Consider the following 56,395-nt stretch of genomic DNA (forward strand, 5'->3'; position numbering starts at 1 on the left):
TGCGGCACCGGCTGCCTTGGCAGCCGCAAGCCAGGGCCACCACGACTCCTGCACCCGCAATCGCTGGATCGGCTCCATCACGAACTTGCGGCGCGAGAACAGCGCGTAGGAGGAGAACGCGACCATCGCGGCGGTGACGATGGTGAGGGTGACGTATGCAATGGCCATGGTGGCCTCCTTTGTGTTTTCGGGTCTCACCCGGATATGAGCCGACGCGAGGTCAAAGTGTGACGGCGTGTTGAGAAGACGTGCTGCCCAGGGCTTTCGGGAGCCATCAGATCGTTGGGTTCGCGAGGCGGCGTGATCCGGGCCGCGTCGCCCAGGAGGCGAACGTAAGCGCAAGGAAGACAGCCGAGGGCACCGCGCTGCCCACCGAATCGTGAACCGACAAGTGCGACACGACGGCGCCGGTGTAGACGAAAGTCGCACCCGCATAAGCCCATTCCTTGAGTCGCGGGAACCGGGGGGCGAGCAGCGCGACACCACCCAGCGTGTACCAGACCCCGAGGAACACAACGAAGTAGGACGGGTAGCCCAAGTGCGCCAACATCGTTCGGGCGCGCGGAATCTGAAAGATGCCCCACATGCCGCCAACCAGCATCTCGCTGCACAACAAAAGCGTGCAGACCCAGTACACGATGACCCGACCTCGGACAGCCCAGGCCGCTGGTTGCTTGGTGAGCGTCGCCATGGTGATCTCCTCGCGCATCAATAAGCGGTGGTGTTACTTATATGAGGCGAGCCGGCCGCAAAATGTGACAGGCTTTGGCAACCCAATGAGACAACTGGCGTTAACGGCGGTGCGAGATCCGCCATTTGATGTGAAGCTTGAGAACCCTACATCGGCCGCGGCGTGGTCGCTGTCATGCGGGGCGACCCACCAATTGGGCCAATTGCGCCGCCGCCTGGGCCGTTTGGGTGGTCAGCACGATCCGCCCGGACGTGGCGGGTTGTTCGATGATCGGTGCTTCCAGCACCATGTTGTCGCGGATGAAGGCCATGTGGTCCTGCAGATGCGCGGCCGTGAATGTGGTCCACGCGGCCGTCGACGGCGGATCCAGCACGAGGGTCAGTTCGTAATAATCCGCGGTCAACGACTTCGGTGGGTCGACGCGGACGAGCCCGAGCTGCATGGTCTCGGGGCCCAACGTATAGACGGTGGTCCGCCCGATGTCACAGGTGGTCAGGCCGTCGGTCGGCTTGACGGGCGCGTTTGTGTCCGTGGCCGGGCACTTCACGGCGGGCGTCGTCGGCTGTGACTTGGTCACCGGCCGGACCGGGAGCGGCGCGATCTGCACGACCGGCGGCGGTGGCGGGGGTGGCGGCGCGGTCGTGCTGGGCGGCGCGGTGGTCGACGGGTTGGACGGAGCAGGCTTGTGCGTCTGCTGACAGCCACACATCAGTGCCGCGAGCAGGCCGATGGACCCAAGCCAGGCGGCGGCGCTCTGCGCGCTGAATCGAGGCGCGCTGAATCGACGGTGAATCATCTTCGCTGCACTCTACCCGCAGGATCATTGATTCCATGTCCGACGGGAACTCCTGCACCGCAATTTCTTTGGTGCCCGATAGAGCGCCGCGTCGAAATCGCGCAATTCGATGAAGGGTGCCGGAGCGGCTTGGCCTGCACGCATGCGGAATTCCGGCGAGCGCGGAAGCGCGCCCTTTACCGACACTACGAATATAGAGTAAGGTCGCCGTCTAGAAGATCATGGACAAACGCCGAAAGCCCAACCCCGCCGAGCGCCGCCGCGATCTGTGCGACGCGGCGATCCAGCTGTTGGCCGATGACGGGGCCAAGGGGCTGAGCCATCTGAAGGTCGACCGCGCGGCCGGGGTGCCGGACGGCACCACCTCGTTCTATTTCCGCACCCGGTCGGCGCTGTTGCGCGCGGTGGCCGAGCGCTCGGCCGAGCTCGACCTCGCCGAGCTGCAGGCGATCGCGGACAGCTCCGATGGCGACGGTGCGGATCGCGCGCCGTCGCGGCTGTCGCAGGTGGTCATCCAGGCAGGCAGCGATCCGCAGTTGTATCGGACCAGGGCCCGCTACGAGCTGACCATGCAGGCCACCCGCGACCCTGCGCTGGCCGCGATTCTGCAGCAGGCCACCGACGAGTTCACCAAGTTGCACCGGGAGATCTTGGTGCAGCTCATGCCGCACGGCGCCGAGCTGGATCCGGCCGTCATCGAGGATCTGAGCAACGTCACGCTGACGTTCATCAACGGCCTGCTGCAGCGGTTCGCCCATGGCGACCGGATCATCGACAGCGCCGAACAGCTCGACGGGATCCTGTCGGCGATCGCCGCCGGCATCCTGAAGAGTTCGGACAAGGGGCGGCTGACCCAGACCGGCGGCCTGCGGGTGTTGCGCCGCGGAGCGGCTGGGTCCGCGTGAGGCCGCCGCCGGGACACGCGGGCTATGGATCTTGCCACGGCATCGGCTGTATGGTTCTCTACGAGAATAGAGTAAGCCCACGTTCATGCGTCGTTTTCTCCCGCGCTTGTGCAGAAGTAAGAGCGACGCAATTAAGCGGAGTGTATAAATTGCCCGGACCGAATCCAGCGCTGCGACGCTGGCAGCGCTAGCCCTGGTGCAGGTCATGCGGGCATCTAAAACTGCAGCGGTAGGAGGGTTTTCGTGACGGCGAGCACCGATAGCCATGTTCGGTTCGATCCATACGATGTCGGGTTGATCGCCGACCCGTATCCCATGTTCGCGCGATTGCGCGAAGAGGCACCGCTTTATTACAACGCCGAATACGACTTTTACGCGGTGAGCCGTTACGCCGATGTCAGCAAGGCGCTCGTCGACCACGAGACCTACAGCTCCGCGCGCGGCGCGATCCTGGAACTGATCAAGGCCAACCTCGAAATCCCGCCGGGCATGCTGATCTTCGAAGACCCGCCGATTCACGACGTGCATCGCAAGCTGCTGTCGCGCATGTTCACCCCACGCCGGATCGCCGCGCTCGAGCCGATGATTCGCGACTTCTGCGCTCAACTGCTGGATCCGCTGGTCGGCTCGGGACACTTCGACTTCGTCTCCGACCTGGGTGCGCAGATGCCGATGAAGGTCATCAGCATGCTGCTCGGCATCCCCGAGGACGACCAGGAGTACATCCGCGACCGCGGTAACGCCCAGCTGCGCACCGAGGCCGGCAAGCCCATGGACGCCGCCCAGCATGGCCTCTCGGTGGGCGAGCAGTTCGAGGCCTACATCGATTGGCGTGCAGAGCATCCGTCAGACGACATCATGACCGAGCTTCTCAACGTCGAATTCGTGGATGAAACCGGGACCACCCGCCGGCTGTCCCGCGAAGAGATCCTGGTCTACCTCAACGTCGTCGCCGGGGCCGGCAACGAAACGACAACGCGGCTGATCGGTTGGTCCGGAAAGGTTCTCGCCGAACACCCCGATCAGCGCCGGGACCTCGCCGAGAACCCGACGCTCATCCCGCAGGCCATCGAGGAGTTGCTGCGATACGAGCCACCGGCACCACACGTGTCGCGCTACGTGACCCGCGACGTCACCGTGCACGACCAGACCGTGCCCGAAGGAAGCGTGATGATGATGCTCATCGGATCGGCGTGCCGTGACGAGGCCCAGTTCGGGCCCGACGCAGGCGATTTCAACATTCATCGCAGCGTCCGTCCGCACCTCACCTTCAGCATGGGGACCCACTTCTGTCTGGGATCGGCCCTGGCCCGCCTCGAAGGCCGCGTCGCGCTGGAGGAGATTCTGAAGCGATTCCCCGAGTGGGAGGTCGACCTGACCAACGCAGTCCTCAGCCCGACCTCCACGGTCCGAGGCTGGGAGTGCATGCCTTCCCTGGTGCCGTGATGACCGGCCGGGTTGAGGGCAAGGTCGCTTTCGTCAGCGGTGCCGCGCGCGGTCAGGGCCGCAGCCACGCCGTCCGGCTGGCGCAGGAGGGCGCCGACATCATCGCGATCGACGTCTGCGGGCCGATCGACAACCTGGCCTACCCGCACTCGACGCCGGAAGACCTTGCCGAGACGGCGGATCTGGTCAAGAACCTCGACCGGCGCATCGTGACCGCCCAGGTGGACGTCCGCGACTACGACGCGCTGAAGGCCGCGGTGGACAGCGGGGTCGAACAGCTCGGTCGTCTCGACATCATCGTCGCCAATGCGGGCGTCGGCACCGATGGCAGGAAGCTGCACAAGATCCGCGAGGACGTGTGGCAGGACATGATCGACATCAACCTCAGCGGCGTGTGGCACACCGTGAAAACGGGCGTGCCGCACATCCTTTCGGGGGGACGCGGCGGCTCAATCGTGCTCACCAGTTCGGTGGGCGGCCGCAAGGCCTACCCGAACACCGGGCACTACATCGCCGCCAAGCACGGCGTCATCGGCCTGATGCGTGCCTTCGCCGTCGAGTTGGGCCAGCAGATGATCAGGGTCAATTCGGTGCTGCCCACCCAGGTCAGCACCACAATGGTGATGAACGACAACACCTATCGGCTGTTTCGCCCGGATCTGGAAAATCCCGGACCGGACGACTTCGCCCCCATCTCGCAATTGATGCACACACTGCCGGTGCCTTGGGTGGAAGCCACCGACATCAGCAATGCTGTCCTGTTCCTCGCCTCTGACGAATCTCGTTATGTCACCGGCGTTTCGCTTCCCGTCGATGCGGGCAGCTTGCTCAAATAGGCGTCAGCCCCAAGTGAAAGAAGAAGCCCATGCCCGAATATGACTACGAAAAGCTGAAGAAGGAAGCCGAGCAGTACATCAAGTTCGAAAAGGACAAGAAGAACCGGATCGCCTACATCACCTTCGATCGTCCCGACGCGCAGAACGCCACGAGTCTGGGCATGCGGCAGAACTACGCCGACCTGATCCACAAATGCAACGTGGACGACGACGTCAAGGTGGTCGTGATCCGCGGCGAGGGACAGGATTTCGGTAGCGGCGGCGACCTGCCCGAGCAGCGCCCCATGCTGGAGAACCCCGGTCTCCCACTGCATCACGAGCTGGCGATCAACGATGACGACGTCAAGTACCCGCCGGGTGGTTCGTACCGCTACCTGTCCACCGTCACCGACTTCTACGCCAAGGCCCGCGCCGGAAACCGTCCGCTTCAGGAACTTCGGAAGATCAGCATCATCGAGGCCAAGGGCTACTGCTACGGGTGGCACTTCTACCAGGCCGGCGACGCCGACCTGGTGATCTCCTCCGACGACGCCCTGTTCGGTCACCCCGCCTTCCGGTACGTGGGCTGGGGACCGCGGCTGTGGTGGTGGGCCGAGACGATGGGCCTACGCAAGTTCTCCGAGATGCTGTTCACCGGAAGGCCGTTCAGCGCGAAGGAGATGTACGACTGCGGCTTCGTCAACAGCGTCGTGCCGCGTGACCAGCTGGAAGCCGAGACCGAGAAGTACGCCATGGCGTGCTCACGGTCCCGCCCGACCGACACGGTCGCGGTGCAGAAGACCTTCCTCGAGCTGTACAAGCAGCACAAGGGCGAGTACTTCGGCAGCCTGCTGACCGGCATGGTCGAGGGCATGCTGCCGATGATCCAGAACGACGCGCAAGAAGTCGACCTCACCGAAGGCACTTTCAATAAGGGCCTCAACAACGTGGTCAAGGACAACGACATGAACTTCCCCCCGGAGTGGCGCCTGAGCCGCTCGGGCCGCGCGAAGCCCTGAGCGTTTTGGCGGGGCGTGCATGTCCGCGCTGACGGGTATCAGGGTCGTCGAGTTGGCCGAATCCGTCGCGGGGGAGTACTGCGGGAAGCTGCTGGCCGACTTCGGCGCCGAGGTGATCAAGATCGAGGCGCCGAAGCGCGGCAGCGCGACCCGCGCCATGGCGCCCGTCCTCGCCGACGGGTGCGAAGGCAGCGCGTTGTTCGCCTACCTCAACACCAACAAGCGCTCCGTCGTCCTCGATGTCGGCTCTGCGGCCGATATCGAGCGGCTGCACCGGCTGATCGACACCGCGGACACGGTCATCGATGGCCGGGCCACGGACTGGTCCGCGCGGCACCCGTCCGTGGTTTTCTGCTCCATCACCCCGTACGGCCGGCTGGTCGCCTCCGAGTTCGATAATGCCCGCAGCATCAACGTGTTCCACGCGAGCGGGTGGGGGTATCACACGCCGAGCCACCCGGACGTCGACAGGCCTCCGCTGCAGGGACCGGGCCGCTTCCTGGCCGACTACGAGGCCGGGCTGGAGGCGGCGTTGTGTGTCGCGTCGTCGCTGTGGGGACGGCTGCACACCGGCCAGGGCGAGTCCATCGACATCTCCCAGCAGGCCGTGCTGGTCTCACGCGCCGATTGCATCCTGGGTCGCCTCGTGACCGGCGAGGTACCGGCCGACGGTGAGCGGGGGGATTTCGATCAGGCCGGACCGGCCTCGTTCTTCGCCTGCGCCGACGGCTTCGTCTACCTGTACATGACCAGCGGCGCGCACTGGGCGGGCGTGAAAACCCTGATGGGCCATCCCGAATGGCTCGACACGTTCGAGGACGACTGGCTGGAGTTCTCCGTCACCGCCGAGAAGGTCGCCTCGTTTCAGCGGGGCTTCGCCGGCTGGGTTGCCGGCCTGCCCAAAGATGAGGCGTCGGAACGGGCCCAGCGGCTCGGCGTACCGCTGGTGCCCGTGAACGGCGCCGCGGACCTGCATCACTCGCCCCAATACCGGCACCGCGGATTCTTCCAGCGGGTTCGCCATCCGGTGCTGGGTGAAGCGGTGTATCCGACCGTGCCGTACGCGTTCAGCGCGTCGCCCGCGCGAATCGCCAGTGCCGCACCCGGTCTCGGTGAGCACACCCGGTCGGTGCTGGAAAGCGTCGACTCCCCGCGCGCCCGGCCGACGGTCAAGGCGGCGCAACTGAAGCCTCCCAGGGATGCCCGGGGCGGACCGCTGGAAGGCGTACGGGTCGTCGAACTCACCAAGGTGTGGGCCGGTCCGTACGCGGGCAAACTGCTGGCGATGCTGGGCGCCGAAGTCATCAAGATCGAGACGGCCGCCAGCCCCGAGGAGATGCGCGCCTACGGCGGCGCCGACATCAACCACGCGCCGTATTTCTTGAGCATCAACCCCGAGATCCTCAGCGTGGACCTCGATATCAAGTCGGCCGAGGGCATGGCGCGGCTGCGTGAGCTGATCGCCCGCAGCGACATCGTCATCAATAACCTGCGCCCGGGCGCCATGGAGCGCCAGGGCCTGGGCTACCAGCAGCTCACCGAGATCAAGCCCGACATCATCTCGGTATCGATCAAGATGTGGGGCAACGACGGGCCGATGGGTCACCAAACCGGTTATGCCCCATGCTTTGCCGCGCTGGCCGGACCGGCCTCACTGGTCGGCTATCCCGATGGGCCGCCGCTCGGGACCAGCATGCGCTACGGCGACTCGACGGTGGGAGCGGCCGCCGCCTATGCCGCCGTGGTGGCGCTGCTGCATCGGGAACTCAACGGCGCCGGGCAATTCGTCGACGTGTCGGCCGTGGAGGCCCTCTCCTCCATGATCGGTGACTGCCTGCTTGAGCAATCGCTGACCGGACGACCCCTTGGGCCCAGCGGCAACGCCAATCCGGACATGTGCCCGCATGGTTGCTACCCGTGCGCCGATGGTGGGTGGATCACGGTGGCCGTCGCGAATGATGCCGAATGGCGCCGGTTGTGCGAGGCGCTCGGCGCACCACCAATGGCCGACGAGCCCCGCTACGCCACGCGCGAGGCGCGACACCGGCACGCCGAAGCGCTCGACGCGGACCTAGCCCGGCTCACCCGAGGCCAGGACGCGGGGCGACTCGCCGAGCGCCTGCGCGCGGCCGGGGTACCGGCCGCCAAGAGCGCCACCGCGGTGGATGTGATTGCCGATCAACGGCTGTGGGACCGCGAGCTGTACCGCTTCGTCTCGGATCACCGCGAGGGCCAGCGACCGGTGCTGGGTCCGTCTTGGCGAATGAGGCGGCCGGCCCGGGTCGAGCGCGGTGCGCCGGACCTGGGCGAGGACACCGACTACGTTCTACACGAGATACTCGGCAAGCAACCGATGGGCGGAGCATGACGACACTGGCGCGAACAGCGGCCCTGGTCACCGGCGCCAGCAGCGGCATCGGCGCGGCGACGGCCCGAGCGCTGGCAGCCCAGGGAGCGGCGGTGGCCCTGCTCGCCCGCCGCGCCGACCGGCTGGCGGAACTGAAGGCCGAGATCGAATCCGCCGGTGGCACAGCGCTGGTGGTGCCCGCCGACGTCACCGATGCCGAACGGGTGGCGTCCGCGGTGCAGCGCACCGTCGCGGAGCTGGGACGCCTCGACATCCTGGTGAACAACGCCGGCCTGATGCAGTCGGCGCCCGCGACCCAGGCGTCGCTGCAGGATTGGGACCAGATGGTGTCCGTCAACGTGCAGGGTGTCCTCTACGCCACCCGCGCGGCGCTTCCCCACCTGATCGACGCGGCCGTCAACTCGCCGCGCGGCGTGGCAGACCTGGTCACCATCAGTTCCACCGCCGGCTGGGTGGCCCGGCCGAACACGGCCGTGTATTCGCTCACCAAGTTCGGTGTGAACGCCTTCAGCGAGGGCCTTCGCCAGGAGGTGCTCGGCAAGCGGGTCCGGGTCGGGGTGGTGGGCCCCGGAACGGTCGACACCGAAATCTTCAGCCACCTGGCCGACACGTCGCGTGAGGCGTTCGAACGGCAGACCGCCGGCATGGTCATGCTGCGGCCCGAGGACATCGCGGATGCGGTGTTGTTCATGGTGACTCGTGACCGGCGGATCGCGGTCAATCACATGTTGGTGCGCTCGGCCGAGCAGACCTGGTAGCGGCGTGGATTCGGATTGGGTGATCGGCGATCACCACGGATTGCCGCTCCCGGCGGACCCCGCAGCGTTGCTCAGCGGGGGAGTGTCGTTCCTGACCAACGCGTTTCGGGCCTCCGGTGTGCTCTCGGAGAACAGCGTCGCACGGATCACCGAATTCCGGGAGAGCGGCGGTGGCAGCACGGGCCGCAAGGTGATGTTGTCGATCGAATACGACCGGCCCGCACGGAATCTGCACACCGAGCTGTTCGTCAAGTTCTCCCGCGATCTCGACAATCCGGTGCGCGACCGCGGAAAGACCCAGATGGAGTCCGAGGTCCGATTCGCGTCGTTGGCGCGTGCGCCCGAATTCCCCATCGCTGTGCCCACCCCGCAGTTCGCCGACTACCACGCGCAGAGCGGCACCGGAATCTTGATCACCGAACGAATCGGCTTTGGCGCCAACGGGGTCGAACCCCAATACCACAAGTGCCTCGACTACGAGATGCCCGAGCCGGTGGAGCATTACCGTGCGCTGCTGACCGCCCTGGCGCGGCTTGCCGGCACGCACCGGTCCGGCCGGTTGCCCGCGGAACAGGTCGGGCACTTTCCGCTAGACGTGCAGTCCGCGACGGTGGGAGAGCGGGCACCGCTGTCGATGGATAGATTGCAGCGACGAATCAATCAGCTGGGGGAATTCATTGATACCCACCGCGGCCTGGTGCCAGCTGGCGTGGGCTCCCCGGAGTTCTTGGGGCGCTTGGCCGATGAGGCGCCTCGATTGGCCCTGTTGGAGGATGCGATCGCCGATCACTTGGCCGCCGACGGCGATTACGTCGCGCTGTGCCACTGGAACGCCAATATCGACAATGCCTGGTTCTGGCGGGACGGCGACGGCACTCTCCGCTGCGGCCTGATGGATTGGGGATGCGTCAGCCAGATGAACCTGGGCATGGCCCTGTGGGGGGCGATGTCCGGCGCGGAGAACGAGATATGGGATACCCATCTCGGGGGCCTGTTGGAGATGTTCGTCGCGGAGTTCGAGCGTTGCGGCGGTCCAAGCCTGGACCCGGACAGGCTACGCCGGCACACGCTGCTGTATGCGGCGGTGATGGGCGTGGCCTGGCTGCTGGACGTACCGGCATTGATACGTAAGCGATTCGACATCGCGCCGAGCAGCCGGACGGACCCGCGAATCAGGGATGACGAGGGCGTGCGCGCGCCCCTGCAGATGCTGTCGAACCTGCTGTTGCTGTGGCAGCGCCACCCGCTGGGGGAGCTGCTTGACGAGGCACTGGAAGAGGAAGGGCGTGTCGCCTAGGGCGGGTCGTCGTCCTCATCGCTGTCGCGTAGCAGCTTTTCGGGATGGTGAAACACATTGACGCGGGGCCTTCCCCGGTCCAGGTGCGGCGGCGGCAGCCATTCCGTATCACCGCCGGCGTTCTTGCGAGTGGTCCACCCGCCGGGTCGCAGGAGGCGGTGCTGGGTTCCGCAGGCGAAGGTGAGGTCGTTGACGTCAGTGGTCTGGCACCTGGCGTACTCGGTGACGTGGTGGACCTCGCAGTAGTAGCCGGGTGTGGTGCACCCGGGCGCCGAGCAGCCGCGATCCTTGGCGTACAACATTATTCGCTGGCCGGGGGAGGCAAGGCGTTTCGTGTGATACAACGCCAGGGCCTTGCCCTTGTCGAAGATCGCCAAGTAATGATGCGCGTGGCGGGCCAGCCGGATCACGTCGCTCATCGGCAGGATCGTGCCGCCACCGGTCAGCCCACGTCCGGCGGCGGCTTCCAGCTCTTGGAGCGTTGTCGTGACGATGATCGAGGCCGGTAAGCCATTGTGGAGACCCAACTCGCCCGAAGCCAGTGGGCCCCGCAGCGCTGCGGTGAGTCCGTCATGGTTGCGTTGACTGGCCGATCGCGGATCGCGCTCGATGGCTTCTTGCGTGGGCGCGCCGTCGACGCACGGGGTGTCGTCGAGGGGATTGCACATGCCCGGCGCGGCGAGTTTCGCCAAGACGGCTTCGAACGTGGCCCGTGCCTCGGGGGTGAGCCAGCCGCGCAGCTGCGACATGCCGTCGGCCTGCTGATTGCCCAGCGTCAGGCCGCGCTGCCGAGCCCGGTCCTCGTCGGTGAAGGCGCCGTCGGGGTTCAGGCAATCCGCGAGGATGTCCGCCAGCTTGCCAAGTTGTTCGGGCCGATACCGGGTTCCTTCCGTGGCGAGTTTGGCCTCGGCCTGCTCGCGGGTGACCGCATCTATCCAGCCGGGCAACTGGTGGTAGAACTTGCGGATCACCGAGACCTGACCGGTGCCGAGCGTGCCGTCGCGTTGCGCGGCCGCGGTGGCGGCCAGGGCCGGCGCCACGGGTTCACCGGTGAGGCCATGGCGCGGGCCCAGATCCCGCGCCTCCTTGATGCGCCGGGATGCTTCGGCGCGGCTGATCAGCGTCGTCTCCGCGATTGCATGCGACAGCGTGCCGCCGAGCTCCTCGGACGACGCCTGGCGGGCAAGGGAATTGATCAGCTGATGCTCGATGGCCGGCAACCGGCGGCGCACCATTTCGCAGCGCTCCAACGTCGCCAACTGCTCGCGGGTGGCCAACGCATCGCGGTCAGTCCCGATCGCGTGGCCTAGGGCGGCGTCGATGACATCAAACGCCGCGGGCAGGGACTCCCGATCTACGCTCACACCCCGAAGCTATCGGAGGCCACCGACAAAAAACGCGACCTTGTGACCACTGAAACCAAAGTGGCACAAGTTATTTCACTGTCCCCACGATGGGCTGGTGGTCAGCACCTCGACGCCACTCTCGGTGATGTGCACGGTGTCTCGACGGAACACCGCGCCGACGCCCCGCTGCCACACATACCCGGTGATCGCCAGCACCATCCCGGCCTCTAGCACGTCGTGTTCGCCTGCGGCCACGAGCGTTTCGGACACCACTGGTGGGTCAAAACCCAGTCCCAGCCCATGCGCGACCGGCATGGGCGGCACCGGCTCACCCGCCGCGGCGTATGCGGTGAGCAGATCGCGGGTGGATGCGCCCGGACGACACGCGGCAAGCATCTTGTCGTACAACCCATTCGAGCGCTCGAAGAGCGCGCGAGCGTCGGCCGTATCGCTCACGGGCCAGGTTCGGCCGACCTCGGCAACGTAGCCATTCGCCAGCGCGCCGGCGGCGAACGCGACGAGATCACCCGGATCGACCGCGTGGGCGGTCGCACGACGCCACGGCTGCTCCCGCGAGGTGACCCACGCGGCGTCTTGGGTGGCCGGCGTGCTCACCCCGCCCGCGGCCATCGCCTCCATCATCACTCCGGCCATCGTCCGTTCGGAAACGCCCGGCGCCAATGCGCCCAGGGCGGTGGCCAACCCGTGTTCGGCAACGCGCAAGGCCTGATCCATCGCCGCGATTTCGCCGGGCGTCTTGATGCGTCGCGCCGCACGCATCGCCGGCTCGGCGTCGACGAGCTCGGCATTGGGAAACGCCTCGGGCAGCAGCGCCGCGAAAGTCGGTGTGATCGCGTCGGTTCCGACCCGTCGCGCCGCCTCGGCGCCGTCGACCTTCTTCAGAACGTCGATGAGCGTCATCGGGTTCCAGGCCAGCCCGTACAGGTGATCGTGGCCGATCTCCTCCGGAACGCCCTCGTCGTCGGTGCTGTTGAGGTAGATGTCTCCGGTGGCACGCACCAGCACGCACATCGGACCGAACGGCCGCGTGCCCGCTATCCACAGCTGCGGAGCGCCGGTGACGTAACGGATGTTGGCCTGCCGGCCGAGCACCAGGATGTCCAGGCCGTGCTCCTCCATTTGGGCCAGCGCCCGATCCCTGCGGCCCGACCGCAACGCGCGCGCGTCGGGCAGAACTTCAGTCGCCATAGGGGGTGTACGGGTAGTCGGTGATCGGCGCGTAGCCGTCTTCGGTGATCACCACGATCTCCTCACTGCGGTAGCCTCCGGTGCCGTCCTCCCACACCACGGGTTCCAGCACGAGAACCATGCCGGGCGGGAAGACGAAGTTGTCGTCGAACTCCTCGCCGAGATCCGTACCGATCATCGGCGCCTCGGCGGGATAGGTGCCGATGCCGTGGCCCAGATAGAAATGCGGGAGCCACGGTTTGCGACCGCCGTTGGCGCCGATCGCCGCGCGCGCCAGGTCGCCTGAGGTCACGCCGGCTTTGGTGACCGCGAGCACGGCGTCCAAAATGGTGCGCCACTGCCGGAATTGGTCTTGCTGTCGTGGCGTGGGAGCTTCGCCGACCACCCAGGTGCGGCCGAAGTCGGAGCAGTATCCGTGGTAGGTGATGCTGATGTCGGTCCACAGCACGTCGCCGGCCGCCAGTTCCCGATCGGTGGGCAGCAGCGGCAGCGCGAGATCGCCGTGCGTCGTCCACACTCCGGCTTCCCGCGAGCTCGGCATCACCTGCCAGATGGCCTCCAGCATGTTGGTGGTGGCGCCCAGCTCGAACGCGCGACGCACGAACGTGGCCGACAGATCGATCTGACGCACGCCGGGTTTCAGCGCCTGCTGCACGTCGATGATCGCCCGTTCGGTGATGCGGGCCGCCCGACGCAGACAAGACAACTCGTCCCGGGTCTTCACCAGTTGCGCGGCGCCCAGCACGATCGCCGCGTCGGTCGGCGCACCCGCGGGAAAGAGCTTGGCCGCCGCCCGCCGCATCGCACCGGTGAGTTCGTCGACGGCGACGTTGGCCCCTGGCGGGACGATCCCCGCCAGCTTCCGTGCGAAATCCTCGACACCATGGTCGAATTCGAGGTAGGCCGGACCGTGCAGATGGTCGTCGGGCACGGGATACTCCGCGGATGCCCCGCCGCGGAACGGCATGAACAGGTGCGGATGCACGTCGTCGGCGAGCACGACGGCCACCGGGCGCTCCACGTGTGACAGGCCGGCGTCCAGGAGCGGCCAGCTGGCACCGGTCGCGTAGCTGACGTAGCCGTTCATCAGCAGGATCAGGGTGTCGACACCGTGTTCGGCCATGGCCGATCGCAGCCGCGCGCCGATCTCGATGCGCATGCGCGCCCAGTCCGGCTCGTCGGGGATGTCGAGCACGGAGGCGCGGGCAGTAACCGAATTCGTCATGCGGGGATTCCCAGGAAGTTCCTGATGTTGCCGCCGACCACGCGAACGGCATCCTCGGGACCGACCGCGTCGACCACCGCGGCCAGCGACCGCTCCGAATAGCCGAAAGTGCTTTCGTTGTGCGGGTAATCGGACGACCACATCACCTTGTCGATACCGATCTCGTCGATCTGGCGCAGCCCCAACGGATCGACCATGAACGAGGCGCACATGTGCGTGTCCCAGTAATGCCGGACGTCACGTGCCGGCTGGTGGGCCAGCATGTGCCGATAGGATGCCAAAACGTGCTCGGCGTCCTGCAGGGCCGTCGGCACCCAGGCGATGCCGCCTTCGAACCAGCCGATCCGCAGTCGCGGATGCCGGTCCAGGATGCCGCCGAAGATGTACTTGGAGAACATCTCCCGGAACGAGTCGATGTTGACCATCATGGCCACCGCGACGCTGTTGACCTCGCTGGGGAACTTGGGCTGGCTCTCGCCGATGTGGTGGGTGACGGGTAGCCCGGCGTCCTCGATCTCGTCCCAGACCGCGCTCATCGCCGTGCTCGAATAGTCGATGGGCTGCCCGTCGCGATCGTTGCCGGGGCTGATTGGCATCAGAAATGTCGTGAGCCCCAACGCCTTCAGTTCTGCGAGCGTGCGCCGCGCCCCGGCCGGATCCCACCAGTTGATCAGCCCGACCCCGTAGCAATGGCCGTCGGAGCGCTCCTGAACGCCGGCGATGTGCTCGTTGTAGACGCGAAAGATCCGCTCGCGAATCTCGTGGTCGGGGTGGTGGAACAGCGCGAGCACGGCGTTGGGGAAGGCAAGTTCCTTGTCGACCCCGTCCTCGGCGAGCTCGCGAACGCGGGCGTCGACGTTGTTGGTGGCCGCCCCGGCCAGGTCGTCGTATTGCATGAGCACCGCACTGAAATCGCCCACCACCATCGATTGCCCGGGCGGGCCGAGCAGATACGCACCGTCCTCATACCAGATCCGGGGCGCCTGATCCTTCAGCTCGGGCGGAAAGCCTTCATAGAAGATGTCGTCGGCCACCGAGATGTGGTTGTCGGCGGAGAACACCTCGGTACCCGCAGGCAGGCCGGTGCTGAACTCCGCCGCGTGACCGCGCCGGTCCTTGGGCGCACCGATCACGCCTTCGGGGTAAAGCATTTGGACTGGGCTGGACATCATCGTCCCTTCGTTTTCCAGATCAGTTCGCGTTCAGCGGGTCAGCACACCGATCCGCTGGAGATCGGCCAGGTATTTGTCGATCAGCTCCCTCGACACGTGGGGGATCGCGCGACCGGCGGCATGGACGGCGGCCCGGAACCGCTCTCCGGGCACCGGCGATCCTGACACCGCGGCCATGGGTTCACGGTAGACGTCGAGCACCGCCAGCACCGACTGTCCACGCTGATTCTCCGGGAGCGCGCGCATCGCCGTCTCGAACCGAGCGAGCCAGGCCGAGTAATCGTCGATCCTTTCGACCGGATATCCCGCCGCGACGATCCAGTCGACGAACGTGTCCAGCGAGATGGCGTCGTCGTGCGGATTGGTCGTGTTGTAGGTGTCGAAGCTGCTGCCGTGCTGTGGCCCGATCGCGGCGATCGCATCGGCCAGGAAGTCGACCGGCAGACCCTCGTAATGCGGGCGCCCGCCGCCACCCCGGTAGAACGAGCGCGGGGCGACTCCGGTGGTGACCAGGCTGAACAGCAACCGGGTGAAGATATCGGGCACGTTGAGCTGACCCGCGTAGCGGCTGTCGGCCAGGATCATGCCGGGCCGGAACACCGCAATGGGCAAGCCGCACAGGTCGTGTGCCTCGCGCATCAGAACCTCGCCCGCCCACTTGCTGATCCCGTAGCCGTTGGCGTAACCGTCGTCGACCGTGCAGCTGGGCACCGAGCGGCGGATGTCGGTGTCCTCGTCCACGAGCTGATGCGCGACGGCGCTGACGCCCATGGTGGAGACGTAGTGAATCGGCTTGAGCCGGCGCGTGATCGCCAGCCGGATGATTTCGGCGGTGCCCACCACGTTGGGCGCGAACAACTGGCGGTAGGGCAGCACATGATTGACGTGCGCCGCCGGGTGCACGATGAGATCGACCGTATCGACCAGGCGCCGCCATGTCGCCTCGTCCAGCCCGAACCTCGGCTCGCCGATGTCGCCCGCGACGACTTCGAGATGATCGGCAGCCAGGGCCCGGAAGCGTTCCAGCAGCGCGGTGTCCGAGCCCAGCACCGCGTCGATCCGCTGCCGGGCCTGCGTGGCGTCGGCGCCCCGGGTCAGGCAGATCAGGGTGCCGCCCGATTCGGCGAGGCCCTCGAGCCATTCCATAGCGAGGAACCGGCCCAGGAAACCTGTTGCGCCGGTGAGCAAGACGGTACGAACCTCGGCCGTCGGCTGCGACAGCAACATCGCCGATTTCAGGATGTCGTCATCGATGAATTTGTTCAGGGTCAGGTCCTCGGCGTGCACCTCGGTGGTGCCGGCGCCGTGCACGGATGCGTACGTGGGCCGGCCGGTGCCGGGGGCGCGCTGCCGTTCGATGTGGCCGGCGATGGTGAGCAGGTCTCCGGTCGGGTCGATCACCACGCCGACCGGAACCTCGAAGCCATAGATGTCGGCGAGCAGGGTCGAAAAGGTGAGCGCCGAAAGGGAATCGCCGCCCAGGTCGATGAACCTCGCCTCCGGGGACACGTCGGCCGCGGCCACGCCCAGAGTGGCCTGAACGGCTTTGGTGACGGTCGACAGCACCGGCTGATCGGCGCCGCCGGTGCGCAGGACGCGAAGCTGCCCGCGTTGGTTGTCGGCGATGCGCGCATAGAGCTCTTCCAGCCGGTCGCCATAGCGCGCTTTGAGCTTGGGCCGCAGGAACTTTCCGACGCCGGACAGCAAGCCGTTGGCCATGCTGAACGGCTCGGTCTCGATGAGGAATTCACGGGGGAGCTCGTAGCCGTTGAGTTGGTTGTCGCGGGCGACCTGGCGCAGTGACTGGGCGATCGCGGACGGGTCGGCTCCGACGTCGGTCGGCACGACCACGGCGAGCAGGAACGAGCGGGCGCTGTTGCCGTAGATGTAGATCTGATGGATCAGGGGGCTGGTCGAATACAGCGCCTCCAGGCGGGAGACCGCGACGAACTCACCCTGGGCGAGCTTGATCACGTTGTTGCGGCGGTCGACGTAGCGCAGCCGGTCCGGGCCGACCTCGGCCATGATGTCGCCGGTCTTGTAGTAGCCGTCCTCGTCGAACATCGTGGCGGTCAGGTCGGGCCGGTTATAGTAGCCGGCCATGAAGCGTGCCGACTTGACCGCCAATTCCCCTCGCGGAAAAGGCTTGTCAGTTTTGAAGTAACCGAGCTCGGGGACGTCGAGAAGCTTGTAGTCGATGACCGGCGGGCGCAGCACATGCTCGTCGGCCACGATCATTCCGCCGGCGATCTCGGTGGACGAATAGCCGATCAGCAGGTGCTGATCGAGCACCTCCTCCATGAACTCCTTGATCTCCGGCGACAACGCGGCCGAGCCGCAGCCCACCGCCAGCACGCGCCCGCCCAGGATCTCTTCCCGGATGGCCGTGGTGATCTGTGCGCCCGCGGCATCGGGGTCGGCGCCGGCCATCAGGGCGCGGTCCAGCTCGCGCTGGTAGTGGTGGAAGAACATCTCACACACCCGCGGCACCAGGCTCATCGAGGTGGGCCGCACCAGTGCCAGGTCTTCGAACAGGGTCGAGAGATCGCTCTTGGCGGCGAAATAGCTGGTGCCCCCGTTGGCCAGGGTCAGGATGACGTAGCCGTACCCGATCAGGTGGCTCATCGGCATGTAACTCAGGGTGATGACGGGCTGATCGGACTGCGCCAACCAGGTACCGATGCACAGGCTTTCGGTGAACATCGCGCCCTTGGGTGTGCCGGTGCTGCCCGACGTGTAGAACACCCATGCCAACGGGTCTTCGCCCTCCGGGGGGACGTGCAGGGGCGCGGGTGGCAGGACCGCACCATGGGTGGCGATGGCATCGATCGTCTCGATGGTCAGCGCACTGCCCGCCTCGGACAGCCGCGCGACCGCAGCCTCGAAGCCGGCCCGCTGGTCGTCGTCGCCCGGTTCGTAGTCGAAGACGATCAGGCGGCCCGGCGCGGTGCCCGCCAGCGTCGCCTCCACGGCGCTCGCGAGATTGTCGATGCCCACGGCCAGGATTCGCGGCCGGGTCTCGGCGAGGATCGGCGCGTGCTGTGCGGCCGGCGCGCTGGTCTGCAACGGCACCACCACCGCACCGAGGTGGATGCAGGCGCACTCGATGGCGGTGTAGTCGATGCTGGCGAATCCCAGCACGCAGACGAAGTCGCCCGCGCGAACCGGGTGGCGTTCGTGGTGATGCCAATCGGCGGCGGTGGCCTGCACGCGCGCCCACAGGTCGGCGTAGGTGATGGTCTCGAAGCGCGGCAGGAAGTGCAGCAGCGAACGCCCGGTTGCCGGGTCGGTGACCACCTCGCGAGCGCGGTGCGCGAGCGCCGGCCGACTGGCGTAGCCCTGCAGGACGGTCGCCATCACCTCGGCGATCCGCAACCCCGGTGCGCGTGCGGCGGCGGCGATTTCGTCGTCGGGCTTGGTATTGCGAAACTGTGCGTCGTCGGCGTACAACCGCTCACGCCGGCGCGCCACCCGTTCCCACTGGTCCTGCTGTGCACCTGGATCTTTGACGTCACTGCGACCGACGAACGCCATCTATCACCACTTTCTGATGTCAGCCCGGATAGCCGACACCGGTGAGCTGTTCGGAGAGCTGCCACAGCTGTCGCATATCGGGCTCGCTGCGCGCCAGGCGGGGGAGCCCCGCGAAAGTGACTCCGCCCCTGACCGTTTCGTAGAAGCCGCGCGGTCCGTAATATTTGGCGCCCTGCGCATCCGGCGACACCGCGGCGTAGAGGGTGGGCTTGATGCCTTCGTCGATATCGAGCCACATGAACGGAAGCAGCCGCCACGTCAGCCGCGTCAGCCGGGCCTGCAACGTCGGTGTGGTGCGGCCGTACGACGCGCCGCTGAGCAGGTTCGTCTTCGTCAGGCCGGGATGGGCGGCGTTGGACATCAACCCCCACCCACCCGCGCGGCTGCGCCGATCCAATTCGATGGCGAACATCAGTTGCGCCAATTTGGCGACCCCGTAGGACTGCATGGCCTGGTAGCCGTGTTCCGCGTTGACGTCGCCGAAATCGATACTGCCCTGCGTGGCGGCGATGCTGCTGACCGTCACCACTCGTGCGGATTCCGCCGCCCGCAGCAGGCCCAGCAGCCGTACGGTCAACGCGAAGTGCCCTAAATGGTTTGTCCCGAACTGTAATTCGAAGCCGTCGCTGGTTTGCTGCCGTTGCGGCGGTGTCATGACGCCCGCGTTGTTGATCAGGATGTCGATTGGGCGACCTTCTGCGGTCAGCTCCTCGCTCAGCGCGGCGACGCTGGACAGCGACGAGAGGTCGAGCTGGGCGATGCTGAGCTTGGCCTCCGGCACCTCCCGGCGGATCTCGGCGATCGCCTGTTCGCCCTTGGCCCGGTCGCGGATCGCCATCACGACGTCGGCACCGGCGGCCGAGAGCCGCTTGGCCAACCCGAATCCCAAACCGCTGTTGGCCCCGGTCACTACGGCGAACCTGCCACGCAGATCTGGAACGTCCAGCGACAGATCGGGCTTCACCATGTCACTGGCAGCTCGTAGAGGCCGTAGGCCAGTGCATCATGTTTGAACGGCAGATCATTCAGCGGCACGGCCAGCTGCAGTGTCGGAATGCGGCGCAGCAGCGTGGGCAACACGATCTGCAATTCCATGCGGGCCAGCTGCTGACCCACACATTGATGGCGACCGTAGCCGAACCCGACGTGCGGCCCGTCCTCGCGGAGCAGGTCCAGCCGGTCCGGGTTGGGGAACTGGCGGTCATCCCAGTTCGCCGGGGCGACGTCCAGAATGATGCCGTCGCCGGCACGGATGGTTTCGCCGCCAATCTCGATGTCCTCGACGGCGATTCGCCGCTGTCCGGTCTGGATGATGCTCAGGTAGCGCATCAGCTCTTCGACCGCCGTGGCGACGACCTTCGGGTCATCGGTGTCGCGCAGCAGCGCTCGTTGATCCGGGTGTTCGAGCAACGCCGCAATGCTCAGGCTGATCATGTTCGCGGTGGTCTCGTGGCCCGCGATCAGCACGCCGGTGGCTAATTGTGCGGCCTCGCGCACGCTGATCTCTTCGGCGTTGACCCGCTCGGCCAGGTCGGATACGAGATCCTCTGACGGGCTTTGCATCTTGGTCCGAACCAGGTTGGCCAGGTACTTCGCCAACGAGGCGGCGCCCTGGGCGGTGTCCTCCTCGGTCGCGTAGCGGCCCATGCCGCGCTGTGCTTGGGTCTGGAAGAATTCCGCGTCCTCGTACGGCACGCCCAGCAGTTCGCTGATGACCAGGGAGGGGACCGGCAGCGAGAGGGTGCTGACGATGTCGCCCGGCTTCGGGCCCGCCAGCAGGGCGTCGATGTGGTCGTCGGTGATCTTCTGTACCGCCGGCCGCAGCGCTTCAACTCGCTTGAACGTGAACGGTTTAGACAGCATCCGGCGGAACCGGGTGTGTTCTTCGGCGTCGGAGGTGAACACCGAGCGCGGGCGCTTGTGCACCGTGGCCAGCATGCCCGCGTTCCAGTGCGGATAGCCGGGCAGCCGGTCATCGACGCTGGTGCGGGAATCGGTGAACAGCGCGCGTATCGCGTCGTAGCCGTGGATGAGCCACGGCGTGCTGTCGTCCCAGATCCGGACCCTGCTCAGCTGCTTGTCGGCGTTGAGCTCCAATACCTTCGGAGGCGGGGCGAACGGGCAGCCTGGCGCCCGCGTCATCGGGAACTCCGGGATATCGGTGGCGGTGGATCGTTCGGTCATCGTGCTCCTCGGTTGTCGGCCTGCCCGGCCGTCTGTGTCGGCTGGCCGCCGGCCGCGCCGACGTGAACCGGTGCGCGCCACAGGCCGACGATCGCGTCGACCAGCCCTTCGCCGGCTACCGGCCACGCGGAACGCGACCGCGGTCCGTGTTCGGCCAGCGCGCCTTCGTGTTCCGCGCAGGTGTGCATGAGCAGGTTGCGCACCATCACCATCCGTTCCGAACGCACCCGCTTGGGCAGCTCCGGCAGGCAGCGGTTGATGCCGTCGAGCGTCTGCACCAGCAACGGCGACGCCAGCGCATCTTTGGTGACCACATGGCGGTAGGTCGGATCGGCCATGGCCTGCGCGGCGAATCGGGCGTACCACGTCGGGGCGCCGAGCGCGGACAGGTGATCGGTCAACGGGCGCACCAGGGCGCCGACCCAGTCGCGTAGCTCGGTCGAATCGCCGATGGCGGCCAGCATCTGGGCGCGCAGCTCCTCGATCGGCTCGCGATGTTTGCTTTCGATCGCGCGCAGCAGGTCGACCCTGGTGCCGAAGTGGTAGCACGCCGCGGCGTTGTTGCCCTGGCCTGCCGCTTCGCTGATCTGCCGGTTGGACACGGCGTACATGCCACGTTCGGCGAAAAGCACTTCGGCGGCCGACAAGATCGCCTCGCGGGTGCCCGTCGACCTGTCGGAGCGAGCGGCCCGTTCGGCAGTCATCGCCTCAGTGAACACCTCGCGCCGGGTTAAATCAAGCAATTTATTTATCCCGGCGGGTCGCGCTCGGCTGTTCGCCGAAACCTCGGTTCGTCAACGGCATTTCATCGCCGAGACGCCCTCGTCCGGCGCCCAGCGAATACAGTCATGCCCATGAATCCGCTGCAGCGGCTGGCGCGCAACCCGACGGCCTACCGCGTGCTGGTCCTGAACGGTCACCAGATCGTGGAGGGCCTCGAATCCCTGCTCCGGTTCCTGACCAGTGGACGGCTCGGCGCGCTGGATCTGGCCGGCCTGCCCAATGTGCGGATCACCATCTCGGGCCGCAAGACCGGTCTCGCCCGCAGCGCGACCGTGCAGTACGTATCCTTTCGCGACGGCCTGCTGTTGATCGGATCGAACTGGGGACGCGTGCGCCACCCCTCCTGGTCGGCGAATCTGAAAGCGGCGCAACGGGTCACCGTGCGCCGTCGCGGCCACCGGTTCGTGGCATCGGTGCGGCTGCTCCGTGGCGCGGAGCGCGACGAAGCGTGGACCAAGGCGCTGGCGTCCTGGCCGAATTATCGCCTCGCACAGGAACGCGCCGGCGCGCGCCGGTTTCGGCTGTTTCTGCTCACGCCCGCCTGAGTTTCCCGGCGGCCGGGTAGTTAGCCGCCCAGTCCGTTCTTGACTGCGGCGTCTTGTTTCTGGCCGACGTCGGTCACGAAGTCCGGCGGCACGAGGGCGCTGGGCGGGCCGTCGAATTCCAACTCGACGAACGCCCTGCCCTCGGTGAACATCAGCGCGGTGACGCCCTTGGCGCCGTCGGGCGAGGGCCCCGAGATCGTGGTGCCCCCGGTGCCGATGGCGATCGGCTCGGGCGCCCCGTGGACGTAACCGTCATGCGTCGCCTTTGCTGACTCCAGCGCGCGCTGCGCGGCGGCGGGATCGGGCAGGACCTGAATGCTGTCGGTGATCACGTGCGTGCGGTCGTTGTTGCTGAACGTGGTGCTGGCCCCCGGTTGGCCGTTCGGGTTGTTGATCGGCGGGGTGGCCGTGAAGATCTCGGGCGCGTTGATGTCGCCGGCCGCGATGAGCAACCGCGTGTAGTCGGACGGCTGGGCGGGCGCGGACGTCGGCGTCGAGGTGTGGCCGGGTGAACTCGAGGCGGCCGACGACGTGGTAGCCGACGACGTCGCCGGCGATGACTTCGATCCGTTGCCGCAGCCGACCACCGCCGCGCCGGCCAGCGCCAGCGTCAGCGGCACCCCGAGGGCAACCCTGGAAAATTTGCTCATGGACGTGTCCTTCCGCCCCCGGCTTCGACACCGCAAACGGTAACGCAACGCAAGCACCCATGTCGCGGAATGTGCTTAGCGCAGGGCAGTTACTCCGGCACCGCCCGCCGCGCCCGGGGCGCAGGGTTTTGCCGCGAGCGGCGTCGTCAGCCCGCGTGGTTCTTCGTCAGGCGCGCGATCTCGGTGCCCCAGACCGACTGCGCACCGGCGTCGCCCACGCGGTAGATCTGGACCATCGACGCGATCCCCACTGCCAGCACCAGAATCGCGACGAGTGCCCGGGTGGCGACGCGGCTCTTATCGGATCGGTCCTCGATCTCCCGCACGACGACCAGCACGACGGCGGCCACCAGCAGCGCCGCGGAGAAGTAGGCCATCAGGCTGCCCCGCTCTGCGTGTTCGCGCAGGATGGGGCTCGGATTCGCCCTTAGGCCGTAGAGCCATCCGCCGGCGTTGATGGTGATGGGCGTCAACACCATGGTGACCACGGCCAGCGCCAGCGTGAGCCACATCAATTGGCCGCGCCGTGCGGCGGGCCATAACGCGCAGACGATATCCAGCAGGGCGGTCAGCGGGACCAGCACCAAGACGAAATGCAGCAGCAGTGCGTGCGCCGGCATGCCGTTGATGACGTTCATAGCGTCCCCCGGTGGTGGTGGCGCAGCGGCTAGCTGCCGAGCCCCTTCTTGATGGCCGCGTCCTGCTTCTGGCCGACGTCGTTGACGAAGTCCGGCGGGGCCAGCGTGTCGGTCGGGCCGTCGAATTCCAGGGTGGCAAACGCCTTGCCCTCGGTGAAGAGCAGGATGACCACACCCTTGCTGCGGTCCGGGGTGTTGCCCATCAACATCGTTCCGCCGGTGCCGATGTTCGACGGTTGCGTGGTGGGATCCTTGATCAGGCCGCCCTGTTGCCCCTTCGCGGCGTTCAAGGCGTTCGTGGCCGAGTCGGGGTCGTCGTAGACCTGGATGGTCACCTTGATCGCGTGGCTACCGTCGTCGTCCTTGAAGGTCGTCTCCACGCCAGGCTGGCCGTTGGGGTTGCCGGTCGGGGGCGCGGCGGTGAACGGGACCGGGGCGTTGATGTCACTGGGCTGGATGAGCAGCTTGGCGTATTCGTTGGGCTGGGCCGGCGCCGACGACGCCGGTGCCGAGCCGGGGCTGCTGGGGGCCGAGGTTGCCGATCCGGACTTGGACGGCGACGGCTGCGGCTTGTTGCCGCCACAGCCGGCCACCGACACCGCCAGTGCCGTCGCCGCTGCGACACCCGCGAGCACCGTTCGTGACATCCTCATCGCATCCAGCTCCCTTCCAGGTCTTCCTGGCGACAAAGGCGGATTGTCCTTCGGGTCGCACAGTACAGGGCTGCGCGGCAGGGTATGCCGCGCAGCGTCCTGGGGAACCGGTCTGCTACTCGAGTTGATCGCGCAGGCTGGCCAGCGTGTTTGCCAGGATGCGGGAGACCTGCATCTGTGACACGCCGATCCGCTCCGCGATCTGGCTTTGCGTCATGGACTCGAAGAACCGCATGCGCAGCACCTCGCGTTCGCGCTGCGGGAGGGTGGCAACCAGCACCCGCAGCGCTTCCCGATTGGTGATGTGCTCGATCTGTGGATCGATGTCGCCGACCGAGTCGGCCACCGAGCGAGGCGTTCCCGAACTGTCGGCACCCAGCGGTGCATCCAGGGAGTCGAGCCGATAGGCGTCGCCCGCGACGAGGCATTCGACGATCTCCTCGCGCGGCACCTCGAGCACCTGAGACAGCTCGCCCGCGGTTGGTGCGCGCCCGAGCTGCTGGGACAGGTCCGCGGTCGTCCTGCTGATCTGCACGTGCAACTCGCGCAACCGCCGCGGGACGCGCATTCCCCAGCTGTAGTCGCGGAAGTAGCGCCGGACCTCGCCCATCATGGTGGGCACGGCGAACCCGATGAAGCTGGGCCCCTTCGCGGGGTCGAAGCGGTTGACGGCGTTCATCAGCCCCAGCCGCGCGACCTGAATCAGATCGTCGAGACCTTCGCCGCGGCGGGCGAAGTGGCTGGCCACGTGGTCCGCCAGCGGCAGGCATCGAGAGACGATGCGTTCGCGCTGGTGGGCGTACTCGTGCGATTCGGCGGGCAACTGGTGCAGCGCCAAGAACATTTCGACCACATCGTCGTAGGAATCGTCGGTCTTGGTGCTAGGTGGTGGAGCGGGACGCGTTGCAGAAATTACATTGGTCATCGGCTGGCGCACCCCGCGTTCACTCGAAAAATCGTGTAAACGGTTGCGCGAGAATAAGTTTGCATGCTGACTCTCTCCTCGAGTCGTATGCAGTGGGACGTTGCAGCTCTGCGCACATCTCGCCCCCAACTGCATCTCAATCCGCTGGACGGTCGTTACCCGACGCACGAAGGAGCGGGTAGGTGACTGGGGCTGTTCGCCGGAGCCATACCAAGCTCAGTAGCCGTGCGGCTGCTGGGACCGCTTTTAGCTAAACGGCGACGCGTCCATAACGGACTTCATTGGAGACTATACGCCCCTTCGCCTAGCCCCGTGCTCGCTTGGGGTAGCGGGTTCACATGAATTCTGAACAATTTCCACGGTGTACCACAGGGGCGTCCGCAAGCCGCCGGTGCGGAGCCGAAGGCCTCCTGGAGAGCGGATGCATCATCGGCGAGCTGCGGCGTTGTCGGTCTTGGCCGCTCTGCCGACGAGGCCGCCCGCGCTCTCGGCAAACAAATTGCCCGGAGTTGGTGCTACTTCTTGGTGGTGGTGATTTATTCAGCGGTGCCACCAGGACAACCGCCGAGCCGCCGGGCAGACCGTCGAAGTCGGCCGCAGCGTGATACGCAGCGGGACGCCCGCACCAACCTCCTCCGGGCATCGAGTCGGCGGGGCTTCCTGGCAGCATCCAGCGCGCCATGGGCCGGGAAATGTCGGCTTCCGTTCTCATTTCTGATGCGGCTGGGTACTGTTCGCCTAATGTTCGTGACACCGATCGGCCGCCCGGACGCCATTCGACTGCGAGAGCACTTCGCGCACAACGCATTACGTGATCACCGGCGGGGCACCTGCCGGTGCTGGCGATGAGCGGCACCGAGGCCGCGCTGGATGGGCGCGGCGTGGTGGTCTCGGGCGGCAGTCGCGGCATCGGGCGGGCGGTCGCCGAGCTGCTGTGCAGCTTGGGCGCCGGTGTGGTCGTCAACGGGCGCGACGAGCACGCCGTGGAAGACACGGTCGCGGCGATCACGGAGTCGGGTGGGCGGGCCACCGCGGTGGTCGGAGCCGCTGACGACGAACGCGTCGCGCGCTCGCTCGTCGACGAATGCCTAAGCGCGTTCGGGCGGCTGGACACACTGATCAATTGCGCCGGCATCGCCGAGCCCGCTGGCTCGTCGATCCTGACGATCACCCCCGAGGAGTTCGACCGGTTGATCAGTGGCCACCTCGGCACGGCCTTCCACACCTGCCGGGTGGCCGCCCCGGTGCTGGCCGAGCAGGGGCACGGAGCCATCGTCAATACCAGTTCGGTGGCGTATCTGGGTGACTACGGCGGGACGGGATACCCGGCCGGCAAGGGCGCCGTCAACGCCCTGACAATGGCCATCGCCGCCGAGCTGAAGCCCTACGGCGTGCGGGCCAACGTGGTGTGCCCCGGCGCCAGGACACGGCTGTCGACCGGAGCCGAATACGAAACACACATCGAAGACCTGCACCGCCGTGGGCTGCTCGACGAGATGAGCATGCGGGCATCGCTCGACAGCGCTCCGCCCGAGTTCGTCGCACCGGTCTACGCCTATCTCGCCGGCGATTTGTCGCGTGACGTGACGGGCCAAATCCTCGTTGCGGCAGGCGGTTTCGTCGGCAGCTTCGACCGCCAAACCCCGCGGCTGCTGGGCTACCGCGACCACCATCAGGCCGGGCCGTGGTCGGTGCGCGACGTGCACAACATGATCGGTGCCGCGGCCCAGTGACGCGCAGGCCCTGGCGCCGGACGCGAGCGAGCCTTACGAGAGCCGGTTGGCGGCGAAATCGGCCGCCTGGTCGACCATTCCGGCCGCTAACCCTCGGCGCGACCCCGCCGCTTGGCGCGGAAAGCGGACCGGGCGGCGCTCATCGCGCCGCGCAACGCGTAGCCGGCGGCCACCACGCACAGCAAGATCAACACGACGAACATCGGCAGCCAGTTGTCCCTGCTGTGACTGACGTTCCACCAGACGATCGTGAAGAGCACGGCACAGAGCAGCAGGACCCCGTCTCGCCAGTTGCCGTGGTAGGACAGCGCCGCCCGGCGTAGCACGCGGCTGCGGTCCGCCGCGTCGATCAGGTCGTCGACGCGACCCTCGATGCTGCGCCGCAGTTCGGCGCGCCTGTCGACGTCTTCGGGAGGGAGTCGGTCGAGCAGGTCCATGTCCTGCTTGATCGCCTCCCGGTAATCAGGGCCCCGGAACTGCCCGGCCGCAACCGCGAGCAGCGCGCCACCGAAGATGGGCGCGCTGTTCAGCGCGACCTGTGCCAAACCCACCACGTCGAGGCCTCCTTCGATCGGTGAAAACGTCGGCCCGTTGACGATTCGCGCACCGGGCGTGACGGCGGGACATAACGGCGAATATGTATGGTCAAGATCGCCGCTCCCGCCCGGCCGGTCAGGAGGCTTTCGACGAGCGCCGTCGCGTTCGCGGCGGCTCCGCGGCGCCGAGTGCATCCATGGCCCGGACCATCTGCGGGTAGGCGATCGCCGGCCCGATCCAGCGGGTGAGGTAGCGCCGCAGATCGGCACCGCTGCGCGGCGGCCGTCCCGGGTCGGTCAGGAAGGAATGGAGAACCCGCAGCGAGAATTCGTTCAGCTCGTCCAGGCCGGCTTCATCGAAACCGTAGTGCTCCCAGTCGATGTCGTAGCGATGGAGCATCGAACGACCGAAGGCCAGGGCCGTGTCGGAGATGATCGAAACCTTCTGGGCGCCGCGGTGGCGCTGGCTGAGCACGAACTCGACCTGGTTGTCCGCGGCCAGCTCCTCGACGGCAAAGGCCATCCCCTCGGTGATGGCCACCACCGGGTCGGTGACGCCCTCGAGGTGGGCCGCCATGCGATCGAGGAAGCCGTCGGCCGACCGCATCGCGGACGCCACCAACAAGGCCTGCGTCCCGGGGAAGTATCGGTAGACGGTCTGCCGGGTCACCCCCAGTGCCCGCGCCACATCCGCGATCCGCATCGCCGAGCCACGTTCGTCGATGATCTTGTCGGCGGCGTCGAGGATGCGCTCGATCGCCTCCGCATCGGACGCCGGCGTGTTTCCTGCCCAACCGTGACTGCGCATGATTAATGGGCGGCAAACCCATGGCCGGTGAACTCCACAGCTGGATCATAACGTCTGTCCCGAAGCGATCGTTGCTGGCTAACGGTCGAGTCGTGCACCGATAGCGCGGCAAGACAATACGCGCATTATGTATGATCACTGCGGATCCGGAAGGCTCCGGCGCGACAGAGAGGCCGACCGATGCAGTACGACACCGTGATCACCAACGGCCGCTGGTTCGACGGGACGGGCGGGCCGTCGGCCCTGCGGGACATCGGCGTACGCGACGGCCGCGTCGTCACCATCGCCAAGGGACCACTCGACACGACCGGAGCCCGGGTGATCGATGCGACGGGTCAGTGGGTGATTCCCGGCATCATCGACATCCACACCCACTACGACATCGAAACTTTGTGTGAGCCCGCCCTTTCCGAATCGCTGCGGCACGGCGTGACGACGGTGATGCTGGGCTCCTGCTCGCTGTCCACCGTGTACCTGGACAACGTCGACGCGGGCGACATCTTCGGCCGCGTCGAGGCCATTCCGCGGCGCTTTGTCATCGAACATCTCAACAAAGCCCGGTCATGGAACAGCCCCAAGGAATATGTGGCCGCGCTCGAGCAGCTGAACCTCGGCCCCAACATCGCGGCGTTCATCGGGCACTCCGACATGCGCGCCGCGACAATGGGCCTGGACCGGGCGACCCGCAAGGACATCCGCCCGTCGGCGGCCGAACTCGCGCGGATGGAGTCGATGCTCGAAGAGGCTCTCGACGAAGGGTTCGTCGGGCTGTCCTCGCAGCAACTGCTGTTCGACAAACTCGACGGTGAGGTCTGCCGGTCGCGGACCCTGCCGTCGACCTATGCGAAGCCGCATGAACTCCGGCGCTTGAACGCGATCCTGCGGCGGCGCAACAAAATCCTGCAGTCGGGCCCCGACATCAAGAACCCGCTGTCGATCGTCTCCCAACTGGCGACATCGCTCGGGGTCGGGCGTCGGCGGTTGAAGACCAGCCTGCTGTCGGCCGCCGACGTCAAGTCCCTGCCGCCGGTCATCTATCTGATGGACTGGCTCGCGCGGATGGTCAACGCGCTGGGCGCGGATTTCCGCTGGCAGCACCTGCCGGTGCCGTTCGAGGTCTACGCCGACGGGATCTCGCTGGTGATCTTCGAAGAGTTCGGCTCCGGCGCCGCGGCGCTGCACCTGCAGGATGAGATCACCCGCAACGAGCTGATGAGCGACGAGGACTACCGACGTCAGTTCCGCAAGGACTACGACCAGAAGTACGGGCCCCGGGTGTGGCACCGCGACTTCTTCGACGCCGACATCGTGGCGTGCCCCGACGAATCGGTGGTCGGTAAGTCCTTCGGGCAGGTGGGTCTGGACCGCGGCGGCCTGCATCCGGTCGATGCGTTCCTCGACCTGGTGCTCGAGCACGGCGAAAAGCTGCGCTGGCGCACCACGATCTCCAACCACCGGCCGGAATTGCTCAAGAAACTCGCGCAGAGCGCAGGCGTTCAGATGGGGTTCTCGGACGCGGGCGCGCACCTGCGCAACATGGCGTTCTATAACTCGGGCCTGCGTCTGCTGCGTCACGCGCGCGAGGCGGAGAAGCAGGGCAGGCCGTTCCTGTCGATGGAGCACGCCGTGCACCGCCTCACCGGTGAACTCGGTGCCTGGTACGAGATCGACGCCGGCACGTTGCGCGAAGGCGACCGCGCCGACATCGTCATCATCAATCCGGACAAGCTCGACGAGTCGCTCGAGTCCTACGCCGAGCATCCGGTCGAGTCCTACGGCGGGCTGTCGCGGATGGTGAACCGCAACGACGAGACGGTCACGGCGGTCCTGGTGTCCGGGAAACTCGCGTTCGGCGCGGGGGAGGCCTCGCCGGAGCTGGGCGAGCAGCGTTTCGGTGAATTCCTCCGCGCCGGTAGCTCGGCACGAAAGCCGGCATACACGGGCTAGCTGCGGCTATTGCCTTGGGCCACGGCGATTGTCATGCCACCGATGCGCCCAGGATGAGATTGACGGCCTCGTCGAGCTGTCCGGAGATCTCGGCGAAGCTGACGAACCGGGCGGTCATCAGCGCGCCGGAAAAGGTCATCTGCAGCGTGGATTTCACGGATCGGGGCCAACCCGGACCGAGCGCGGCGCCGATCCGTTTGGACACTTCTTCGCCGATCTGTTCCCGGAGCGGTGCGACCGCCGGATCGTCAGCCATCAGGGCGGCGCCGCAGGCGGCGGTCAGCTCCGGCTCATCGGCGACCACGACCGCCATGTCCCGCAGGGTGGCGCTGACCCGGGTCTTCGTCGTGTCGTTGACGTCGGTATGCAGCGGCAGGTCGCGCAGAAAGCGCAGGTACACCGCCGCGACCAGCGCGCTTTTCGAGGGAAAGTAGGTGTAGGCACTAGCCGGCGACACCCCCGCGCGGGTCGCCACCGCGCGCATCGTCAGGTTCGCGTACGAGGATTCCCGCAGCTCCGCCAGCCCGGCATCGAGGACCTTACGAATGGTCTGCCCCGGCCGGCGATCCGACCGGCGGGCCGCGCCGGCACCCGCCGCTTTCCCGGCGACGACCGGAAACGACGCATCTCTAGACACCCGTCCAGTGTAGAAACGGGACCTGCGGCCAACAACAACATCCATCGCGGTCGCTTCGCCTGCTCGCTGAGCTTTTACAGACAGCTGTCTAAAACGGGACTGACTGTCACCGGCACTTGTCGCTCTAGAGTGGCGCCTATGGGCGAAGCGGACCGGCGTCGCTGGGACGAACGGTATTCGGCGAAGGGGCCGCCACCGTTGAGTTCGGTTGCGCCGCCAGCCGTTTTCGCGCGACATGCGGACCTGTTTCCCACCGCCGGCAGGGCGCTCGACCTCGCCTGCGGCCAGGGCACCGGCTCGGTCTGGCTGGCCTCCCGCGGCCTGCAGGTGGTGGGGCTGGACGTCTCCCCGGTGGCGATCAGCCACGCGCGGGAGCTGGCCCAGCGCGCCGCGGTGGGCAGCCGCTGTCGCTTCGACGTCGTCGATTTCGACGGCGGTCTGCCCGCGGGGACCCCGGTCGACGTCATCCTGTGCTGCAAGTTCCGCGACCCCCGCCTCGACCGGGCGATCATCGAACGACTCGCGCCGGGCGGTCTGCTGGCGATCGCCGCGCTGAGCGAGGTCGGGGCGAGCCCCGGGCCCTTCCGCGCCGTGGCTGGCGAGCTGCCCGCCGCCTTCGCCGGCCTGGACCTGCTCGGCGCCGACGAAGGCGACGGTCAGGCGTGGCTACTGGCCCGGCGCTGAACCGCCCTGACCGGCGGGCGAGCCGGCACTCCCTTGCGCACGGCTCGAGCGGCGACGATCCGGCCGCCGCTTGGGCGCAGCCGTGCGGTGAGACATCGCCGATTCGGTGGGGGTGGGATTGGTCCTCGGCGACCTGCTGGTCCGGCGGCGCCGCTGCCCGCCGGAGTTGGCCCGATGCTGCGCAGGCGCGTGCGAGGGCGCCCGGGCGGGCGCGGGGGCCTGGTACGGCGCGACCTCACCCACGAGGGCTTGCACCGCGGCCGACGCCGCCGTCACCTGCTGAGGGGCGACCTTGATGCCGGCCTTGCGCATCAACGCCTGGGTGTCGTGGCGCTGCTCGGGCAGCACTACCGTGACGACGTCACCGGCGCTCCCCGCCCGCGCCGTGCGCCCGGACCGGTGCAGGTAGGACTTGTGCTCGGCGGGCGGGTCGATGTGCACCACGAGCTCGACCTCGTCGACGTGCACGCCGCGCGCGGCGATGTCGGTTGCCACCAGCACCCGGGCGCCACCAGAGGCGAACATCGCGAGGTTGCGCTCGCGCGCGGGCTGAGACAGGTTGCCGTGCAGGTCGACTGACGGAACTCCCGATTCGGTGAGCTGCTTGGCGAGCTTGCGCGCTTGATGCTTGGTGCGCATGAACAGAATCCGGCGCCCGGTGCCGGATGCGAGCCGGTGCACGACCTCTTTCTTGGCCTCCGCATTGGCGACATGAAAGACGTGATGGGTCATCTCGGATACCGGCGAGTTGGCCTCGTCGACCGAGTGCAGCACCTCGTTGCGCAGGAATCGCTTGACGAGTTTGTCGACGCCGTTGTCCAGGGTCGCCGAAAACAGCAGCCGCTGGCCACCATTCGGGGTCGCCGCCAGGATCCGGGTGACGCCGGGCAGGAAGCCGAGATCGGCCATGTGATCGGCTTCATCGATCACGGTGATCTCGACGGCATCGAGGCTGATCAATCGCTGCTTGATCAGGTCCTCGAGCCGGCCCGGGCAGGCGACGACGATGTCGACGCCGGACTTGAGGGCGGCGACCTGACGGCTTTGCGATACGCCGCCGAAGATCGTGGTGATCCGCAGCCCGCTGGCCGTCGCCAACGGCTCGAGCGTCGCTGTGATCTGCGTCGCTAACTCTCGGGTCGGCGCGAGCACCAACCCCGACGGCCGCGAGCGGCGCCCGTTTCCCTCCGACAGGCCGCTGACGAGCGGGATGGAGAAGGCCAGCGTCTTGCCGCTGCCGGTCTTTCCGCGACCGAGTACGTCGCGTCCGGCGAGCGTGTCGGGCAGGGTCTCGACCTGAATCGGAAAGGGATGGGTGATGCCGCGCTTGGCGAGCGCATCGACCAGTTGAGTGCGCACGCCGAGATCGGCGAAAGTCTTGTCGGTAGTCACTTTTCGGTGCCTTTCAGGCATCGGTGGTGCCGTGCTGCAGGCGAAACGCCGCGCGGCATCGGCACGAGGTGGCGAGATTGCCGGATGGCAAAATCGATCGCCGCGAGACAAGCTAGTGCGGGATGCACGGATCATCTAGGTGACAAGCGCGAGCTTTGGGCCGGCACCAATGGGATGAGGAAGCGTTCCACGACGGTGTTGGCATGCAATGTCATGAAGCCAACGTTGCTGCCAGCGTAGCGTATCGGGCGGCAATCCTCTAACCAGCCTCGAAAACCGGGATCGCCGCCGGACTTGGCGACTTCGCTCAACCTTGCAGCCGGGTGCGCACCGCAGCCAGTCTGTCTTCGAGTTCCGACTCGTCAATGACGCCGCGCACCACGAGCGAGTGGGCCAGCGCCACCAACCGGTTCTCCGGATAGGGCAGGTCCGAGTAGACCGTCGCCGACAGGGCATCCTCGCCGCCGCGCCGGTCGGCGAAACCGAGGACCTGCGCGCCGCGGTCGCTGTGGTCGAGCGCATCACAGATCCCGTCCAGGCTCGTCTTCCAGGGCGGGAGCGGGTTGCCGACGCCGTACTTGGCCGCCATGCGGCTCCAGACCTGGTTGCGTTCAACGATTTTCGCCAAAGGTGTGACGACTGCGTCGCTGGTCGGCTGCGGGGTGTGCGCGGTGCTCATCTCTTCGCTCGCATCAGTCGTCGACGGGGTGGACGGCCGGACGCGTCTGGGTGATGACGTTGGTCGTCACCCCGGGCTTGGGCAGCGCAACGCCGATCAGGCAGTCGCGCGTGATGATTTCGACGAGTTGGTCCTCGGTCCAGCCCTGCGTTCCGTCCGGGCGGACGGGCATCACCATGAACCGGTGCTTCTGGTTGGAATCTTCCACCCGGATCTCGACGTCTTCCGGAAGGATCAGGCCGAATTCCGCGAGCACCTGGCGCGGCCAGCGCGCGATGCGACGGCGATAGTTGGGTGTGCGGTACCACTCCGGTGAGTTGCCCAGGATCGGGCGCGGGTAGCAGGAGCACAGCGTGCAGACGATCACGTGATGCAGCGTCGGGGTGTCCTCCAGCACGTGCAGGGCGGTGAAGTCGCTCGGTGTTCCGAATCCGGTGGGTTCCAGCCAATCGACGCCGACCTCCTTGCTGGCGGCGAGCGCATCCGAGCGCACCAACGCCTTGAAGTCGGGGTCGAGCCAGGCCCTCGCCACCAGGCGCGCCGCCGGCGTGGGGCCGATCTGTTCGGCGAATTCGGTGAAGCGGCGATGATCCTCGGCGGTGAAAATGCCCTTCTCGATGCATAATTCGCGAAGCGCGATCTCGAGGACCTCGAAGTCGGTGATCTCGTCCACCATGGGCGCAGCGGTGCGCTCGTGGTCGTGCTCGTGGGCGGTCATGCTTGAGGTTCCTTTCCGACGCTATTGGGCCGACTCGAGCCACCGCTCGGGGATCTCGGTCTGCAACGTGTCGTTGCCCGGTCCGGTGTAGCCATGCCACAACTCGGAGAGGTTGAACCGAACGATGTAGAACCATTCGGGGTGTTGGTCTGGCCCGTCCCAGGTTTCATCCTCGGCGGCGGGACTTTCGTAGGACACGACCGCGATCTCGCCCGTCGCACCGCGCACGTACTCCTGGGTGCGGGTGTAGAGCAGCACGGGCAGATCCCGCACCACGACCTTGTCGCCGACCTTGAACCTCGGCGGGCCAGCCTGTCCGGCGAACACCTGTGGGTCGCCTTTGCCGACGGCGTGGCGGTGGTGCCGGTTGCGGGTGACCGTGGCAGGGTCGCCTTCGGACTTCGGCTTGGCCTCCAAGGGTTTTCCGCGCACGCCTCCCGCATAGCGGGCCCTCACCTCGGCCATGCGTTCGGCCAGTTCGCTCAGGCCGATGTGGTGTTTTTCGGCGAGGACACGTGCGACCGCCAGCAGCCACCGCCCGTAGTAGGGGAGGCCGAGATAGATGGTGCGGCCCAGGTCGACGTTGCCCATTCGGCGCCGTTCCTCGGACAGCCAGATCCCACGCCAGCCGAGCACCTCACACATGACGTAGGTGTTGTGCTCCCAGATCTCGTACTGCTTGTTCTCGTATTCGATGGGAGCGTCCGGCTCGCCGCCGACATCGTGAGGGGTCTTGACGTAGGCGTTGAAGCGTTCGTGGTCAATGAGATCCGGCGTGGGGGCGTCGGGGAGTTCGGGGTAGGAGGACTGCAGCCGGGCTATCAGGTCGAGCTGTGCGGCTCGGTCCGACGGAGTCGTCATCCCAGCTCCATTCGTCACGGACTAGTCCAGCGCCTCCATACACTTCACTCCTCCCGCGAACATTGCGCAACCACAAAGCGAATTCGCCACTATTGCGGCCTCCGGTAATGTCACCAGGATGGAGCGGCGCGTCCTGGAAGCGGTCATTTACGAACGCGAACCGCCGATTGCGCGGATCATCCTGAACCGGGTGGACAAGGCCAACACCAAAGACGCGGTCCTGGTCGGCGAGGTCGACAGCTGCCTGCACGAGGCGGACCGCGACAAGGACATCAAGGTCGTCATTCTCAAGGCGAACGGCAAGGGATTCTGCGGCGGCCATGTGGCGCGCTGGGGCCCGGATGAAAACCCTTATCCGGATTTCGGAGACACCTTCGAGGACCTGTACAAGGGCACCGCCGATCTGTTTTTGTGGCCGACGCTGTATCTGTGGGAATTCCCCAAGCCGACCATCTCGCAAATCCATGGTTATTGCATGGGCGGCGGGATCTATCTCGGCCTGCTGACCGACTTCTGCGTCGCCTCCGAGGACGCGTATTTCCAAATGCCACTTGCCCAAAGCCTCGGCGAGCCCGGCGGGCACACAATGATCGAGCCGTGGCTGTTGATGAATTGGCACCGCACCATGGACTGGCTGCTGCTGGCGCCGACCCTGTCCGCGCAACAGGCCCTCGAGTGGGGCCTGCTCAACAGGGTGGTGCCGCGCGACCAGCTCGAGGACACCGTGGAGGAGATGGCACGCAAGATCGCCCAAATCCCGTTGACCACACTGATGGCGGTCAAAAACAACGTCAAGCGCGCGTGGGAATTGATGGGCATGCGGGTGCATCTGCAGGTCAGTCACATTCTGACGAATATGGTCGGCGCCGCGACCGACGTGCAGGCGCGGCGGGCCGAGCTGATGCAATCGGGCATGAAGCCGCGTGAATTCGTCGACAATCCGGACTCGCCGCCAGCGTGACGGCGCCCGCTTAGCGGCTCATCTCGCCGGCGAGCTTGCGTCCCGCGGCGTGGCGGGCGGCGACGTAGCCGAACACCATCGAGCTGGCGATGCTCGCACCGGCGCCGGGGTACGTCCGCCCCATCACCGTCGCGGTGGTGTTGCCGGTCGCGTACAAGCCCTCGATCACCCGATCGTGTTCGTCGAGAACCTGGGCGTGCTCGTTGGTGATCACGCCGCCGCACGTCCCGACGTCGGCGGGGAGCACCCGAGTCGCGTAGTACGGGGCGGTGTCCAGCGGGCCGATGGCGGCGTTCGGCCGATACCCGGGGTCGCCGAGGCAATCGTTGTAGGCCGACTGGCCCCGGCCGAAGTCGGGATCGAGCCCCCTGGCCGCGAATTGGTTGAACCGCTGAATCGTGGTCGCCAATTCGTCAGCGGGAAGGTCGATCTCGCGGGCCAGGTCGGAAACCGTCGCGGCCCGCTTGACCGCGCCGGACTCGATCAGCTCGGGGGGCAACGGCTGATTCCGCTTCAGCGGATTCGCGCTGGTGACGTATCGGCGCACGTAGCCCTCGTCGAAGATCATCCAGCACGGCACGGCCTTGTTCGCGTACATGGCCTTGCCGACCTCGACGTAGGAGTTGGACTCGTTGCAGAACCGCCTGCCGGTCGAGTCGACGTAGATGGCGCCGGGGCGCTGACGTCCGGACCCCAGCGACGCGGCGACGGCGCCACCGTTGGCGATGAAAACCGAAGGCAGCCACCATGCCTCGTCCAGCAGGTCGGTCTTGGCGCCCAGCCGCATCGCCGCCTCGAGCACCTCGCCGGTGTCGCCGGCGTTGGCGATCGACCACTTCCCCTCGTTGGGCTGGTTACCGCTGTATCGGCGGCGCATCTCCTTGTTGTGGCCGAAACCACCGGCGGCCAACAGGACTCCCTTACGGGCCTCGACGCTGGCCGGCCGCCCGTCGCGGACGACACGCACGCCGACCACCCGGCCATCGTCGACGACCAGGTCGGCCATCGCGGCATCGGTCCACAGTGGGGGATTCCCGTCGCTGAGATCGATCAGCGCCTTGAGCATTTGAGCGATCAGCGACGCGCCGTTGGTGAGGAGCCGGCGGCGCCGGGCCCGCGCCAGTGCGGTGCGCAGGAAGACCCGCGATGCGACGGCGAAGGCGCGCGGCGCGCGGTTGAAATACTGGACGGACCGTAATTCATTGGTCAGCACCACATATCCGTAGTTCTTGGCCAGCGGCGGCTGCACCTTGTCGCGCCACGTGCCGAGCCTCGCGGCATCGAACGGGACGCCCTCGACGGCGCGGCCGGAAGCGTTGCCGCCCTTGTGGTTCGGGTAGTAGTCGCTCCAACCCGCACACCGGATCAGTTGGACACCCTTGCGGGTGAGGAAGTTGATCATCTCGAAGCCGGCGGTGAGGAACATCTCGCGTCGCTCGGGGGAGGACGGCGCGCCGATGTCGCCGACCACGTCGGCCAGATAGGCAAGGCCGTCCTCGTGTGAGTCCGCGATGCCGTCGGCCCGCATCAACGGGTTGTTCGGCAGCCAGACGATGCCGCCCGACAGCCCCGTCGAGCCGCCCACCAGCGGCTGCTTTTCGATGACCAGCGGTTCCAGGCCGCAGTCCAGCGCGGCGAGGGCGGCGACCACCCCCCCCCCGCCGCTGCCCGCGATGACCAGGTCCGCGGAGTGGTCCCACCGAGTGGTCATGGCGCCTCCGAGCCGAAGCCGAGGTCCGCGATCGGTACATCGATGGTGGTGTTGGTCTTCTGGATGGCGGGCAGCAGGGTAGCGTACGGCAGGCCGGCCAGGAACCCGTCGATGACCCGTTCGAAGTTTGAGATCAGGCCCTCGATCTGGTCGGACAGGCGCATGAATTCAAACCCCTTGGAGTGCAACCCCTTCTGCTGCCTGGGCAGGTTGGAGAAATCCTGGGCGGGGATGGGGGGCCAGCGCGGATCGTCGGGCGCCATTGGTTCGGGGGGCGTGGGTTTGCCGGCCGAGGCGTCCGCCGGGAACCTGGTGAGAGACCAGATCTCGAACAGCGTCTCCTCGGGGCCCAGCGGACGGATGCGATACGAGGATGCGCTGCTGTAGGTCGGCAGGATGAAGTGATGCGGGAAGGCGAATCCGATCGCGTCGGTGATCCCGCGGCGGACCAGGTCGTTGAGATCGGGCATGCCGCTGCCGCGCGCGCGGTGCCAGTTGACGACGGCATCGTTGAGCGCGCTGCGCCACGCCGCCATCGCCGCGGCCGGGTCGGCCGGCAACTCGATGTTCTGCAGGCCCTCGGCGATGCGGACGTCGTTTTCGTGCGTCATGCCGCCCATGCCGTCGCCGAGCGTGCGCATGAAATACAGGCTGCTCGCGACGACGGGATGCACTGCCACGGCGGGCTCGCCGGTCTGCGCGGACGGCAGCAGCTGCGGGTGGGTCTGCGGGACGTGGTAGCCCTCCATGAACGCCGCGGTCGCCAGTTTCCAGTTCACCGGCAGCAGGCACGATTGCCACCACTCCACGCGCAGCGAGTCCACCTGCCACGCGTCGTAGATCGTCGCGAACGGCTCCATCCAGTCACGCAAAGCCGGTGCGTCGTCGTCGAGGTTGATCCACGCGCAACCACCCCAGAGCTCGCAGCGCACGGACACCAGCCGCAGGTCGTCGTCGGCCATGTTCTCTGCGGCGAACGCCTCGGGCCGCAGGACGAACGTGTTGCGGCCGTCGATGCCCCAGCACCAGCCGTGAAACGGGCACACGAAGGTGCGCCGATTCCCGTTGCCCTCCACCAGCTTCACGCCGCGATGGCGGCACGCGTTGTGGTAGGCGCGCACGGTGTGGCCGTCCACCCGGACCACGATGATCGACTCGTCGAGGATTTCGTATTCGACGAAATCGCCGGGCTTGGGGATCTCCTCTAGCCGGCACGCCATCTGCCATACCCGCGGCCAGAACATCTCCGCTTCCAGCGCATAGAACTCCGGGTCGTAGTAGCGCTGCTTGGGGATCCGATCGGCGGTCTGGACCGCCCACGGCACCGGCAGCGGCGTCCAATTCGCCCCCGTCCGGCGCGGGCTCTGTGCGCTGGAGATCTCGTTGCCCATTCCTACAGCCATCTCGTCATCCCTTGTGTCACATCACAAGATCCGCGATTCCCGTTCCTGCCAGTAACGGTCGCGGATGCGTCTCTTGTACAGCTTTCCATTCGGGTCGCGAGGCAGGGTGCCGAATTCGACGGTGCGCGGGCACTTGTACCCGGCCAGGTGAGCCCGGCAGTATTCGACGAGTTCGGCCGCGAGCTCGGGTCCGGGCACCACGCCGTCCGCCGGCTGCACGACGGCCTTGACCTCTTCGCCGAATTCGTCGTTGGGCACCCCGAATACCGCCGCGTCGACCAGCTTCGGGTGCATGACGAGCAGATTTTCCGCCTCTTGCGGGTAGATGTTGACGCCACCGGAGACGATCATGAACGTGGACCGGTCGGTGAGATACAGGAAGCCGTCCCGGTCGACATAGCCCATGTCCCCGAGCGATCGCCATCCGCGGTCGTTGTATACCGATGCGGTCTTGGCGGGATCCTTGAAGTATTCGAAGTCGGGCCCGCCTTCGAAATACAGCTCGCCGGATTCGCCGATGGGCAGTTCGTGCCCATCCTCGCCGAGCACGTGCACCGGGGCCGTCGGAATCCCCACCGAACCGGGATGCGCGAGCCAATCCTGCGGACCGATCGTGGTCCCCGCGAATCCCTCGGTGCCACCGTAATATTCGTGAATGATGGGTCCGAACCACTCCATCATCCGGTGTTTGACATCGACCGGGCAGGGCGCCGCCGCGTGAATGACGCACCGCAGGCTCGACACGTCATAGCGTTCCCGGATAGCCGCGGGCAGCTTGAGCATGCGCACGAACATCGTCGGCACGAACTGCGCGTGGGTGACCCGGTGGGTCTCGATCAGACGCAACACCGTTTCGGCGTCGAACTTGCGCATCAGGATCGACGCGGCGCCCACCCGGTTGGCCGCCATGGTGTAGTTCACGCCTGCCGCGTGATACAGCGGCGCGGGGGACAGGTACACACTCGACGGGCCCATCCCGTACTTGTGGATGAGCGCCATCTCGAGCACCGACTGCGCCCAGGATCCGTTGCCGTCGACCGGAAGCGGCCGTCGCACCGCCTTGGGCCGTCCGGTGGTGCCGGACGAATAGAGCATCTCCGACCCGTCCGATGCCGGTGGGGCGTCGCCCGCCGCCGCCAACGCGTCCTCGTAGCACCGCCAGCCCGGCAGGGGTCCGCCGACCGCGATGTGGGCGATCACCGCGGCGTTGGACTCGCGGATGTGCGCGGCCAATTCGGGCATGGAGGCATCGACGAAGACCGCCTTGGCGTCCGAATCGTCGATGACGTAGGCGACCTCGTCGGGCAGGAAATGGGTGTTGACCGGAGTGTAGTAGAGGCCGGAAAGCTGAGCGCCCCAGGTGATTTCGAAGAACTCCGGCCGGTTCGGCAGGACCAGGGCCACGCCGTCGCCGGCGCGCAGGCCCACCTGGTGCAGTGCCGCGGCCACCCGCCGGCAGCGGGCGTGCAGTTCGCCGAACGAGATCGCGCCGGCGTCGGTCACCAGTGCCGGCGCCTGTGGGGCTGCGATCGCGTGATCGGCGATGTTCACCGGTGGGCCTATGTTGCTGTGGCGCCGTCGGTCTGGGCGGCGGCCGCGGCCTGGCGGCGGGCGTGCTCGGACGGTAGCACCTTGTCCTTGAACACGGTCTGAATCAGCTGCTGCACATCCTTGCTGATCGAGGCGAGCGCGACGAGATCGTTGGAGCTCTGCCAGTGCACCCGCATGCCCATCAGCTCCCAGGCGCGTTTGAGGTTGGCCTTGGTGAGCATCAGTGTCGTCAACGGTGCCTGGGCGATGTGGCGGGCGATCGCGTCGACCCGATCGTCGAGTTGGTCTCGCGGGACGACCTCGTTGACGAGGCCGACCTCCAGCGCCCTCTTGGCGTCGATCACCTCCGCGGTGAAGAGGTAGTAGGCGGCGCGGCGCCAGTTCATGAAAACCCAAGGCTCGATGGAACATTCGCCCGACGGCATGCCGAATCCCTGCAGCGGCGGGTAGGAGAAGTAGGCGTCCTCGGCGGCGATGACGATGTCGGTGGTCAGGCCCATGTGCGTGCCACCGCCCACGCAGTAGCCGTGCACCTGCGCGATGGTCGGTTTGGAGAACTCCCACAGGTTCAGGGTGGGCTTGACGAAGAGGTCCGACTGCGCCTTCCACGGGTGGCCCGTCACCATGGCGTTCTCCACGAACGACGGGTAATCGACGGCATTGTTGCCGATCGCGTGGCCCGAGCAGAAGCCCTTGCCGTTGGCCTTGAGTACCAGCACCTTGATGTCGTAGTCGCGGTCGGCGTCCAGCAGCGCGGCGTCGACCTCCTCGGCCAGCTTCTGGTCCTGGGCGTTGGCCTTCTCCGGCCAGTTCAGGGTGATGCGGGCGATCGGGCCGTCTTTTTGGTAGATGATTCTCTCGCGGGTCTCGTTGAGATCCATAGGCTTACCTTCCTCGTTAGGGCGTGATGACGCCGATTTCGGCGCCGATGTCGTAGGTGGTCCCGACCTGGCCCGTCCAGCGCACGGTGCCGGATGCTCCCGCTTCGATCTCCTGTTCCACTTTCTCGGTGGCGATCACGTAGATGGGGGTGCCGGCATCGACGTGCTCGCCCGCGCCGACCAGCAGGCCGGTGAGTTCGGCCTCGGACACCGCCACGGAGACCCGCGGGATACGAATGATGAAGTCAGCCATGCACCTTCGCCTTTTCCAGGGTGCGCTGGGCCGCTGCCACGATGCGCGCCGGCGACGGATACACCTGTGCCTCGAGCGCCGCCGCGGCCGGGTTGGGCACGAACCGCGCGGCGACCCGCTCGACCGGCGCGGCGAGTTCGCCGAACAACTCGGTTGACAGCGTCGCGGCGATTTCGGCTCCCGGGCCGCCGAATTGGACCGCGTCGTGCACGATGACGGCCCGGCGCGTGCGCCGGACGGATTCGACGATGGTCTCGACATCGAGAGGCACCAGGGTGCGCAGGTCGACGACCTCGGCGCTGACACCCTGATCGGCCAGCGTGACCGCGGCGGCGAGCGCGTCGTGCACGCAGCGTCCGTAGCCGATCAGGCTCACGTCGGTGCCGGGCCGCTTGATCTCGGCCCGGCCCAGCGGAATCGAGAAGCCGGGGTCGACGGGGACGGGGCCCTTCTTGCTCTGCAACCGGATGGTCTCGATGAACAGGCACGGGTCGGGGTCGAAGATCGCCGACGTCAGCAGCCCCTTACCGTCGCGTGGGGTGGACGGGACGATCACCTTGATCCCGGGGATGTGCATGAACCACGCCTCCAGGCTCTGCGAATGCGTCGCGCCCGTGGCCAGGCCGGCGTACACCTGGGTGCGAACGGTGATGGGTGCCGACGTGCGTCCGGCGGTCATGAACCGCAGCTTGGCGGCGTTGTTGATCAGCTGATCGGCGGCGATGCCGATGAAATCCATGATCATGATCTCGGCCACGGGCAGCAGGCCGTCGATGGCGGCCCCGATGGCCGCACCCAGGATCGCGGCCTCCGAAATCGGGGTGTCCAGGACGCGGTCGTGGCCGTACTTCGTCGACAGCCCGGCGGTCGGACCGGATGCGCCGGGATCGGCGATGTCCTCACCGAGCAGGAACACCCGATCGTCGGCCGCGAGCGCCTGATCCAGCGCGAGGTTCAGCGCCTCGCGCATCGTCATCTCTTTGTCGTTCATGCCCTCACACCGGAAACTTGATCGGGGTTGCGTACACGTCACGGTCGAGCTCGTCGGCCGTCGGGGAGTCCGCGCTCATCACCGCCAGCAGCGCGGATTCCACCGTTGCCAGCGCCTCGTCGTCGATCCGGGCGAGTTCCTCTTCGCCGCACACGCCGGTGTCCGCGAGGTGCCGGCGGAAGCGCGGCACCGGGTCGGCGGCCATCGCCGCGTCGAGTTGTTCGGCGGGTATATAGGGCATCCGGTCGCCGAAATAGTGGCCGCGGAAGCGGAATGTCACGCATTCGATGAAGGTGGGGCCGGCGCCGCCGCGGGCCCGCCGCAACGCCGCCTCGAGTTCGGTTTTCACCGCGAGCGGGTCGTTGCCATCCACGCGCACACCCGGTATCCCGTATCCGGCGGCCCGATCGGCCACCCGCTCGAGTTTCATCGTGTCGCCGGTCGGTGTCATCTCGGCGTACAGGTTGTTCTGGCAGACGAACACCATCGGCAGATCCCAGAGCGCGGCCATGTTGGCCGCCTCGTGGAAGGAACCGGTGTTGGTGGCACCGTCACCGAAGCTCACGACGGTGACCCGATCGAGCCCCTTGCGCTTGGCGGCCATCGCCAGCCCCACGGCCACCGGCGGTCCGGCCCCGACGATGCCGGTCGAAAGCATCACGCCGACCTCGGGTTTGGCGATGTGCATGGTGCCGCCCTTGCCCCGGCTGGCGCCGACGGTCCGGCCCATCATCTCGCCGTAGATCTCCTCGAGCGGCACGCCCTTGCCGATGAGGTCGTGCAGGCCGCGGTAGGTGGTGACCAGCTGATCGTCGGGCCGCAGCGCCACACCCATCGCGGCGGCGATCGCCTCCTGGCCGCGCGACGGCCAATACACGCACATGAACTCCCCGGTGCCGATGCCCTTGGACAACCGGTCGTCGGCCGCCTTCATCAGCACCATGAGCGCGTAGAGGCGCCGTTGGACGGAGCGGTCGTCGGTCATCGCGTAGTCCCGTTGCGGTGCAGCCCGTTTGGTGCCATCGCGGTCATGCGCCCGACCATGGCTTGACCTTGAGGAAACCGCCGCCGTCCACGCGGAGTTGCTGGCCGGTGATATAGCGGGCGGCGTCGGAGGCGAGGAACAGCACCGCCTCACTGATGTCCTCGGGCTCGACGTAGGGGATCGGCATCGCCTGGACGAACGGGAAGATGGGTTCGGCGTCCTCGCGAGTCGGTTCCTTCAGGTCGGGCCGGAAGGCGCGGTACATCGGCGGGCTGTGCAACATGTCGGTGTTGACGTTCGTGGGGTGCACCGCGTTCATCCGGATGGAGAACGGGGCGAGCGCCAGCGCGAAGTCGTTGACATAATGTGCGGCAGCCAATTTCGCGAAGGCATAGCCCGCCCCGCCGGGGCCCCCGTCGATGCCCGTGGTGTTCATCGACGACATGAACGCCGCGTTGGAGCCGATGACGACGATCGATGCGCCGGATTCCAGGTGTTTGAGGCTGGCGTGGACGAGGTTGAGCACGCCCACCAGATCCACGTCCACCGCGTCGGCGAATGCCTTTGGCGGCAGGCCCGCGGTCAGAGGGCAGATGCCGGCGTTGGCCACAACGACGTCGAGGTGCCCGAATTCGGCGACGCCCTCGTCGATGGCCGCGGACAGGGCGACGCGGTCGCGGACGTCGGCGATCGCGGTGTGGGCGCGCTGGCCCTCCTTCTCCACCAGCCGCGCCGTTTCGTCCAGGTCCTCGGGGCGGGCCAGGGGATATTCATTGGTGTCGATGTCCGCGCAGAGGTCCACGGCGATGATGTCGGCACCCTCGGCGGCCAGCATCCGCGCATGTGAACGGCCTTGACCGCGCGCGGCGCCACTGATTACGGCAACCTTGCCCGTCACTCTGCCCATCGCCCGTCCTTCGTCCGTGTCTACATCACGACCCGCATTGGGACCCAACGCCATTCGTTGTCACGACTGATATCGCGGCGGACCTGAATCCACTTCTCGTCCGTCGGCGTCGCATCGCGGCACGCGGTCACCGCGGCGGGCGTCGGAATGCGACCTCCGGTCGGCTCCATCGCATCACTTCCACGAAAACCTGCGCTGACCTGCAGATGGGCTATCACTAAGCCCAAGACTAACTAGAATATCTAAAATAGCAAGGAATGGTCACGGCGAGGGGGTTGGCGATGTCGGACGTGCACGGGGAAGTCCTTCGAGGTGTGCGGGTTGTCGAGTTGGCGTCGTGGACTTATGTGCCCTCCGCCGGTGCCGCCCTGTCGGACTGGGGCGCCGACGTCATCAAGGTGGAAGGCGTCGCTACCGGAGATCCCGGCCGCGCGCTGGTCGTCGGCGGGTTCACCCGGCAGGCGGCCCGCCCGGACGCCGACTTCATCCTGGAGCTGGGCAACCGCGGCAAGCGCAGCATCGCCGTCGACATCAAGTCGGAGACGGGGCGCGAGCTGTTCGGCCGGCTGCTGGCCAGTGCCGATGTGTTCTTGACCAATTGGCTGCCCGGCGCACTCGAGCGGGCCCGGCTGACCGTCGACGATATCCGCGCGTTCAACCCGAAGATCATCATCGCCCGCGGCACCGGGCTGGGGGTCCGCGGTCCCGACCGCGATCGCGGCGGATTCGATGCGGCGACGTATCTGGCGCGCGGCGGGGTCGCCTACACGCTCACCCCGTTCGGCAGCGAGACGCCCGCGGTCCAGGGGCCCGGCTTCGGCGACCTGCAGGGCGGGGCGACGCTTGCCGGCGGCGTGTGCGCCGCGCTGTTTCACCGGGAACGCACCGGCGAACCGACGATCGTCGACTCTTCGCTGCTGGCGCAGGCGATGTGGTCGATAGCGCCGTCGATTTGTGCGGCCGACTTCTTCGATATCGACGGCATCCCGGGCGCACCGCCGGGCCTGGCCATCAATCCGCTCGTCAACCGCTACAAGACCAAAGACGGCAGGTGGATCCAGCTGGTGTTCTTACAGCCCGACAAGTTCTGGGTGGGCTTCTGCGCGCGCATGGGTCTGCCGGAACTGGCCGACGACCAGCGATTCGTCCCGTCCAGCAACCTGATCGCCAATGCGGCGGCGGCCACCGAGTTGCTGGCGAACACCTTTGCCCGTCACGACCTTGCGCACTGGCAGGCGGTGCTCGAGGACGAACCGGGCGTGTGGGGTGCGCTCGCGACGCCACGGGAAACCCTCAACGACCCGCAAGTCGAACCCAATGGATATGTGATCACCAATGTCGACGATCACGGTGAGAAGTACCGAATCGTCGCCGCACCAGTCCAATTCGATGAGACGCCGCCATCTCCCGCCCGCGCCCCGGAGCACGGGCAACACACCGAAGAGATCCTGCTGGAACTGGACGTCGACTGGGACGACATCGCTAAGGCGAAGGAGGCCAAGGCGATTCTGTAGCGAGCCCGGACGGACGCGGTCAGCAATTGATCGCGCTGTTCCGCAGGCCTGTTTCGCTACCACGTGACGCGAATTTTGTTGATGAGCGGCCGATTCCGAAACGATCACAGCCGCATATCAATGTCAATGATGGACTGGCACATCGCCACGCTTCCGCAAATCATTGCACAGGGCGCCTTTTGGGGATTGCGGCCGCGACGAAGCGCACGGATTCCTGCCGCTACGCGAGTAGTGGTTTCGCGACGGCGCAGCAGGAGGTATCAACAGCATGACGACGAACTGGGTCCCCGCCCAAACATCGTGCGGCCCGAACTCCGGTCGCATTCTCGACACCGCGCGGGGCATTCTCATCGGCCTTCGCCGGTGTCCTTCCGACGCCGCTTTGGACGAATTGCACAGCGCGGCAATCCGGCACAAAGTACCGGTATTCGCCATGGCGTGGGCGCTCGTCCACTTGGCGGGCGACGGCGAGAAGACTCCCAGCTTTGTCGACGCGCAGTCCGCGGCCCGCCACGAGTGGGGGCCGCTGTTCGAATCCGCCGCTCTGACCGGTTGAGCGCGCGCCAAGACGTTGGGGCGGCCGAGCTTTCGAGGGGTAACCCGGCCGCCTCCAACTACAACAACATCGACAGCAACATCGACCCGAAAGCGCGTTGGGGAAGTGGCGCTTTCGGGCTTCGGCTGCACTGGCCGACGCGGGGACGGGGTGTCCGGCGCTGGCGAAGAGCCCGCGCGGTGACCCTACCGGCGCCCGAAATCGACTACGGGATCAGGCTGTTCCGCTGAGGACCGAATAGCGGCAGGCTATTTCGCTGGCGGCAGCTGCCGCGGGCCGTCCGGCGGATCCAATTCGGGCGGCCCGTCCCGCTTCGTCAGCGCACGCCGACGGCCGTCTTCCGCGGATTCGACCGACAAGCGGTTTGCATCGTCCGCAGCCCGTCGCGGCAAGGACGAGTGGGAATGGCGACCGGTTACCCGCCGGTGCGCTCGGCTGCCGGGTTCTTGCCGCGACGAGGTGACGAACTCCGTTCGTGGCGAGGGGGTTTCGGTGCCCGTGGGCTGACCGGACAGCTCGGTGTCCGAGGCCTCGGAGTTGACCGTCACCTTGCGGCTGCGCTTGAGGGTGAACGTGATCTCTTCGGTCTCTTCGAGGACGCCTTCGAACACCTGGCGTGCGCTACGCAGTGGCTGGGTGGTTGTGTCGATCACCTTGGCCACGAACGGCGGCACCAGCGGGCGAATCCAACGGGCCGCCGCCTTGGTGGCGTCCGGAATCGACGGGATCAGCGGGGCATTCCGTTCTTCATGAGCCTCGACCTCGCCGCCCGGCGGCAGGGGAGCGGGCAGGTTGACGTCGGGCGTCTGGGCATCACCCAGGTCGGCGGCCGGCTCCGGCGCGGGCAGCTCGGTGAGGGCCCGGCTGGCCGCCTCGGCCTCGGCCGCGATCGGCAGATACACGTCGTCGGCGGCCGGCTGGAAGGCCCGCTGCGACGGCGCGTGCGCCGGAGCATCCAGGGCTTCGGAAACCCGGCGGCGTTGCTGCTCGCGGTCGATTTCCGTCTGCGCCTCGATGGCGAGCCGTGCCTGCGTGAGTTGGTGCTCGGCCCAGAGGATTTCGGCCTCGCGGCGCACCTCGGCCCGCTTGACCGCGATGGCGGTGTCCGCGTCGAGTTCGGCGCGTTCGCGCTCGGCGCGCGAGGTGGCGCGGCGATCGTGGGTTGTCTCGCCGCGCCACAATCCCAGGATCAGGGGCGTCAGGTAGAGCAGCGCGCATAGCGCGACCGTCAGCACCCGCAGGCTCATGGCGCCCGCATCGGCAAGATCATTCATCGCGATCCAGCGCGCGCCCAGGCCCCGGCCGGCATCCGCCACGACGGCTTCCCGCGCGGCGCGCAGCGTCGCCTCCTGCCGCGAAATCGTGGTGTCCAGGTCCGGTGCGCGACTGTCCCGAACCGCCAGCGCGGTGTCCAGTTCGTGCTGGGCATCGGTGAGAAGGTCGTTGGCCGTGCGTGTTTCGGGTCCGGCCCCGGGAACCCCGGTGATCCGGGTCTGCGGGCAGCCGGGCGTCGGGTGGTATTCGCAGCGGGCGACGACCAAGGCCTTGTCCTGCCGGTCCCGGGCCTGCGCGACGGCGGAGTCGAGCGCGAAGCGGGCATCCCTGGACTGCTGTAGCGACGCCGCTGCCTGCGCCACAGCGGGGGCAGATTCGGCGTTGCGCAACGCCCGTTCGTCGAGCCGATGGTCGATGGAGCCGGACAGAATGACCAGTGCCGCGAGCTCACCAACCACGACGCCCACCGCGGCCGCCACCGCGGCGCGTCCGACCACGCCGGGGCGGCTGCGGTCCGGCCCCGGGATCGTGCCGCGGGTGATGGCGCCCACCAGCATGCCGAAGACGAGGGTGAACGGAACGACGGCCGGCAGCGGCCAGCGGGCAGACCCGCAGATCGCCAAGGTCGCGACAAGCCAGGCCAGCACCGCGCCCAACAACGCGACCGCGCCGGCGACGGCGTGGGTGGACCGTTCGTGACGCTCACCCAGTTCGCGCCGGTGTCCGCCGCCGAGCCAGATGAGCACCCCCGACATCCGTCCCGCGCGCTGCTCAGTTACTTCCTGGGGCATGAGACTACAAACACCTCCACTATCAAGCCTTGCAGGCCACCGCCCGACACATCGAATTGAAGCGCCCGGCCTGTGGCGCGCTTCACAAAACCCGTCCGATCGACGCAGATCGCCCGCCGGGCACCGGATCGGGTTTGCTCGTTCGACGAGAGGGATCTGGCGCGGAATCGTGCGACGCGAGCAGATCAGCGACCGTTCCGGCAGGCGACATGAGACGGTATAAGCCTATGACGAATCACGATTATGTCACCTACGAAGAGTTTGGTCGCAGGTTCTTCGAGGTCGCTGTCACCCCCGAGCGGGTCGCTGCCGCGTTTGCCGACATCGCCGGCAGCGAGTTCGCCATGGAGCCGATAGCGCAGGGGCCGGGCGGCATCGCCAAAGTCAGTGCCAACGTCAAGATTCAGGACCCGCGGGTCACTCGCCGGCTCGGCGACAGCATCACCTTCGTCATCCACATTCCGCTTTCGATCGACCTGCTGGTCGACCTGTGGCTCGACAAGCAGCGATTTGTGGTCTCCGGGGACATCCAATTGCGCGCGACGGCGCGCGCGGCCGAACCGCTGTTGCTGATCGTCGACGTCGCCAAGCCGCGGCCCTCCGACATCACCGTCAACGTCTCGTCGAAGTCGATCCGCGGCGAGGTGCTGCGGATCCTGGCCGGCGTCGACGGTGAGATCCGGCGGTTCATCGCGCAGTATGTCGCCACCGAGATCGACGCGCCCCAGTCGCAGGCGGCACAGATCATCGACGTGGCTCAGCAGCTGGAGCAGGCCTGGCCCTAGTGGCGATCGCGAGCGCGGCGTGCCGGGCGAAGCGGGTCGCCACCATCCCGGCTAGTGGCGATCGCGAGCGCGGCGTACCGGGCGAAGCGGGTCGCCACCTTCCCGCTCGAGCGCCTCGGGCCCAGGAATACGCGCGACGGTGTCGGGGTACCCAACCAGGGTTGTGTGTTTGTCGCCGGCACGTGCGGCGACGTCGTTTCTGATCCGCCACGGGAGGGAAGACTTTGGCTCGCGTAGATGTCTCGGTGTCATCGCAGGTAGAACCGGAGGCGGCGTGGAAGCTGGCGTCCGACCTGGATCGATTCGACGAGTGGATGACTATTTTCGCGGGGTGGCGGGGGCCGGTGCCCGACACGATCGAGAAGGGCACCTGTGTCTCGTCGTGCGTCAAGGTCAAAGGCTTCCGCAACGTCATCCACTGGGAGGTCACCCGATACGACGAGCCGAAAGCGATTGAGCTGCAGGGCCGCGGACGCGGCGGCATCCGCCTCACGGTGGCGATGACAGTCACCGATTGTCACCCCGGGTCGACGTTCCACCTCACCGCCGATCTCGGCGGTGGCGTGCTCAGCGGGCCGGTCGGGGGACTGGTCGCCCGCGTGCTGCGCTCCGACGTGCAAAAGTCCGTGAACAACCTCGCGGCCCTGCGGTAACCGGCCTACCGCGCCGCTACCGGGCCGTCGGGTGCCTGATCACCCACTGCCGCTCCGCGTCGCGAATTCGCCTGCGGTCCATCGCAAGCCAGGACAGGCCGGCCCCGAACGCGAGCATCGAGATGATGGCCGCGGCGACACCGGCGCCGGCCTCACCCAGCGCGAAATTCACCACGCATACCGCGAACGCCAGCGCGGCCGCAGCGACCACGACGAGCCCGGGTGTTTGCGCCGCGGCAGGCGCCGACCCGTGCGCGTACCGGTCAGTGGTCCGATCGTGGTCGACAGGATGGTGCCTCATGGCGTCTCCTCTGCTGTCACATCCGTTTCGGCCGATGGGTTGGTGCTACCCGAATGGCCGTTCGGACAAACGACTTGGCGGAGGTGACGCGCGCCGCGGCTCAGAGTGTCTGGTGACGCCCGAAGTACTTGTGGTCTTCGCTGTAACCGCCGTAACCGCTGCCGATGTCGTGGTAGTCGGCGACGAACTCGATGCCCTTGATCCACTTCACCAGCTTGAAGCCGTGCTGCAATTCGTTGCGCAGCCGCAGCGGTCTGCCGTGCATGTACGGGAGCTGCTGGTCGTTCATGTTGTAGGCCAGCATCGTCATATGGTGGTCCATCTGGCCGATGTGATGGGCGTTGTAGTAGATGCCGCCCGTGGCGCCGAGCCCCATCGAATAGAAGACCGCCCATTTCGCCTCGGGGAGCGGTTTGACGATGTCCATGATCGTTCTCATTTGCACGCCACCCCATTTGGCGACGCCCGACCACGCCTGGATGCAGAAGTGCTGGCTGATCTGCTCGTGGTAGGGCAGCGCCATCAGGTCCTCGAGCGAGAATTCCATCGGGTGTTCGACCAGGCCGTAGACCTTCAGCCGCCAGTCCTTGAAGTCGTCGCGCTCCAGTTCCTTGTACTCGACGGTCTCGGGCAGGCGGCCGTTGCGCCAGTGGTGGGGCGAGATGTCCTTCTCGGTGAAGGCGCCGGGCTTGGGGTCCAGCCGCTCGAGCACCCGCTGGAACGGTCCCACCAGGGCGTACCCGACCCGCTGAACCACCCGGGGGTGCTTAATGGTGAAGGGAGTGGCCCACACCCACGCGATCGCGGTCAGCACCATGGCCGCGGCGAAGATGCCGAAACCGATCCAGCTGTTGTCGTCGCGGGAGGCGAACATGTGGTTGAGATTGCGCAGCGCCTCGGTCGTCAAAACCATCGTCACGTGCACCAGGATGAAGAACAGGAAGTAGACCAGCACCACGAAATGCAGCGAGCGTGCGTGCTGAATGCTCAGCCGCTTGCTCAGCCAATGCACGCGCTGCGACAGCGCGGGCGACATGCCCAGACCGGTGATCAACGCGGCGGGGGCGGCGATGAAGACGGTGGTGAAGTAGGACAGCAGCTGCAGGCCGTTGTAGGCGACCCAGCCGTTGTCGGTCGGCCAGTCCAGCGACAGGTACTGAATGGCCACCGACGCCGCGTTCGGGAAGACGTCCCAGCTCGTCGGCACGATGTGGCGCCACTGACCGGTGGCGAACAACAACACGTAGAAGACGGCCCCGTTGACGAGCCACAACACGTCGACGCCCAGATGCCACCAGCGGGCCAGGCCGATGGAGTGCCGGAAGCCGGGCAGCCCCAGCTGCGGCGGCAGGGCGACGGTGTCGGCATTGGCGGTCCACAGCTCGTCGTCCGGAACCGGCGGGCCCACCCGCAGCCACTCGTCCTTACCCGGGGTCGCGTTGCGGCTGAAGTAAAGCCGGGGATGGTCGCAGAGGATCTGGATCCCGGTCCTGATGATGAACATCATCATGAAGAGGTTGAAGAAGTGCGTCCAGCCGATCCACGCCGGCAGCCCGGGGGGTACGCCTGCGCTGTCCGATCCGGGGTAACGCTGGATGAACGACTGCACCGCCGGCACGTTGTGCAGGCCTTTGCCCACCGCGATCCCGGCGATCAGCACGGCAAACCCGATCGGGATCAGCCACAGCAGGTTGAACCATCGGTCGCGGCCGATGCGTAGCTTCGGGGCGGTGGCCCGCCTGGTGAGATCGAAGCCGCCACCGTAGTGCTCCACATCGATGACGTCTTCGGCGGTGTGTATCTCGTTGCGGTAGTCCGGATTAACGGTCAGCGGCGTGCCCACTGCCAGCGTCGATACCGAGCCACGCTGCGCCGCTCGCCCTCCACCGGTCCCCGCGGAATCAACGGTGTTCGTCACGCGCCCGAAATTACACGAATCAACCTGGATTAATTAGAGCCGATCGGGAACGACGGCCCTCGTCGCGGCGCCCGCGCGGGGTGCGATGGGCGGGACGCGCGCCGAGCGCGCAAAATTTGGCCGAGACAGGAGGGCGTTAGCCGCACCTACCCAATGAAAGGGTCGATTTGTTCCGCAGATACGAACCGATGAGTTTTGCTGTGAGTGTGCGCATAATCTGCTGCCAACACGCTAGTCAGGGTCGTGCGGCAGCAGTCGGCGCACCGGGCGGGTCTCGATGGCGTGGACCGTCAATGCCCGGCGGCTGATCCGCCAGCCCGCGTCGGTCAGCACGTACTCGTCGTCGTAACGCAGGTGCCACGCCACGTCCACCAGTTCGGCGTCGCGTTCGTTCCAGTGGTGCGCGACGCACGCGATCCGCCCGCGCGCGGCACCGCGTTGCGCGGCCGCGTCGTAGACCTCACCGATGATCGCGTGCTCGGTGCGGGCGACGGCGGCGACAACCGCCACGGCGGCTGTGATGGCGTCGCGGCCGCGATGCGAATGGATCGCCAGCAGATCGGCCGGCGGTGCCGGCACCACCAGTTCGGCGTCGGCGGTGAAAAGACGTGCAACAGCGTCGAATTCGCGGTCATCGACGTGGGCGGCGTACCGGTGCACCAGATCGCTCAGCGCCGCCCGCTGGTCGGCTGACAGCGTCATGATTTCAGGGACAGCCGTTGCGCACACGCCGACAACAGGTCTTTGGCCTGCTCGATATCGGTGGTAGGCGGCATGGCCAGCACCAGGCGGTCGGCGCCCTGATCGGCGAGGGCGGCCGCGCGCTCGGCATCGATCTTGGTGACGGCGTGGCCCAGCGAAACCTCCAGCGCCGCCGGATCGCGGCCCGCTGCCGTCGCCTCGTCGCGCATCAGCTCGATCAGCGACGCGAGACGCGGCCCGGTCACCCCGAGCGGCTGGAAGCCGTCGCCGAGGCGTCCGGCGCGGCGCGCTGCGGCGCGGCTGTGCCCGCCGATGTTAATCGGAAGACGTTCCGCTGCAATGGGTTTCGGATAGCACATGACATTCTCGAAGTTGAAGAATTCGCCCGCGAAAGACGCCCCGCCGGACCGCTCGGCCCACAACTCCCGCATGACGGCCAGCTGCTCGTCGGCCCGTCGGCCCCGGCTGTCGAAATCCACATCGCAGGCGGCCAGCTCCTCCTTCAGCCAGCCCACGCCCACACACAGACGCAGCCTGCCGCCGGACAGCGCGTCGACGGTGGCGGCCCGCTTGGCCAGCACCACCGGGTGGTGGTTGGGCAGGACCAGCACACCGGTGGCCAGGCGCAGGCGGCTGGTCTGGCCGGCCAGAAACGCAAGCAGGTCAAGCGGATCCGGGATGGGGCAGTCGGGCGCCAGTCCGACGCGACCCGAATCGTCGTAGGGGTAAACGCTGTCGTAGCGGGTGAGCAACACGGTGTGCTCGACGACGACGATCGATTCGAACCCGCAGGCTTCGAGGTGGCGCGCGAAGGCCACCATCCAGTCGGGGTCCGCAGTGACACCGTCGGCGACCGGGGCCACGACTGAGACCTTCATGGCTTTCGAAGCTAACAAGGCACCCGACGGGGCGACTAGCGGGTGGCGCTTTCGGTGGCGACGGGCGCGATCGCGGCGCGCACGGCTTCGGCGAGCCTGGCGGTACGCGGATCGGTGAACACGTCCTCGAGCATCACCGCGCTCCCGTCGGGACCCGTCAGCGGCACCCGCCAGTTGGGGTATTCATCGGTGGTGCCGGGCTGATTCTGCGTCCGGCGATCACCGACGGCGTCGGTCAGCGCCACGCCCAGCAGCCGCGACGGCGTCCTGCCCAGATAGCGGTACAGCGCAACGACGACCTGCTCGGGGTCCTCCTCGCCTTCCTCGAGCAACCCCACCCGGCACAGCTCGGCCATCCACGCAGCCAGCTCCGTCCGGTCGGATTCGAGCTCCTCTTCGACGGGACGGGTCAGCAGCCCCAGCGAATCGCGCAGCCGCACATGGTCGCCCGCCAGATAGCCGGCGGTCGGCGGCAGGTCGTGCGTGGTGACCGAGGACAGGCAGTACTCGCGCCAGCGCTCGGCCGGCAGCGGGCCGCCGTTACCGTCGCGGTCCAGCTCGAACCAGAGGATCGAGGTGCCCAGCAGCCCGCGTAGCAAGAGGTAGTCGCGCACCCACGGCTCGACGGTGCCGAGGTCCTCCCCGACGACGACCGCTCCGGCGCGATGCGCTTCCAGCGCGACGATGCCGATCATGGCTTCGTGGTCGTACCGCACGTAGGTGCCTTCGGTGGGTGAGGTGCCCCTCGGGATCCACCAGAGTCGGAACAACCCGATGATGTGGTCGATGCGCACGCCACCGGCATGCCGCAGCACCGCGCGGATCAGCGCGCGAAACGGCCGATATTCGTGCTCGTCCAATCGGTCTGGCCGCCACGGCGGTTGGGACCAGTCCTGGCCGAGCTGATTGAACTCGTCCGGCGGTGCGCCCGCGGTGACGCCCAGCGCCATCACGTCCTGCAGCGCCCAGGCGTCGGCGCCATTGGGATGCACGCCGACGGCCAGGTCGTGCATAACGCCCAGCGACATGCCGGCCCGGATCGCCTGTGACTGCGCCGCGGCCAGCTGCTCGTCGAGTTGCCACTGCAGCCAGCGGTGGAAATCGATTGTGTCCGAATACTTTTCGACGAAATCAGCGACGCCGGACGCGTCCGGGTGCTGCAGCGCCTCGGGCCAGGAGTGCCAGTCGGCGCCGTACTTCTCGGCCAGCGCACACCAGGTGGCGAAGTCGTCCAGCGCGCGGCCTTCCCGGTCACGGAATGCGGTGTAGGACAGCGCCCGTCCCGCCGACCGCGGTTCTTCGTGCAGCAGCTTGAGCGCTGCCCGCTTGGCCGCCCACGAGCTGTCGCGGTCGATGGCGTCGGCGCGGGCGGCGCGCTGTTGCACCTCGGAGCGCAGCCGGCGGACCCGGCTGCGCTTGGTCAGGTCGGCGAATTCGGGGATCGCCTCGACGTGAAGGTAAATCGGATTGACGAAGCGCCGCGATGTCGGCAGGTACGGCGACGGCTCCATCGGCTTGGTCGGGGCCGCCGCGTGCAGGGGATTGACCAGGAGATAGTCGGCGCCGTGGAGCGACGCCGACCAGACCGCCAGGTCGGTGAGATCGGTCAGGTCGCCGATGCCCCACGACTGCCGTGACCGCACGCTGTAGAGCTGAACGGCCAGGCCCCACGCGCGCCGGGCGCCGAGCCGCTCCGGCAGCCCGAGCCAGTCCGGCGTGACGATCAGCGCGGTGCTGGTCTCGGAGTCGCCGGAGCGCAGGTGCACCCGGTGATAGCCCAGGGGCAGCTGGGCGGGCAGCAGAAAGCTCGCCTCGCCCACCCAGCGGCCGTCCAGGTCGAACGGCGGCGTGAAGTTGTCGACCTGCTCGACACCGCCGCGCACCGTGCCGTCTTCGAGCTGCAACCACACCTCGGCTGGATCGCCGTGGGTGACATGCGCCCAGAACCGGATCGGCTCGCCGGTACGCCCGACGATGGTCGCCGGCAGCCGGCGCGCCCAGTGCGCCCGCAGCTTCGCGGTCAGCGCGAAATTGCGCTCCTGCTCGTTGTCGGCGGCGACGCCGAGGGCGCCCAGCACGGCCTTCAGCGTGGTCTCGGAAACCCGCACCCGCCGGCCGGTCCAGTCCTCGTAGTCCGTCGCGATGCCGTACCTCCGGGCGAGTTCGATCAGCGACGGCGCGAGTTCAGTCATACGGCCATCTTGCTGCCAGGATTCGCGGCCCTGCGACTCGGACCCGACGCGAGTTGGCGCATTCTTTGCTGTGTGGTGGCCTGCCATTCATTTACGGCTTCTCCCGAGAAGGGCTTCGTGCGCTCGACAGGACGAAAGGCCGCGCGGCCACTACGATGTTCCGAGGAGACCAAAAGGATCCGGTCGGCTCATCCGTGGGGGAACGAAACTGCCAGCTCAACGGGGCGTGTCGG

At 67.0% G+C, this 56,395-nt stretch carries 52 protein-coding genes (1 of these 52 running past the window's edge); 16 read left to right on the forward strand and 36 right to left on the reverse strand.

What is annotated here, in order from left to right:
- From A5732_RS05730 to A5732_RS05740, 3 genes are all read right to left on the reverse strand, one after another.
- Positions 1–168 carry the 5' portion of a DoxX family protein gene (locus tag A5732_RS05730; RefSeq protein WP_076055577.1) on the reverse strand. 207 nt of this gene lie to the left of the window's left edge, so 168 of the gene's 375 nt are visible here — the first part of the coding sequence; the start codon lies at positions 166–168; the stop codon falls past the left edge of the window.
- 106 nt (positions 169–274) lie between these two features.
- Complete coding sequence (locus A5732_RS05735; RefSeq protein WP_253189011.1) at positions 275–709, reverse strand: DoxX family protein; 435 nt, start codon at positions 707–709, stop codon at positions 275–277.
- Between the two features lie 154 nt (positions 710–863).
- A complete protein-coding gene (locus A5732_RS05740; protein ID WP_076101350.1) occupies positions 864–1,487 on the reverse strand; it encodes a SecDF P1 head subdomain-containing protein in 624 nt (207 codons plus the stop codon).
- 221 nt (positions 1,488–1,708) lie between these two features.
- On the opposite strand from A5732_RS05740, the gene A5732_RS05745 reads away from it, so the two are divergent.
- From A5732_RS05745 to A5732_RS05775, 7 genes are all read left to right on the forward strand, one after another.
- Positions 1,709–2,392 (forward strand): TetR/AcrR family transcriptional regulator, encoded by a 684-nt coding sequence (locus A5732_RS05745; protein WP_076101353.1) that lies wholly within the window; start codon positions 1,709–1,711, stop codon positions 2,390–2,392.
- Positions 2,393–2,635: 243 nt separating this feature from the next.
- A complete protein-coding gene (locus A5732_RS05750) occupies positions 2,636–3,838 on the forward strand; it encodes a cytochrome P450 (protein WP_076055493.1) in 1,203 nt (400 codons plus the stop codon).
- Entirely contained in the window at positions 3,838–4,674 is an 837-nt protein-coding gene (locus A5732_RS05755; RefSeq protein WP_076101355.1) for a mycofactocin-coupled SDR family oxidoreductase, read from the forward strand. Before A5732_RS05750 ends, A5732_RS05755 begins: the two co-directional genes overlap by 1 nt.
- Before the next feature lie 29 nt (positions 4,675–4,703).
- Positions 4,704–5,672, forward strand: coding sequence for an enoyl-CoA hydratase/isomerase family protein (locus tag A5732_RS05760; protein ID WP_064877274.1), 969 nt, complete (start codon positions 4,704–4,706; stop codon positions 5,670–5,672).
- 19 nt (positions 5,673–5,691) lie between these two features.
- Positions 5,692–8,040 carry a CaiB/BaiF CoA transferase family protein gene (locus tag A5732_RS05765; RefSeq protein WP_076101358.1) on the forward strand — a complete coding sequence of 783 codons (2,349 nt, stop codon included), beginning with the start codon at positions 5,692–5,694 and terminating at the stop codon, positions 8,038–8,040.
- Positions 8,037–8,798 (forward strand): SDR family NAD(P)-dependent oxidoreductase, encoded by a 762-nt coding sequence (locus tag A5732_RS05770; protein ID WP_076101361.1) that lies wholly within the window; start codon positions 8,037–8,039, stop codon positions 8,796–8,798. The genes A5732_RS05765 and A5732_RS05770 overlap by 4 nt, the downstream gene beginning before the upstream one ends.
- Positions 8,799–8,817: 19 nt before the next feature.
- Entirely contained in the window at positions 8,818–10,095 is a 1,278-nt protein-coding gene (locus A5732_RS05775; protein ID WP_076101447.1) for a hypothetical protein, read from the forward strand.
- Here A5732_RS05775 and A5732_RS05780 read toward each other — a convergent pair.
- The 8 genes from A5732_RS05780 to A5732_RS05815 form a co-directional block, all read right to left on the reverse strand.
- A complete protein-coding gene (locus A5732_RS05780; protein ID WP_076101363.1) occupies positions 10,092–11,459 on the reverse strand; it encodes an HNH endonuclease signature motif containing protein in 1,368 nt (455 codons plus the stop codon). The genes A5732_RS05775 and A5732_RS05780 overlap by 4 nt on opposite strands.
- A 75-nt stretch (positions 11,460–11,534) precedes the next feature.
- On the reverse strand, positions 11,535–12,650 hold the full coding sequence (locus tag A5732_RS05785; RefSeq protein WP_076101366.1) for a M24 family metallopeptidase: 1,116 nt from the start codon (positions 12,648–12,650) through the stop codon (positions 11,535–11,537).
- The gene (locus A5732_RS05790; protein WP_076101369.1) at positions 12,640–13,875 is read right to left on the reverse strand and encodes a M24 family metallopeptidase; all 1,236 of its coding nucleotides are present in this window, start codon (positions 13,873–13,875) and stop codon (positions 12,640–12,642) included. The genes A5732_RS05785 and A5732_RS05790 overlap by 11 nt, the downstream gene beginning before the upstream one ends.
- Complete coding sequence (locus A5732_RS05795; protein WP_076101449.1) at positions 13,872–15,044, reverse strand: amidohydrolase family protein; 1,173 nt, start codon at positions 15,042–15,044, stop codon at positions 13,872–13,874. The genes A5732_RS05790 and A5732_RS05795 overlap by 4 nt, the downstream gene beginning before the upstream one ends.
- A 33-nt stretch (positions 15,045–15,077) precedes the next feature.
- Entirely contained in the window at positions 15,078–18,581 is a 3,504-nt protein-coding gene (gene car / locus A5732_RS05800; protein WP_076101372.1) for a carboxylic acid reductase, read from the reverse strand.
- A gap of 19 nt (positions 18,582–18,600) precedes the next feature.
- On the reverse strand, positions 18,601–19,548 hold the full coding sequence (locus A5732_RS05805; protein WP_076055482.1) for an SDR family oxidoreductase: 948 nt from the start codon (positions 19,546–19,548) through the stop codon (positions 18,601–18,603).
- On the reverse strand, positions 19,542–20,765 hold the full coding sequence (locus A5732_RS05810; RefSeq protein ID WP_076101375.1) for a cytochrome P450: 1,224 nt from the start codon (positions 20,763–20,765) through the stop codon (positions 19,542–19,544). The genes A5732_RS05805 and A5732_RS05810 overlap by 7 nt, the downstream gene beginning before the upstream one ends.
- Positions 20,762–21,484 (reverse strand): TetR family transcriptional regulator, encoded by a 723-nt coding sequence (locus A5732_RS05815; RefSeq protein WP_076055478.1) that lies wholly within the window; start codon positions 21,482–21,484, stop codon positions 20,762–20,764. Before A5732_RS05815 ends, A5732_RS05810 begins: the two co-directional genes overlap by 4 nt.
- A 135-nt stretch (positions 21,485–21,619) precedes the next feature.
- Between A5732_RS05815 and A5732_RS05820 the strand changes: the two genes are divergently transcribed.
- On the forward strand, positions 21,620–22,093 hold the full coding sequence (locus A5732_RS05820; RefSeq protein WP_076055476.1) for a nitroreductase family deazaflavin-dependent oxidoreductase: 474 nt from the start codon (positions 21,620–21,622) through the stop codon (positions 22,091–22,093).
- 20 nt (positions 22,094–22,113) lie between these two features.
- Here the strand turns inward: A5732_RS05820 and A5732_RS05825 are convergent, their stop codons facing one another.
- From A5732_RS05825 to A5732_RS05840, 4 genes are all read right to left on the reverse strand, one after another.
- Positions 22,114–22,743: a hypothetical protein gene (locus tag A5732_RS05825; RefSeq protein ID WP_076101377.1), complete on the reverse strand. Its 630-nt coding sequence runs from the start codon at positions 22,741–22,743 to the stop codon at positions 22,114–22,116.
- Between the two features lie 146 nt (positions 22,744–22,889).
- Positions 22,890–23,381, reverse strand: coding sequence for a DUF2231 domain-containing protein (locus A5732_RS05830; protein ID WP_076055473.1), 492 nt, complete (start codon positions 23,379–23,381; stop codon positions 22,890–22,892).
- A 29-nt stretch (positions 23,382–23,410) separates the two neighbouring features.
- Positions 23,411–24,034: a hypothetical protein gene (locus A5732_RS05835; protein ID WP_076101380.1), complete on the reverse strand. Its 624-nt coding sequence runs from the start codon at positions 24,032–24,034 to the stop codon at positions 23,411–23,413.
- 115 nt (positions 24,035–24,149) lie between these two features.
- A complete protein-coding gene (locus A5732_RS05840; RefSeq protein ID WP_076055470.1) occupies positions 24,150–24,959 on the reverse strand; it encodes a SigB/SigF/SigG family RNA polymerase sigma factor in 810 nt (269 codons plus the stop codon).
- Between the two features lie 845 nt (positions 24,960–25,804).
- Here A5732_RS05840 and A5732_RS05845 point away from each other — a divergent pair.
- A complete protein-coding gene (locus tag A5732_RS05845; RefSeq protein WP_076101452.1) occupies positions 25,805–26,692 on the forward strand; it encodes an SDR family NAD(P)-dependent oxidoreductase in 888 nt (295 codons plus the stop codon).
- An 86-nt stretch (positions 26,693–26,778) separates the two neighbouring features.
- Here the strand turns inward: A5732_RS05845 and A5732_RS05850 are convergent, their stop codons facing one another.
- Positions 26,779–27,246: a hypothetical protein gene (locus A5732_RS05850; RefSeq protein WP_076101382.1), complete on the reverse strand. Its 468-nt coding sequence runs from the start codon at positions 27,244–27,246 to the stop codon at positions 26,779–26,781.
- A gap of 118 nt (positions 27,247–27,364) precedes the next feature.
- Complete coding sequence (locus tag A5732_RS05855; protein ID WP_065053840.1) at positions 27,365–28,036, reverse strand: TetR/AcrR family transcriptional regulator; 672 nt, start codon at positions 28,034–28,036, stop codon at positions 27,365–27,367.
- A 180-nt stretch (positions 28,037–28,216) separates the two neighbouring features.
- Here A5732_RS05855 and A5732_RS05860 point away from each other — a divergent pair, with 180 nt between their 5' ends.
- Entirely contained in the window at positions 28,217–29,983 is a 1,767-nt protein-coding gene (locus A5732_RS05860) for an N-acyl-D-amino-acid deacylase family protein (RefSeq protein WP_076101385.1), read from the forward strand.
- A gap of 31 nt (positions 29,984–30,014) precedes the next feature.
- Here the strand turns inward: A5732_RS05860 and A5732_RS05865 are convergent, their stop codons facing one another.
- Entirely contained in the window at positions 30,015–30,620 is a 606-nt protein-coding gene (locus A5732_RS05865) for a TetR/AcrR family transcriptional regulator (RefSeq protein ID WP_076101387.1), read from the reverse strand.
- A gap of 138 nt (positions 30,621–30,758) precedes the next feature.
- Between A5732_RS05865 and A5732_RS05870 the strand changes: the two genes are divergently transcribed.
- Positions 30,759–31,304 carry a class I SAM-dependent methyltransferase gene (locus A5732_RS05870; RefSeq protein ID WP_076101390.1) on the forward strand — a complete coding sequence of 182 codons (546 nt, stop codon included), beginning with the start codon at positions 30,759–30,761 and terminating at the stop codon, positions 31,302–31,304.
- Here A5732_RS05870 and A5732_RS05875 read toward each other — a convergent pair.
- The 4 genes from A5732_RS05875 to A5732_RS05895 all read right to left on the reverse strand — a co-directional run bounded on the left by A5732_RS05875 (position 31,287) and on the right by A5732_RS05895 (position 34,954).
- A complete protein-coding gene (locus tag A5732_RS05875; RefSeq protein ID WP_076101392.1) occupies positions 31,287–32,696 on the reverse strand; it encodes a DEAD/DEAH box helicase in 1,410 nt (469 codons plus the stop codon). The two genes, A5732_RS05870 and A5732_RS05875, sit on opposite strands and share 18 nt — an antisense overlap.
- 307 nt (positions 32,697–33,003) lie before the next feature.
- The gene (locus A5732_RS05885; RefSeq protein ID WP_076101395.1) at positions 33,004–33,375 is read right to left on the reverse strand and encodes a thiocyanate hydrolase; all 372 of its coding nucleotides are present in this window, start codon (positions 33,373–33,375) and stop codon (positions 33,004–33,006) included.
- 13 nt (positions 33,376–33,388) lie between these two features.
- Positions 33,389–34,093: a thiocyanate hydrolase subunit gamma gene (gene scnC / locus A5732_RS05890; protein ID WP_076101397.1), complete on the reverse strand. Its 705-nt coding sequence runs from the start codon at positions 34,091–34,093 to the stop codon at positions 33,389–33,391.
- Between the two features lie 21 nt (positions 34,094–34,114).
- On the reverse strand, positions 34,115–34,954 hold the full coding sequence (locus A5732_RS05895; protein ID WP_076101399.1) for a nitrile hydratase subunit beta: 840 nt from the start codon (positions 34,952–34,954) through the stop codon (positions 34,115–34,117).
- A gap of 118 nt (positions 34,955–35,072) precedes the next feature.
- On the opposite strand from A5732_RS05895, the gene A5732_RS05900 reads away from it, so the two are divergent.
- Positions 35,073–35,915 carry an enoyl-CoA hydratase-related protein gene (locus A5732_RS05900; RefSeq protein WP_076101401.1) on the forward strand — a complete coding sequence of 281 codons (843 nt, stop codon included), beginning with the start codon at positions 35,073–35,075 and terminating at the stop codon, positions 35,913–35,915.
- Positions 35,916–35,925: 10 nt separating this feature from the next.
- Here the strand turns inward: A5732_RS05900 and A5732_RS05905 are convergent, their stop codons facing one another.
- Genes A5732_RS05905 through A5732_RS05940 form a run of 8 tightly spaced genes read right to left on the reverse strand, consistent with a single transcriptional unit; the run spans position 35,926 to position 44,597 of the window.
- Positions 35,926–37,626, reverse strand: coding sequence for an FAD-binding protein (locus A5732_RS05905; protein WP_076101403.1), 1,701 nt, complete (start codon positions 37,624–37,626; stop codon positions 35,926–35,928).
- Positions 37,623–39,029, reverse strand: coding sequence for an aromatic ring-hydroxylating oxygenase subunit alpha (locus tag A5732_RS05910; protein ID WP_436971812.1), 1,407 nt, complete (start codon positions 39,027–39,029; stop codon positions 37,623–37,625). The genes A5732_RS05905 and A5732_RS05910 overlap by 4 nt, the downstream gene beginning before the upstream one ends.
- Positions 39,030–39,050: 21 nt before the next feature.
- Positions 39,051–40,580 (reverse strand): acyl-CoA synthetase, encoded by a 1,530-nt coding sequence (locus tag A5732_RS05915; protein ID WP_076101407.1) that lies wholly within the window; start codon positions 40,578–40,580, stop codon positions 39,051–39,053.
- An 8-nt stretch (positions 40,581–40,588) separates the two neighbouring features.
- Positions 40,589–41,461 carry an enoyl-CoA hydratase-related protein gene (locus tag A5732_RS05920; RefSeq protein WP_076055448.1) on the reverse strand — a complete coding sequence of 291 codons (873 nt, stop codon included), beginning with the start codon at positions 41,459–41,461 and terminating at the stop codon, positions 40,589–40,591.
- A 16-nt stretch (positions 41,462–41,477) separates the two neighbouring features.
- Positions 41,478–41,714, reverse strand: coding sequence for a lipoyl domain-containing protein (locus A5732_RS05925; protein WP_076101409.1), 237 nt, complete (start codon positions 41,712–41,714; stop codon positions 41,478–41,480).
- Positions 41,707–42,705: an alpha-ketoacid dehydrogenase subunit beta gene (locus A5732_RS05930; protein WP_076101411.1), complete on the reverse strand. Its 999-nt coding sequence runs from the start codon at positions 42,703–42,705 to the stop codon at positions 41,707–41,709. Before A5732_RS05930 ends, A5732_RS05925 begins: the two co-directional genes overlap by 8 nt.
- A 4-nt stretch (positions 42,706–42,709) precedes the next feature.
- Positions 42,710–43,690: a thiamine pyrophosphate-dependent dehydrogenase E1 component subunit alpha gene (locus A5732_RS05935; protein ID WP_076101413.1), complete on the reverse strand. Its 981-nt coding sequence runs from the start codon at positions 43,688–43,690 to the stop codon at positions 42,710–42,712.
- Positions 43,691–43,733: 43 nt separating this feature from the next.
- On the reverse strand, positions 43,734–44,597 hold the full coding sequence (locus A5732_RS05940) for a mycofactocin-coupled SDR family oxidoreductase (protein ID WP_076101415.1): 864 nt from the start codon (positions 44,595–44,597) through the stop codon (positions 43,734–43,736).
- Positions 44,598–44,854: 257 nt separating this feature from the next.
- Between A5732_RS05940 and A5732_RS05945 the strand changes: the two genes are divergently transcribed.
- Both A5732_RS05945 and A5732_RS05950 read left to right on the forward strand, forming a co-directional pair.
- Positions 44,855–46,111 (forward strand): CaiB/BaiF CoA transferase family protein, encoded by a 1,257-nt coding sequence (locus A5732_RS05945; RefSeq protein ID WP_372236964.1) that lies wholly within the window; start codon positions 44,855–44,857, stop codon positions 46,109–46,111.
- A 268-nt stretch (positions 46,112–46,379) separates the two neighbouring features.
- A complete protein-coding gene (locus A5732_RS05950; protein WP_076055440.1) occupies positions 46,380–46,667 on the forward strand; it encodes an ANTAR domain-containing protein in 288 nt (95 codons plus the stop codon).
- Between the two features lie 248 nt (positions 46,668–46,915).
- On the opposite strand, the gene A5732_RS05955 is transcribed toward A5732_RS05950, so the two are convergent.
- On the reverse strand, positions 46,916–48,733 hold the full coding sequence (locus A5732_RS05955; RefSeq protein WP_076101419.1) for a DUF4407 domain-containing protein: 1,818 nt from the start codon (positions 48,731–48,733) through the stop codon (positions 46,916–46,918).
- Positions 48,734–48,960: 227 nt separating this feature from the next.
- Here A5732_RS05955 and A5732_RS05960 point away from each other — a divergent pair, with 227 nt between their 5' ends.
- Positions 48,961–49,518: a hypothetical protein gene (locus A5732_RS05960; protein ID WP_076055436.1), complete on the forward strand. Its 558-nt coding sequence runs from the start codon at positions 48,961–48,963 to the stop codon at positions 49,516–49,518.
- Positions 49,519–49,742: 224 nt separating this feature from the next.
- Complete coding sequence (locus A5732_RS05965; protein ID WP_064950009.1) at positions 49,743–50,171, forward strand: type II toxin-antitoxin system Rv0910 family toxin; 429 nt, start codon at positions 49,743–49,745, stop codon at positions 50,169–50,171.
- Between the two features lie 16 nt (positions 50,172–50,187).
- On the opposite strand, the gene A5732_RS05970 is transcribed toward A5732_RS05965, so the two are convergent.
- The 5 genes from A5732_RS05970 to malQ all read right to left on the reverse strand — a co-directional run bounded on the left by A5732_RS05970 (position 50,188) and on the right by malQ (position 56,162).
- Positions 50,188–50,472, reverse strand: a complete 285-nt coding sequence (locus A5732_RS05970) for a hypothetical protein (RefSeq protein ID WP_076101421.1) — start codon at positions 50,470–50,472, stop codon at positions 50,188–50,190.
- Between the two features lie 100 nt (positions 50,473–50,572).
- Complete coding sequence (locus A5732_RS05975; RefSeq protein WP_076055433.1) at positions 50,573–52,315, reverse strand: molybdopterin-dependent oxidoreductase; 1,743 nt, start codon at positions 52,313–52,315, stop codon at positions 50,573–50,575.
- Positions 52,316–52,621: 306 nt separating this feature from the next.
- A complete protein-coding gene (locus A5732_RS05980; protein WP_076101423.1) occupies positions 52,622–53,092 on the reverse strand; it encodes a nuclear transport factor 2 family protein in 471 nt (156 codons plus the stop codon).
- Positions 53,089–53,970, reverse strand: coding sequence for an LLM class F420-dependent oxidoreductase (locus A5732_RS05985; RefSeq protein WP_076101425.1), 882 nt, complete (start codon positions 53,968–53,970; stop codon positions 53,089–53,091). The genes A5732_RS05980 and A5732_RS05985 overlap by 4 nt, the downstream gene beginning before the upstream one ends.
- A gap of 35 nt (positions 53,971–54,005) precedes the next feature.
- Entirely contained in the window at positions 54,006–56,162 is a 2,157-nt protein-coding gene (gene malQ / locus A5732_RS05990) for a 4-alpha-glucanotransferase (protein ID WP_076101427.1), read from the reverse strand.
- Between the last annotated feature and the right edge of the window lie 233 nt (positions 56,163–56,395).

Source organism: Mycobacterium colombiense, from assembly GCF_001953985.1.
GTDB lineage: Bacteria > Actinomycetota > Actinomycetes > Mycobacteriales > Mycobacteriaceae > Mycobacterium > Mycobacterium colombiense_B.

Excerpts from the sequence above, each read along its gene's own strand:
- A5732_RS05735 (WP_253189011.1), bottom strand. The coding sequence starts at position 709 with ATGCGCGAGGAGATCACCATGGCGACGCTCACCAAGCAACCAGCGGCC.
- A5732_RS05740 (WP_076101350.1), bottom strand. The coding sequence starts at position 1,487 with ATGATTCACCGTCGATTCAGCGCGCCTCGATTCAGCGCGCAGAGCGCC.
- A5732_RS05745 (WP_076101353.1), top strand. The coding sequence starts at position 1,709 with ATGGACAAACGCCGAAAGCCCAACCCCGCCGAGCGCCGCCGCGATCTG.
- A5732_RS05755 (WP_076101355.1), top strand. The coding sequence starts at position 3,838 with ATGACCGGCCGGGTTGAGGGCAAGGTCGCTTTCGTCAGCGGTGCCGCG.
- A5732_RS05760 (WP_064877274.1), top strand. The coding sequence starts at position 4,704 with ATGCCCGAATATGACTACGAAAAGCTGAAGAAGGAAGCCGAGCAGTAC.
- A5732_RS05765 (WP_076101358.1), top strand. The coding sequence starts at position 5,692 with ATGTCCGCGCTGACGGGTATCAGGGTCGTCGAGTTGGCCGAATCCGTC.
- A5732_RS05770 (WP_076101361.1), top strand. The coding sequence starts at position 8,037 with ATGACGACACTGGCGCGAACAGCGGCCCTGGTCACCGGCGCCAGCAGC.
- A5732_RS05785 (WP_076101366.1), bottom strand. The coding sequence starts at position 12,650 with ATGGCGACTGAAGTTCTGCCCGACGCGCGCGCGTTGCGGTCGGGCCGC.
- A5732_RS05790 (WP_076101369.1), bottom strand. The coding sequence starts at position 13,875 with ATGACGAATTCGGTTACTGCCCGCGCCTCCGTGCTCGACATCCCCGAC.
- A5732_RS05795 (WP_076101449.1), bottom strand. The coding sequence starts at position 15,044 with ATGTCCAGCCCAGTCCAAATGCTTTACCCCGAAGGCGTGATCGGTGCG.
- car (WP_076101372.1), bottom strand. The coding sequence starts at position 18,581 with ATGGCGTTCGTCGGTCGCAGTGACGTCAAAGATCCAGGTGCACAGCAG.
- A5732_RS05805 (WP_076055482.1), bottom strand. The coding sequence starts at position 19,548 with ATGGTGAAGCCCGATCTGTCGCTGGACGTTCCAGATCTGCGTGGCAGG.
- A5732_RS05810 (WP_076101375.1), bottom strand. The coding sequence starts at position 20,765 with ATGACCGAACGATCCACCGCCACCGATATCCCGGAGTTCCCGATGACG.
- A5732_RS05820 (WP_076055476.1), top strand. The coding sequence starts at position 21,620 with ATGAATCCGCTGCAGCGGCTGGCGCGCAACCCGACGGCCTACCGCGTG.
- A5732_RS05825 (WP_076101377.1), bottom strand. The coding sequence starts at position 22,743 with ATGAGCAAATTTTCCAGGGTTGCCCTCGGGGTGCCGCTGACGCTGGCG.
- A5732_RS05830 (WP_076055473.1), bottom strand. The coding sequence starts at position 23,381 with ATGAACGTCATCAACGGCATGCCGGCGCACGCACTGCTGCTGCATTTC.
- A5732_RS05835 (WP_076101380.1), bottom strand. The coding sequence starts at position 24,034 with ATGAGGATGTCACGAACGGTGCTCGCGGGTGTCGCAGCGGCGACGGCA.
- A5732_RS05840 (WP_076055470.1), bottom strand. The coding sequence starts at position 24,959 with ATGACCAATGTAATTTCTGCAACGCGTCCCGCTCCACCACCTAGCACC.
- A5732_RS05845 (WP_076101452.1), top strand. The coding sequence starts at position 25,805 with ATGAGCGGCACCGAGGCCGCGCTGGATGGGCGCGGCGTGGTGGTCTCG.
- A5732_RS05855 (WP_065053840.1), bottom strand. The coding sequence starts at position 28,036 with ATGCGCAGTCACGGTTGGGCAGGAAACACGCCGGCGTCCGATGCGGAG.
- A5732_RS05860 (WP_076101385.1), top strand. The coding sequence starts at position 28,217 with ATGCAGTACGACACCGTGATCACCAACGGCCGCTGGTTCGACGGGACG.
- A5732_RS05870 (WP_076101390.1), top strand. The coding sequence starts at position 30,759 with ATGGGCGAAGCGGACCGGCGTCGCTGGGACGAACGGTATTCGGCGAAG.
- A5732_RS05885 (WP_076101395.1), bottom strand. The coding sequence starts at position 33,375 with ATGAGCACCGCGCACACCCCGCAGCCGACCAGCGACGCAGTCGTCACA.
- scnC (WP_076101397.1), bottom strand. The coding sequence starts at position 34,093 with ATGACCGCCCACGAGCACGACCACGAGCGCACCGCTGCGCCCATGGTG.
- A5732_RS05895 (WP_076101399.1), bottom strand. The coding sequence starts at position 34,954 with ATGACGACTCCGTCGGACCGAGCCGCACAGCTCGACCTGATAGCCCGG.
- A5732_RS05900 (WP_076101401.1), top strand. The coding sequence starts at position 35,073 with ATGGAGCGGCGCGTCCTGGAAGCGGTCATTTACGAACGCGAACCGCCG.
- A5732_RS05905 (WP_076101403.1), bottom strand. The coding sequence starts at position 37,626 with ATGACCACTCGGTGGGACCACTCCGCGGACCTGGTCATCGCGGGCAGC.
- A5732_RS05910 (WP_436971812.1), bottom strand. The coding sequence starts at position 39,029 with ATGGCTGTAGGAATGGGCAACGAGATCTCCAGCGCACAGAGCCCGCGC.
- A5732_RS05920 (WP_076055448.1), bottom strand. The coding sequence starts at position 41,461 with ATGGATCTCAACGAGACCCGCGAGAGAATCATCTACCAAAAAGACGGC.
- A5732_RS05925 (WP_076101409.1), bottom strand. The coding sequence starts at position 41,714 with ATGGCTGACTTCATCATTCGTATCCCGCGGGTCTCCGTGGCGGTGTCC.
- A5732_RS05930 (WP_076101411.1), bottom strand. The coding sequence starts at position 42,705 with ATGAACGACAAAGAGATGACGATGCGCGAGGCGCTGAACCTCGCGCTG.
- A5732_RS05935 (WP_076101413.1), bottom strand. The coding sequence starts at position 43,690 with ATGACCGACGACCGCTCCGTCCAACGGCGCCTCTACGCGCTCATGGTG.
- A5732_RS05940 (WP_076101415.1), bottom strand. The coding sequence starts at position 44,597 with ATGGGCAGAGTGACGGGCAAGGTTGCCGTAATCAGTGGCGCCGCGCGC.
- A5732_RS05945 (WP_372236964.1), top strand. The coding sequence starts at position 44,855 with ATGGTCACGGCGAGGGGGTTGGCGATGTCGGACGTGCACGGGGAAGTC.
- A5732_RS05950 (WP_076055440.1), top strand. The coding sequence starts at position 46,380 with ATGACGACGAACTGGGTCCCCGCCCAAACATCGTGCGGCCCGAACTCC.
- A5732_RS05955 (WP_076101419.1), bottom strand. The coding sequence starts at position 48,733 with ATGCCCCAGGAAGTAACTGAGCAGCGCGCGGGACGGATGTCGGGGGTG.
- A5732_RS05960 (WP_076055436.1), top strand. The coding sequence starts at position 48,961 with ATGACGAATCACGATTATGTCACCTACGAAGAGTTTGGTCGCAGGTTC.
- A5732_RS05970 (WP_076101421.1), bottom strand. The coding sequence starts at position 50,472 with ATGAGGCACCATCCTGTCGACCACGATCGGACCACTGACCGGTACGCG.
- A5732_RS05980 (WP_076101423.1), bottom strand. The coding sequence starts at position 53,092 with ATGACGCTGTCAGCCGACCAGCGGGCGGCGCTGAGCGATCTGGTGCAC.
- A5732_RS05985 (WP_076101425.1), bottom strand. The coding sequence starts at position 53,970 with ATGAAGGTCTCAGTCGTGGCCCCGGTCGCCGACGGTGTCACTGCGGAC.
- malQ (WP_076101427.1), bottom strand. The coding sequence starts at position 56,162 with ATGACTGAACTCGCGCCGTCGCTGATCGAACTCGCCCGGAGGTACGGC.